Genomic DNA, 54,905 nt, shown 5'->3' with positions numbered 1-54,905 from the left:
GAAGGCGTGGGTGACGCGGAGCGTGCCGAAGACGTTCGTCTCGAAGAGCGGGCGCAGCGTGTCGACGGTCTCGTCGGCGGCGGCGACGATCCCGTTGTCGGCGGTGCGGCCCTCGATGCCCGCGTTGTTGATCAGTACGTCGAGGCCGCCGTCGGCCTCGATCCGCCGGGCCGCGGCGGCGACCGACGCGTCGTCCGTGACGTCGATGACGACGTGCCGGGCGCCGAGTTCCGCGGCGGCGGCGCGCCCGCGCCCGGGGTCGCGGGCCCCGACGTAGACGGTGTGTCCGGCGTCGATGAGCCGGCGGGCGGTTTCGCGGCCGAGGCCCTTGTTGGCCCCGGTGACAAGTGTCGTGGTCATGGATCCAGCGTCGGCCGCGAGGCCGGTCGCAGCCAGGCGTCCCGTCTTCCTGGGACTGCCGGTACCAGGAAGATCCGTGGAAGATCCGCGGCGGCCGGTGCACAGTGGACGGCATGGCGAGTGTGGAGTCCGGTTCCTTCGGTGCGGCGGTACGGCGATGGCGGGACCGCCTCTCACCGGAGTCGGCCGGGCTGACCCCGGCCGGGCAGCGGCGCGCCGCCGGCCTGCGCCGTGAGGAGCTGGCGCTGCTCGCGGGCATCTCCGCGGACTATGTGACCCGCCTCGAACAGGGCCGCGCCGACCACCCCTCGCACCAGGTCGTGGAGGCGCTCGCCCGCGCCCTGCGCCTGTCCGCCGCCGAGCGCGAGCACCTCTTCCGCCTCGCGGGCCTGGTGCCGCCGGGCCCGGACACGGTGCCCACCGTGATCCCCCCGAGCGTGCACCGCCTCCTGGACCGTCTGGCCGGCACCCCGGTCGCCGTGTTCGACGCGGCCTGGACCCTGCTGCTCGCGAACCCGCTGTACACGGCGCTGATGGGCGAGCGCCCGCAGTGGCCGGGCCACGGCCGCAACGGCGTGTGGTGGACGTTCGTCGGCCCCGGGAGCCGGGTGCGGCAGAGCCCGCGGGAGCGCCGCGCGATGGAGACGGCGCTCGTCTCCGACCTGCGCACGACGGCGGCCCGCTACCCGGACGACCCGCGGCTGCACGCCCTCATCGCCGAACTGTGCGCGGACAGCGCCCGGTTCGCCGGCCTGTGGGACTCGGGGGCGGTCGGCCGGCACCGGGCTGCCCGCAAGACGATCGACCACCCGCAGGCGGGACCGCTCACCCTCGACTGCGACATCCTCGGCGTCGCCGGCGCCGATCTGCGCGTCATGGTCTACACGGCCGAGCCGGGCACGCCCGACGCGGACCGCCTCGACCTGCTGGCCCGCTCGGCGGTCCCGGCGCTCACCTCGGCCCCCTGAGCCCCAACTCCCTTACGCGGACGATCACTTGACGCGGTCGTCCGCTCGCTCAGGGTTCCCATCCGGCCGCGCCGCCCGTAGCCTTGCCGCATGCCGCCCCTCACGCCTGGTTCCGTGCGGTCTGCCGAGGAAGTGAACGAGCAGATCCGCGGCCTCTGGCTGCGCGCGGGCGGCCGCCTGACGAGCGAGCAGCGCGCCGAGTACGACCGCCTGGTGACGGAGTGGGCGGCGGCCGTGCGCGCCGAGATCGTCAAAGCCGCCTGACCCCGGCGGGCCCGCCCGCTCAGCGTCCGCCCGCCACCCGCAGCACCGTCCCCGTCGTGTACGCCGCGTCCGGCGACAGCAGCCAGGCGATCGCCCCCGCGACCTCGTCCGCCGTGCCGGGGCGGCGCAGCGGAATGCCGGGGGCCGACTGCGCGGCCCGGTCCGGGGCGCCGCTCGCGGCGTGGATCTCGGTGTCGATGATGCCCGGGGCGACCGCGTTGACCCGTACGCCCACCGGCCCGAGCTCCTTGGCGAGGCCGATGGTGAGTGTGTCGACGGCGGCCTTGGACGCGGCGTAGTGGACGTAGTCGCCGGGGCTGCCGAGGGTGGCGGCCGCCGAGGAGACGTTCACGATGGCGCCCGCGCCGGCGGCGCCCATGTCGCGGGCGGCGCGGCGGCAACAGAGCAGTACGCCATAGACGTTGACGTCGACGACGCGTCGCAGGTCCTCGGTGCGCGCCTCGGCGAGCGGGCCGATCGGAGCGGTGACCCCGGCGTTGTTCACCAGGCCGGTGACCGGCCCGAGCCGCCCGACCGCCTCGTCGAACAGCCGCTCCACGTCGGCCTCTTGGGACGTGTCGGCGCGGACGACGGCGCAGCGGGCGCCCGCGGCGCTCACCGCCCGGGCCGTCCGCGCGGCCGCGTCCTCGTCATGGACGTAGGACAGGACGATGTCGTGACCGTGGCGCGCCAGACGCAGCGCCGTCGCGGCGCCGATGCCTCGGCTGCCGCCGGTGACGAGGGTGATGGGGCGGGTCAAGAGTCCTCCTGGACGGTGATCAGGTCGCGCGGGGCGCACCGTACCAGCGCCACTTGCCGACCCTTTCACGGCCCGGGAGTTCACCCCGCCCCGTTGCCCACAGCAGGGTCGGCCACGGTTCGGATCCGGCCGGGGCGTCGGGGAAGAGGCGGTGCAGCGCGCGGGCGCACAGGCCGGCCGGAGCCTCGAACTCGACACCGAGGCCCTGCGCCATGTCGTGGGCGTGCAGGAGGGTTTCGACGACGCCCATCGCGGCGAACCCCTCGGGGTCGCTGACCCCGAAGACGTGGTAGCCGCGGGCCGTCGACGGCGTCGAGCGGACGACGGCGACGAGCAGCCCGCCGCACGCCTCGAGCACTTCGAGGAGTCCTGCGGGGCCGAACTCGCGGTCGGCCGTGATGGTGTTCGCGGGCCCTTCGGGGCGCCGCTTGGCCCAGCCGTACGGTTCGTGGGACTGCGTCGAGGGGTGCAGCGAGCCGATCCGGCCCGCGTACGAGAAGAGGTCGTCGGCGAGGTGTTCTCCCGTCTCCCAACAGGTCCATTCCAGCGGGCCCGCCGGTACGTCCCAGTCCGCGTCGAGCGCCGGTCGCAGCGCGGTCACGGTGAGCTCGACGGCGTGCGCGACGTCGTCGGCGGTGACGGGGCCCGGGTCTGCGACCTCGGAGGTGTTCGATTCTGCTGACATGGGGCGACCGTAGCAGCGGTCCCGCCGGCCGCCCCGGGGATTTTCCGCGGGTCCCGCTCAGCCCTTGCCCTGGCGTGCCTTGCGGGCGATCCGGCGCTTCTGACGCCCCGTCAATCCTTTCCGTCCCGTCTGCTTCAGGTACGCGGCCTTGCGATCCTCGTTCTTCACCAACTACCTCACCATCAGGACGAGTTGACCCGTACGCGAACAGCCGGATGGTACCGGCGCGCAGCCGGGTCGCGCACGAGTCTTGGCTGTGGACGGCCGGGCCCCGAGACTGATCCGATGACGCAGCGTGTGGAACTCGCGACCGTCCTCGACCGGCTCGCCGTCGACGATCTGGTGACCGACTACGCCGCGGCCGTGGACGACGGCGACTGGGCGGCCTATCGCACCCTGTTCGCCCCGGACGGCCGCGCCGACTACCGCTCGGCGGGCGGGGTGGAGGGCAGCGCCGAGGAGATCGCCCGGTGGCTGGCGTCGACGATGGAGCTGTTCCCGATGCGGCAGCACCTGATCGTGAACCGCCGGGTGTGCTTCGACAGCGTGGACCGGGAGATCGGCGACACCGCGCGCGTGCGGGCCGACTACATCAATCCGATGCGGTTCACGGGGGACGCCTCCTCGGCCGCGCCCGACTTCGTGTGCGGCGGCAGGTACGCGTTCCTGTTCGTCCGGACGCACGGGGGCTGGCGGCTGCGCGGGGTGACCGTCCGCGAGAAGTGGCGCCGGATGCCGCAGCGGGCCGCCGCGGACGCGTGAACCGCCCCCTCACCTCGCGTGGTGCCCACTGTCGTTGATCGCTGACGGCGCGCACACTGAAGGGGCACGTGAGTGTCGTACGACTCGGGAGGCGCGGCCCATGGAGCGAGCACGGCAGCGGCTGGACGCGTCGCCTTGGTGGCGCGGAGCGGCAGCGGTCGGGGCGGGCGCGCTGCCCGCGCTCGCGTTCCCGGCGCCGTCGCTGTGGTGGTTCGCGTACGTCGCGCTGGTGCCCTGGATGCTGCTCGCGCGGTCCGCGGGGACGCCGCGCCGCGCGGCGCTCGACGGCTGGCTCGGCGGGCTCGGCTTCATGCTCGCCGTGCACCACTGGCTGCTGCCGAGCCTGCATGTGTTCACGGTGGTCATCGCGGCGCTGCTCGGCGCGCTGTGGGCGCCGTGGGGATGGCTGCTGCGCCGGCTGCTGCACGGTGTGCCGACGGCGGGTCAGGCGGCGGCCGCGCTGGTCGCGGTGCCGTCCGCCTGGCTGATGGTCGAACTGGTCAGGTCCTGGCAGGGGTTGGGCGGCCCGTGGGGGATGCTCGGCTCCAGCCAGTGGCAGGTGACGCCGGCACTGCGGCTCGCCTCGGTGGGCGGTGTCTGGCTGGTGAGCCTGCTGGTGGTGGCCGTGAACACCGCCGTCACGGTGTTCGTGGTCGCGCGCGACGCCCGTACGCCCGCCGTGGCCGGACTCGTCGCGACGCTCGCGGCGACCGGTGTCGCGTGGGCCTGGGCGCCGCGGCCGCAGGTCGACGGGCAGGTGGCGATCGCCGTGGTCCAGCCGGGCGTCGTCGACGGCCCCGGCAGCCCGGACCGGCGCTTCGCGCGCGAGGAGACCCTGACGCGCCGACTGGCCGGGCGCGACGTCGACCTGGTCGTCTGGGGCGAGAGCAGTGTCGGCTCCGATCTGGACGAGCGCCCCGACCTGGCCCGCAGGATCGCGGCGCTCTCCCGCGCGGTCGGCGCGGACATCCTGGTCAACGTGGACGCCCGGCGCCCCGCGTCGGACGGCGGCGCGCAGGGCATCTACAAGAGCTCGGTCCTCATCGGCCCCCAGGGACCGACCGGCGAGCACTACGACAAGATGCGCCTCGTCCCGTTCGGCGAGTACGTCCCCGCGCGTTCCCTGCTCGGCTGGGCGACCTCCGTCGGCAAGGCGGCGGGCGAGGACCGGATGCGCGGCACCCGGCAGATCGTCATGGACGCCCGGCACGACGGCCAGGACCTGCGGGTCGGCCCGCTGGTGTGCTTCGAGTCGGCGTTCCCCGACATGACGCGGAAGCTGACGAAGGACGGGGCCCGCGTGCTGCTCGCCCAGTCGTCGACGTCGACGTTCCAGCACAGTTGGGCGCCCGAGCAGCACGCCTCGCTCGCCGCGGTCCGGGCCGCGGAGACCGGCCGTCCGATGGTGCACGCGACGCTGACCGGGGTGTCCGCGGTGTACGGCCCGGACGGGTCGCGTGCCGGTTCCTGGCTGGGTACGTCGGCGAGCGCGGCCCGCGTGTACGAGGTGCCGACGGCGCACGGCACCACCCTGTACGCGCGGTTCGGCGACTGGCCGGTGCACGCAGCGGTGACGGTGCTCGCGGTCCTGGCCGCGGCGCAGGCGGCCCGCCGCCTGCGCCGCCGGGCGACGGCGTCGGACCTGCCGCCCGTCCACGCGGGGCTCTGATCAGGCGGCGGCGCGCAGCACTTCCCGTACGACCTGCTCGCACAGCTCGTGCGTGGCGAGCGCGTCGCGGGCGCCGAGCACCTTGCCCGCCCGTACGGCGTCGAGGAACGCGAGCACGACCTGCTCGATGCCGCGCTGCCGGGCGACCGGGACCCAGTCGCCGCGGCGCCGGACGGTCGGCTGGCCCTTGTGGTCGACGACGTCGGAGAGGTTCAGGACCTGCCGCTTGGAGTCCTGCCCCGACACCTCCAGGATCTCCTCGGTGGAGCCGCTGAGCCGGTTCATGACGCCGAGCGCGGTGAACCCGTCCCCGGCGAGCTGGAGCACCACGTGGTGCAGCAGTCCGTCCTCGACGCGGGCGCGCACGGTGACGTCGTCGACGGTGCCGGGCACCAGGAAGCGCAGGGTGTCGACGACGTGGATGAAGTCGTCGAGGATCATCGAGCGCGGCTCCTCGGGGAGCCCGACGCGGTTCTTCTGCATCAGGATCAGCTCGCGCGGGTGCTCGACGCACTGCGCGTACCCGGGCGCGAAGCGCCGGTTGAAGCCGACGGCCAGGCTCACCCCGCGCTCCTCGGCGAGCCGCACGAGCCGCTCGGAGTCGGCCAGTTCGTAGGCGAGCGGCTTGTCCACGTACGTGGCCACGCCGGCTTCGATCAGCCGCGTCACGATCTCCGGGTGCACCGAGGTCGGCGCGTGCACGAAGGCCGCGTCCAGACCCTGGGCAAGGAGCGCATCCAGGTCGGTGTGGCGCTGCGCGGCCGGCAGGTGCAGCTGGTCGGCGACGCGGGTGAGGGTCGCGGGCGTGCGCGTCTGCACATGCAGCTCCACGTCCGCCTGCGTGGTGAGCACGGGCAGGTACGCCTTCTGCGCGATGTCCCCGAGTCCGATGCAGCCGACTTTCACGTTCCCGTACTCCTCATGTCGCGGTGCCCCCGTTGCGTCTGGGCAGCATACGGCGGGGCTATGACATCCCGCCGCGCGCAGCCTGGGCCGCGGTGTACGGCCGGTCCTGCGGCGGCCGCCAGTCGGCGATGCCGTCCATGCCGCGCAGCATCAGCGCGGGACCGAGGAGTCCGGCAGCGCGGATCGCGGCGTTGCGCACGGCGATGGCGGGCCGGTTCCGCGTCATGTTGAGGCGGCTGAGGGACAGTGCCTTGCGGGCGATCATCGTCGTACGGGGCTGACGCGCGCGGGTATAGCCGGCGAGGTCGAGCGGGGCGTCGGGCGCGGCGTGGTGGGCGAGGACCACCGCGTCCTCGATGGCCTGATTGCCGCCCTGGCCGAGCGTCGGCGCCATGGCGTGCGCGGCGTCGCCGAGGAGGGCGACGCGGCCGCGGTGGAAGGCGGGCAGCGGCCGCGCGATGTGGTGGACGTCGTGGCGCAGCACCCGGCCGGGCTCGGCCGCGTCGAGGATCGCGGGGATCGGGTCGTGCCAACTCCCGTACCGGCGCAGCAGTTCCGCCTTCTCGTCGCCGCCGGGGGCGCTGCCGCCCTCGGGGGTCATGGCCGCCGCGTACGCGTACACGGTGCCGTCGGCGAAGGGGTGCGTGCCCCAGATCTGCCCGCGCCCCCACGTCTCGTGCTGGACGAAGGGGCGGTCGAGCGCCGGGACGAGGACGCGCCAGGTGGTGAACCCGGAGTAGGCGGTGCCGGGGTGCTCCGGGAACAGGGCGCCGCGCACGGCCGAGTGGATGCCGTCGGCGCCGACGACGAGCTCGGCCTCCAGGTCGCCCTCCGGGGTGCTGACCCGGGCGGGGCGTGCCCGGCCTGACAGGTCGCCGGGGTCGCCGGGGTCGGCCAGGCGGGCGTCGGAGGCGGTGCGCACGATGCCGTCGGGCAGCCGGGCCGCCAGCTTGTCGATCAGTGTCGCGCGGTGCAGCAGGACGAGTGAGCCGCCGAACCGCTCCGTGGCGAGGCCCGGGTCGGCGCGCGAGACCCATCTGCCCGCCGGGGTGAGCAGGCCGCCGTCGCCCTCCCATGCGGCGAGGGCGCGGATCTCGTCCCCGAGCCCGACGATGTCGAGCGCCCGCTGGGAGTTGGGCGCCAGGGCGATGCCCGCGCCGACCGGCTTCAGCTCGCGCGCCCGCTCCAGGACGGTGACCTGCCAGCCGCGCAGATGCAGCGCGAGGGCCGCGGTCAGTCCGCCGATCCCGCCTCCGACGACGACGGCCCTGGGTTCGTTCGTACGCATGACGCCTCCCGAGATGTGGCACGCCTGGGTCACTGTGAGCCGCTCACCGCACCGTGCTCACTACACCTGTAGTGACCTCTCGCCGTGACCGTACTACAGCTGTAGTTCCACCGACAAGGGCTTCCACTACACCCGTAGTCCGCCCGCTACATTGACCCCATGCCCGCACCCGAATCCGCACCTGAATCCGCACCCGGCCCCCACCCCGCCGCCGGACAGCCCTCCCGCGCCGACCGCATCGCCGACGCCGCGCTCGTGCTGCTCGCGGAGCGCGGCATGCGCGGGCTGACGCACCGCGCGGTCGACGAGGTCGCCCATCTGCCGCAGGGCTCCACGTCGAACTACGCGCGCACCCGGCTCGCCCTCCTCGAAGTGGCGGTGCGGCGGCTCGCGGTGCGCGAGGGTCAGGTGCTGTCGGTCGACGAGCTGCCCACCGCGGACGGCGGCCTCGCGGCGCTGGTCGACGGGCTCGCGCTCGCCCTGCACCGCTACCTCACGACGCTTCCCCAACTGCTCGTCTGCCGCTACGAGTTGGCCCTTGAGGCGACCCGGCGTCCCGAGCTGCGCGCGTTCTTCGACGACGCGGGCCGCCAGTTCCGGCAGCCGCTGACGGCCCTGCTGCGGGCGGCGGGCTCCCCCGACCCCGAACGGCACACGCTGTCCTTGGTCGCGTGGACGGAAGGGATCATGTTCTCGTGCGTCGCAGGCTCGTTCCACGCGGCCGTCCCGGGCCTCGCCGAGCTGCGGGAGGGCTACGGGGAACTACTCCGCGGCATGCTCGACGAGCCCGCGAAGTGACCCGCGGCGCACCCGTCCCGCACCGCGCCCTCACCCGTGCGGGGCAACCTCCCGCACTACGGTTCCCCGCCGCGGCCGCGTACAGGAGAGTTGCCCGGTGCTCAGAAAGTCCAGCCCGGCCACGATCCTGCTGACCGCCGCGGCCGCCGCCGTCACCGCCGCCACCGCGTCCGGATGCGTCAGTGTCCGCACGCCGACCGCCCCGGGCCCGCCGACGCCGTCCGTGACCGCGCCGCAGCCCCGCCCCGACGGCCACGCCGACCGTCCGCTCGTCCAGGAACCCGCCCGCGAGGCGATGGAGCGGCAGGGCCCGCGCCCGCACCGGCCGTCCGCACCGCGCGCCGCGACACCGGCCGCGCCCGACCACAAGGCGCCGCCACCCCGCCGTACGCCACCGAGGCCCGCCCCGAAACCGGCCGCGCCCAAGGCCGAGCGGAGCACCGCGCCCGCGGCCCCCGAAGCCCCTGGTCAGACCGACATCTGCGCGCTCGGCCGGCAGTACGGCGGCTGGGACCCCGACAGCCCGCAGTCCGTCATCTGCCGGGACGCGTACGGGAGTTGACGGCCCGCTAGGCCCCTACCATCCGGGCCCTACCACCCCGGCCCCACCACCCAGCCCCCACCGCACGGCCGTCCCCGCACAGCTCCCCACCGCACAGCCCCTACGTCACGAACCGCCGCGGGGCGGCCCCAGCGGTTCCCCGCCGGGGCGGCCCCCGTCGGCGTCCTCGAAGTCCTCGCCCGCCCTGCCGGGCAGTTCGGCGACCCGCTGCTCCAGGCGGGTCAGCGCGGCCCGCACCCCCGCCGCGTAATCGCTGGTCCCGGAGTCCCCCAGCGCGTCCACCACGGCCCACGCCCGCTGCAAGTGGGTGCGGGCCGCGTCCGGACGGTCGAGCTTCACATAGTCCGCCGCCAGATTGAGGTGCAGCGACGGGTAGAGGGCCCGCAGGGCCAGGGACTGCTCGTGGGCCGCGAGGCGCTCCTCGGTGAGCCCGTCGGCGGCGGACAGGGCGCGCAGGTCCCAGGCCAGCTCGTCCGACGGGTCGTCCTGCGTGTCCGCCATGTAGTGCGCGAGCGTGCAGCGGTGCAGGGGGTCGCCGTCCTCACCGATCTCCGCCCACAGGCCGAGGAAGCGGTCGCGCGCCTCCTCGCGGTCACCGGCGTGCGCCAGCATGACCACCTGCCCGATGCGGCTCATCACGGCGTCGTCCGCCACCTGCTCACGCTGTTCTGCCACTGGCTCCTCCAAGCACTGTTGCCGAGCCTCCGACGCTAACCGCAGCCACCGGCAATCCCGCTCAGGCGCGGCAGGCCCCGCGCTCAGCCCAGGTTCGGGATGGCCCAGTCGATCGGCTCGTGGCCCTGCGCCGCGACCGCCTCGTTGATCTGCGTGAACGGCTGGGAGCCGAAGAACTTCTTCGCGGACAGCGGCGAGGGGTGCGCGCCCTTGACGACGACGTGCCGCTCGGTGTCGATGAGCGGGAGCTTCTTCTGCGCGTAGTTGCCCCACAGTACGAAGACCGCCGGGTCGGGGCGGTCCGCGACCGCGCGGATCACGGCGTCCGTGAACTTCTCCCAGCCCTTGCCCTTGTGGGAGTTGGCCTCGGAGGCGCGGACCGTCAGGACCGCGTTGAGCAGCAGTACGCCCTGCTCGGCCCACGGCATCAGATAGCCGTTGTCCGGGATCGGGGTGCCGAGCTCGGCCTGCATCTCCTTGTAGATGTTGCGCAGCGAGGGCGGCGTCTTCACGCCGGGCCGCACCGAGAAGCACAGCCCGTGCCCCTGGCCCTCGCCGTGGTACGGGTCCTGCCCGAGGACGAGGACCTTGACCCGGTCGTACGGCGTCGCCTCGAGCGCGGCGAAGACCTCGTCGCGCGGCGGATACACGGGGCCCTTGGCGCGCTCCTCCTCGACGAACTCGGTGAGCTCCTTGAAGTAGGGCTTCTGGAGTTCCTCGCCGAGGACGCCGCGCCAGGACTCGGGCAGCATCGCGGTGTCGGTCACGTCAACAACCTCCGGGGTACGGGCACTTTCGAACACCCCAGAACCTACCGGCGCCCACTGACAACGCGGCCCCGGACCGCACCGCGCGCGGACGTCACCAGCTCGTCTTGCGGTGCAGCTCCCACATCATCATGATCGTCGACGGGTCGAGGGCCCGCTCGCCGCCGGAGATCTCCTCGCTGGCCGCGATGTACTGCTTGCCCTGCCACAGCGGCAGCAGCCGCACGTCGTCGGCCATGATCTGCTGCGCCCGCTCGAACTGCCGGACCACGGCGCCCCGGTCGCTCTCGCGGCGCGACTGCGGGAGCAGTTCGTCGGTGATCTCCGGGGAGAGGTACGGGGTGTTCAGCGCGTTCTTCTCGCCCACGAACGGCGCGATGAAGTTGTCGGCGTCGGGGAAGTCGGGGAACCAGCCGCGGCCGAACACCGGGTACTCGCCGTCCTTGTACCCCTGCTCGTACGTGTTCCAGGGCCGGCTCTTGAGCTGCACCGTGAACAGCTTCGACGCCTCCAACTGCCGCTTGAGCTCGGCGAATTCGGGCGCGGTCGCCGAGCCGTAGCGGTCCGTGGTGTACCAGAGGGTGAGCGGGACCGGAGCCGTGATCCCCGCCTTGGAGAGGATCTCCGCCGCCTTGGCCGGGCTCGGGTCCCCGAAGTCGTCGAAGAAGTCGGTGGTGTGGCCCGCCAGGCCCTTCGGGACCATCGAGTACAGGGGTTCGACGGTGTCCTGGTAGATCTTGTGCGCGACGGCGCCGCGGTCGACGACCTGCGCGATCGCCCGGCGCACCGCGCGCTTGCCGACCCAGCGGTCGTCCGGGTTGAAGACCAGGTAGCTGATCTCCATGCCGGCGCCCTCGACGAGCTGCACGCCCTCGATGCCGTCCGCGCCCTGGAGGTGGACGACGTCCGAGGCCGCGAGACCGCGGAAGGTCGCGTCGATCTCCTTGGCCTTCAGGGCGTCGACCATCGCGCCGGAGTCCTTGAAGTAGCGGATCGTCACGGCGCTGTTCTTGCGGTCGGCGAAGCCCTTGTAGTGCGCGTTGCCGACGAGTTCGGCCTTCTCGCCGGCCCGGTAGGAGCGCAGCGCGTAGGGGCCCGAGCCGGACACCTCGTCGCCCTTGCGCAGCGACGTGGCGGGGTACTCGTCGGGGTCGACGATCGACATCGCCGGGGTGGCGAGGACGAAGGGGAAGGTCGCGTCCGGCTTCTTCAGGTGAAACGTCACGTCTCGATCGCCGTCGGTCTCCACCCGGTCGAGGCTGCCGAGCAGCCCTTCGGGGCCGCCCTTCACGCCGATCGCGCGGATCCGGTCGATGGAGTACTTCACGGCCTCGGCGTCGAGGACGTCCCCGTCGGAGAACCGCATGCCCTCGCGCAGTTCACAGTGGTAGACGCGATTGGCGCCGTCCTTGAAGGCGCACGACGCGGCGTCGGCCTCCGGTTCGGCGGCGCCGGAGGGGAAGGCGACGAGGGTCTGGTACACGTTGCGGAACAACTCCCACGAGCCGTCCCAGGAGGCCGCCGGGTCGAGGGTGCTCGGGGCGCTGGTGGTGCCGACGACGATCGGTTTCCCGTCCTCGGCACCTCCCGAATCCACCAGGCCGCAGCCGGCGAGAAGGGCTATGGACGCAGTCGTCGCCACCGTACGGATCCGCGTACGGGGGGCAGGCAACCGTTTGAACACGCGCACGCTCCTCGATCGGCCTTGCCATGGGTCGGCAGACCATATCGCAGTGCCCCGCCGGATCAACTGCCTGATCCGGCGGGGCATTTGAGCTGCGGGGCGTTTGTCGGGCGACGCCCGAAATTCCGTCCGTCAGGCGACGCCGGCGTTGAGGAAGATGCCGCCGTCGACGACGAGCGTCTGCCCGGTGATCCAGTCGGACTGCGCCGAGGTGAGGAACGCGGCGGCGCCGCCGATGTCCTCGGGCACGCCGAGCCGGCCCAGCGGGTAGGCGGCCGCGGCCTCGGCCTCCCGGCCCTCGTACAGGGCCTGCGCGAACTTGGTCTTCACGACGGCCGGGGCGATCGAGTTGACCCGCACCTTCGGCGCGAACTCGTGCGCCAGCTGGAGCGTGAGGTTGACCATGGCGGCCTTGCTCATGCCGTACGCGCCGATGAACGGCGAGGCGGAGACGCCGGCCACGGACGCGATGTTCACGATCGCGCCGCCGTTCTCCTTCTGCCACGCCTTCCACGTCTGCTGCGCGAAGCCGAGCGCGGAGATCACGTTGGTCTCGAAGACCTTGCGTGCCACGTTCAGGTCCAGCTCGGCGATCGGCCCGAACACCGGGTTCGTACCGGCGTTGTTGACCAGGAAGTCGACCCGGCCGAACGCCTCCATGGTGCGCTCGACGGCAGCGGCCTGGTGCGCCTCGTCGTGCGCCTTGCCCGCCACGTAGATGACGCGCTCGGAGCCGAGGGCCTCGACGGCCTCCTTGAGGGCGTCCTCGCCGCGGCCGGTGATGCAGACGCGGTCGCCGCGCGCGACGAGGGCCTCGGCGATGCCGTAGCCGATGCCGCGGCTGGCGCCGGTGACGAGGGCGACGTTCCCGGACAGCGCAGGGAGTTCAGCAGTGCTCATGTCGGTGTCCCCCGGCCTTAGTTGAGCGGCCCGCCGGCCACGTACATGACCTGGCCGGAGACGAAGCCGGCGGCCTCGCCGGTGAAGAAGGCGATGGCGTTGGCGATGTCCTCGGGCTTGCCGACGCGCTGCACCGGGATCTGCGTGGCGGCCGCGGCCTGGAACTCCTCGAAGCCCATGCCGACGCGCTCGGCGGTGGCCTTGGTCATCTCGGTGACGATGAAGCCGGGGGCGACGGCGTTGGCGGTGACGCCGAACTTGCCGAGCTCCTTGGCGAGGGTCTTGGTGAAGCCCTGGAGACCGGCCTTGGCGGTGGCGTAGTTGGCCTGGCCGCGGTTGCCGAGCGCCGAGGACGACGACAGGTTCACGATGCGGCCGAACTTGGCGTCCACCATGTGCTTCTGGACGGCCTTCGCCATCAGGAACGCGCCGCGCAGGTGCACGTTCATGACGGTGTCCCAGTCCAGGGCGCTCATCTTGAACAGCAGGTTGTCGCGGAGCACACCGGCGTTGTTGACCAGGATGGTCGGCGCGCCGAGCTCCTGCGCGATGCGCGCGACGGCGGCCTCGACCTGCGCCTCGTCGGCGACGTCGCAGCCGACGGCAAGGGCCTTGCCACCGGCGGCGGTGATCTTCTCGACGGTGTCCTTGCAAGCGGCCTCGTCGAGGTCGATCACGGCGACGGCGCGGCCCTCTTCGGCCAGACGGATCGCGGTCGCGGCGCCGATGCCGCGCGCGGCTCCCGTGACGATCGCTACGCGCTGCTCAGTGGTGGACATGCTCTTCGGTCTCCTCGCCCTAGAGGTGCGGCCACACCCCGGATGAGGTGAGCGACCGCTTAGTACCCTGTGCGTGTGACGCTAGAAGCCCTGGCACCCGGTGTCAACGTACCCACCGGGTGCCCCTGATCACTCAGCGCACCAACAGGTCGAGCAGACGCTCCGCCTCCGCGGCCGGATCTGCGGTCAGGCCGGTGTGCACGGGCCCCGGCTGCACCACGGTCGAGCGCGGCGCGACAAGCCAGCGGTAGCGCCGGCCGGCATCGTCCTCACCGGCCTGACCTGCGGCGTCTCCCCCGGCACAGTGCCGCTCGACGGCGCCGAGCAGCGCGCGCACCCCGGCCACGTCGGCCTCGGGGTCCAGCGCGCGCAGCCGCGCCTCGTCGAGGTGGGTGAGCGCGGTGACGTAGGACTTTGCGCGGCAGTACACGATCACGCCGGCGTTCATCTGCTCCCCGCGCTCGATGCGCGGCACCACGCGCAGCAGGGCGTACTCGAAGACGTGACGCTCACTCACCGGCCGGCTCCTCGGTCACCCAGCCCGGCGTCCGCCGGGTGCTGCTCGCGGCGCGCTCGGGCAGCGCGATCCGTTCATGGATGGTGGCGGCGCGTTCGAGCAGCGTCTCGACGTACGCGCGGCGCACCGCGTCCGGGCCGTCGAACCCGGGCTCGTCGACGAGCCACACGTCGGGCACGGCGGCGGCCGCATCGGCGAGCGTCTCTGCGGTCACGAGCGGCGCGAGTGCGGTGGCGGCCGCGGCGACGTCGGGCCCGAACGGCGCGAGGGCGTGGTCACCGGCGTCGTACGCCTTGCCCGCCCAGGCGGCCGCGCCGCGCCAGTTGTGGTGCCAGATCATGGAGGCCCCGTGGTCGATGAGCCACAAGTCCCCCTGCCAGACCAGCATGTTGGGGTTGCGCCAGGACCGGTCGACGTTGTTGATCAGCGCGTCGAACCAGACGATCCGCCCGGCCTCCAGCGGATCGACGGTGTACGCGAGCGGGTCGAAGCCGAGCGCGCGCGGCAGGAACCGCATCCCGAGGTTGGTGCCGCCGCTCGCCTTGAGCAGCTCCTGCACCTCCGGATCGGGTTCGCCCAGGCCGATGACCGGGTCGAGGTCGAGGGCGACGAGATCGGGCACCCGGAAGCCGAGCCGCCGGGCGAGCCGCCCGCAGATCACCTCGGCGACGAGCGTCTTGCGGCCCTGCCCCGCGCCGGTGAACTTCATGACGTACGGAGCGAGGTCGTCCGCTTCCACCAGTCCGGGCAACGATCCGCCCTCGCGCAAGGGCGTGACATATCGGGTCACTGCAACTTCTGCCAGCATCGTCCGAGGCTATACGGCCACGGGCGCGCCCCCGGACCGTGGACCGCAGCCCTGGCCTTGTCCTGACATATGCACGTACGGACGTGCGGGCTTACTGAGGAGTGCGGCATACTGTCGTCGTTTCGCAGCAGCGCCCTGGAGGGTGACGTGGAGTCGATCGCCAAGCTGATCACCATCGACCGGAGCAGCCCGGTCCCGCTGTACTTCCAGTTCGCTCAGCAACTGCAACAGCTCATCGAGTCCGGCGTGCTGCCGCCCGGCACCCGGCTGAGCAACGAGATCGCGCTCGCCGACCAGTTCGGGCTCTCCCGCCCGACCATGCGGCAGGCCATGCAGCACCTCGTCGACAAGGGCCTCCTCGCCCGCAAGCGCGGGGTGGGCACCCAGGTCGTCACCAACCGGATCCGCCGCCATGTCGAGTTCTCCAGCCTGTACGAGGACCTGGAGCGCGACGACCGCCACCCGCGGACCACGGTGCTCTCGGTGGCGACCCGGCCGGCCGACGCCGAGGTCGCGGCGGCCCTGCGGCTCGACGAGGGCGCCGACGTCCTGGCCGTGGAGCGGCTCCGGTTCGCCGACGACCAGCCCATCGCGCTGATGCGCAATCACCTTCCGGCCGGCCTGGTCGCCGTGACCGCCGAGGCCCTGGCCGAGGGCGGCCTGTACCAGCTGCTACGCGGCTCCGGCGTGGATCTGCGCTCGGCCCGGCAGGCCATCGGGGCCCGGCGGGCGACCGCCGCCGAGGCCAAGCTGCTCGACGAGACCCGCGGCGCCACGCTGCTGACCATGACGCGCACCGCGTACGACGACGCCGGGACGCCGGTCGAGTACGGCACGCATGTCTACCGGGCCTCGCGCTATTCCTTCGAGATGACCGTCGCGGCCCGCTGACGCGCCGACAACTCCCTCGATGGGGTGACAGGACGGGCCCCACGACGCCGATGGGCGGGAGCCCCGGCCAAAAGATCGCAGAGTGGTTGAACGTCACGGGATCACGGCCCGTACGTACAGGAAAGCCGCCACGGATCCAGGCCCGGCCCATCGAAGGGAACGCACAGCATGACTGCTTCACAGGAGACCGCTCCGCTCGGCCCCTCCCCGTCCCGCCGCAGCGTCGTCGCGGCGGTCGGTGCCGTCGGGATCGCCGCGGCGCTCACCGCGTGCGGCAGCGACTCGGACAGCGACACGTCCGCGCCCGCGGGCAACGCGTCGTCGGGCGGCGACGAGCAGGGACAGGAACTCGCCAAGACCTCGGACATCCCGGAGGGCGGCGGCAAGATCTTCGCCGACGCGGGGGTCGTGGTGACGCAGCCGACGAAGGGGCAGTTCAAGGGGTTCACCAACATCTGCACGCACAAGCAGTGCCCGGTGACCAAGGTCGAGGGCGGCACCATCAACTGCCCGTGCCACGGCAGCAAGTTCTCGATCGAGGACGGCAGCGTGAAGCACGGCCCCGCGACGCAGCCGCTCGGCGAGAAGAAGATCACGACGAGCGGGGACTCGATCAGCCTCGCCTAGGCTGCTTCCACGCCCGCAGCACGTCCTGTGCCGTCGTGACCGTGGCGACCAGGGCGAGGGTGTTGCGGATCATCGCCGGGGTGTAGTCGGAGGGCACCCCGGCGATCGCGTCCCGCGGGACGGCGACGGTGTAGCCGAGGTTCACGGCGTCGAAGACGGCGTTGGGTATCGCTACGTTGGCGGAGACGCCGGTGACGAGCAGCGTGCGGCAGCCGAGGTTGCGCAGGAGAGGGTCGACGTCGGTGCCGGCGATCGGGGAGAGTCCGTGCAGCCGCCGTACGACGATGTCCTCGTCCGCGACCTCGATCGGGGGCGCGATCCGCACCGCCTTCGATCCCGACAGCTGTTGTACGGGGAGGCGTTCGGCGGCGCGGAAGAGGCGCCCGTTGCGGTTGGCGCCGCGGCCGTCGGGGCGGCGTTCGGCGACGGCGTGCATCACCTGCACCCCGCTCTCGTGGGCGGCGGCGACGAGCCGGGCGATCCGGGCGAGCGCGCCCGACGACCGTGCCTCCTTGGCGAGTTCGGGCAGCGCGCTGTCGGTGCCGACGACCCCTTGCTGGCACTCGACGGTCAGTAGCACCGTGCTCGCCGGGTCGAGCAGGTCGGCCAGTTCCTCCTGCGACGGCATGACTCCCCCTGAACGTCGGCGACTTCGGGCTGCTGGACCCTAACCAGCATTGCGCGCGGACGGAAGAGGCCGCATGCTGCCATCTGACGTAGCGTCAATTCAGGGATGAGGGAGCGCACATGGCCGACAGCCAGCGCCGGGGCCGCAGGATCATGATGACGCCGCAGGAGCTGGAGGCGTTCCTCGCCGAGCAGCGCACCTGTCGTGTCGCCACGGTGTCACCGGACGGCACTCCGCATGTCAGCCCGCTCTGGTTCCTGTGGGACGGCACGTCGCTGTGGCTGTACTCCCTGTCCCGCAGCCGCCGTTGGGCCGATCTGCGGGCCGACGGGCGGATCGCGGTGGTGGTCGACGCGGGCGAGGAGTACGGGGAACTGCGTGGCGTCGAGCTGTCCGGGCGCGTCGAGTTCGTCGGGGAGTCTCCCCGTACGGGCGAGCCGTGCCCCGAACTCGACGCCGCCGAGAAGCAGTTCGCGCAGAAGAATTTCGGCATGCCGGAGATGGTGTACGACGGGCGGCACGCCTGGGCCCGGCTCACCCCGGACAAGATCGCGTCGTGGGACTTCCGGAAGCTCGCGGGGCTGTAGCCGTCAGGCGGGGCCCGCCAGGCGTCCCAGATCCGCCCCGGCCTTCTGCAGCGCGTCGACCGCGGCCCTGATCGACGGCCGCCGGTCGGCGTCCGTGCGCCAGACCACGTAGACATGGCGTCGCACCTGCTGGCGGACGGGGACCGTCACCACGCCCTCCGGCACCGGATTGCGGCCGAGAAGAGGGGCCACGCACACGCCCAGCCCTGCGGCCACCAGGCCGAGTTGGGTGTGGGTCTCGGCGGCGCGATGGCCGACCTGCGGTTCGATGCCCTTGGCGCGCAGGGTGAAGAGCAGCCACTCGTGGCAGAACTCGCCCTCGCCCCAGGTGATCCACTCGTCGTCCGCGAAGTCCTCGAGGCCGACCTCGGCGCGGCCCGCGAGCGGATGGCCGACGGGCATGGCGACGTCGGCCGGGTCGTCCATGATGCTCGCCTTGGCCAGGCCGTCGGGCAGCGGCATCGGCTTGTTGTACCAGTCCAGGACGACGGCCAGGTCGAGGTCGCCGCGCATCACTCCGGCGACCGCGGCCTCCGGCTCCAACTCCTGCGAACGCACGCGCAGTTGGGGGTGAGCGCGGCGCAGCGCGGAGAGCGCGGCGGGGAACAGTCCGCGCGCGGCCGTCGGGAACGCGGAGAGCCGCAGCTCCCCCACGACCTGACCGCGCTGCGCCTCCAGGTCGGCCTGGGCCAGCTCGACCTGGGACAGGATCCGCGCGGAGTGCTCGGCGAGCAGCCGCCCCGCGTCGGTGAGCCGCACGCCGCGCCCGTGCTTGGCGAGGAGCTGCTGGCCCGCCTCGCGCTCCAGTTTCGACATCTGCTGCGAGACGGCGGACGTCGTGACGTGCAGCGCCTCGGCGGCGCCGCTGACCGAGCCGTACCGGGCGAGCGCGTCGAGCACGCGCAGCCGCTCCAGATTCAACATGTAAGCGATACTAAGCGATACCGAGCAAGAAATCTCGCTTGTGCTACGAGGAAGGCGGGCGGCACGCTTACGCCATGAGCACCGTCACCGCGCCCGGCACCGGCGTCACGACCGGCATCACGACCGCCCCCTCCCGCCGCACCCTCGACTGGCGCCTGCGGTTCGGCGTACTCGCCCTCATCTGGGGCTTCAGCTTTCTCCTCATCAAGGTGGGCACGGACGGCTACGCCCCACTCCAAGTGACGTTCGGGCGGCTGCTGTTCGGCACGCTGGTGGTCGCGGCGGCGATGGCCGTGAAGCGCGAGGGCCTGCCGCGCGGCGCCCGTACCTGGAGGCATCTGGCGGTCGCGGCGCTCCTGCTCAACGCCCTCCCTTTCTCCCTGTTCGCCTTCGCCGAGGAGTCGATCCCCTCGACGCTGGCCGGCATCTGCAACGCGACGTCCCCGCTGTGGGGCATGGCGCTCTCCCTGGTCGCCCTCTCCGAGGACCGGCCGACCCGGCGCCGGGTCGCGGGCCTCGGCATCGGCTTCCTCGGAGTCCTCACGGTCCTCGGTGTCTGGCAGGGCTTCCACGGCCTGGACGTGACCGGCACGGCGCTGGCACTGCTCGCCTCGCTCAGCTACCCGGTCGGCTGGATCTACGTCCGCCGCACGCTGGCGAACACCGGCAACTCGCACCTGTCGATGATCGGCGCCCAGCTGCTCCTGGCCACCGTCCAACTGGCCGTCGTCACCCCGCTGTTCACGTCCTGGCCGCACCGGTTCTCCGTCGTGCCGCTGCTGGCGATCGCCGCCCTGGGCACACTCGGCACCGGCCTGGCGTTCCTCATCCAGTACGGCCTGGTCGCCGAGGTCGGCCCGACGACGGCGCAGATGGTCACCTACTTCGTCCCGGTCATCGCGACCGCCGCCGGCGTCGCCGTGCTCGGCGAGTCGCTGAGCTGGTCGACGCCGGTCGGCGCCGTGATCGTCCTTGCGGGCGCCGCGCTCACCCAGTCGCGGCCCCGCGTCCGCAAGGAAACGCCACCTCAGGCGTAGTGCCTGACCGGCGCCGGGCCGGTGGCGGACGCGACAGCGTCGGCCACCGGCCCGATGTCGTCCATGCCGAGGCGCGACACGGTGATCCGCACCCCCGGTCCCGCGTTCATCCGGAACCGGGCCCCGGGCGCGACCGCCCACCCCGCGTGCAGCAGTCGCGCCACCGCGCCGGTCTCGTCCGGCACGGGGATCCACACGTTCATGCCGCTGCGCCCGTGCGCCTCGACGCCCCGCTCGGCGAGCGCCGCGATCAGGGCGTCGCGCCGCTTCCCGTACGAGGCCGCGACCGCCGGGGGGTCGACGGCGCCGTCCGCCCACAGTCCCGCGACCGCCCGCTGCACGATGCGGCTGACCCAGCCGGGGCCGAGCCGCTGCCTGCCGCGCACCCGGTCGACCGTGTCGGCGTCGCCGGTGAGGACGGCGAGCCGCAGATCGGGCCCGTACGCCTTGGCCACCGAGCGCACGAACGCCCAGTGGTGCGTGACCCCGGCCAGCGGGTGCAGCGGCAGATCGACGATGCCGTGCCCGTGGTCGTCCTCGATGAGCAGGACCTCCCGGTGCGCGGCGAGGACCTCGCGCAGCGCGTTCGCCCGCGCCGGACTCACCGCCGCCCCGGTCGGGTTCTGCGCGCGGTCGGTCACCACGAGGGCCCGCGCGCCGTCGCGCAGCGCCCGCTCCACGTCGTCCGGCAGCGGCCCGTCGTCGTCGACGCCGACCGGGACGACCCGCAGTCCGAGCGCCGGCACGAGGTCGAGCATGCTGCCCCAGCCCGGGTCCTCGACGGCGACCGCGTCCCCCGCCTTGAGGTGCACCGCGAGCACCCGCTCGATCGCGTCGAGCGACCCGGCCGCCACCGCGACGGCCCCCGCGGGCACCCCGTCGGCGTCGAACCCGGCCCGCGCGCGGCGGACCAGCTCCGGCTCCAGGGAGTCGTCCCCGTAGAGGACCGGCTCCTTGTCGGCGACGGTCGCCGCGGCCGTGAACGCCTCGACCAGCGAGGGCAGCAGCGCGGTGTCGGGATTCCCGTCCGCCACGTCCCGTACGCCGTCCGGCACGTCCACCCGGATGTGCTCGCGCGCGGTCGTCGCCGGCTTCGGGCGTACGCGACTGCCGCGCCGCCCGGCCGTCTCGATGACCCCGCGCTCGCGCAGGGTCCGGTACGCGGCCGCGACCGTGTTGGGGTTCACCCCGAGCCGCTCGGCCAACTCCCGCATCGGAGGCAGCAGTTGACCCGGCTCCAGGCCGCCGTCGGCCACCGCGCGTTCGACGCTCGCGGAAATCTCTGCTGCGCGACGCCCTTTGATCGGATACTCTCCTAGCACAAAACACAGTTTGCACTAATGCAATGGAGTACGCAACATGAGTGTCGCTGCCCAGGAGCCCCGGCAGACCCAGGACCAGTCCCCCGCCGACGCGTACGCGCCGACCGAGCGCACGGTGCCGACCCGCTCCAAGGAACGCGCCGCCTACGACAAGGAAGCGGTGCACGCGATACTCGACGAGGCGTACGTCTGCCACCTCGGCTTCGTGCGCGACGGCGCCCCGGTCGTGCTGCCTACGCTGTACGGGCGGGTGGGCGAGCGGCTCTACGTGCACGGCTCGACGGGTTCGCGGCCGCTGCGGATGGCCGGACAGCAGGACCCGGGCCTCGCGGTCTGTCTCACGGTGACGCATGTGGACGGCCTGGTCCTCGCCCGGTCCGCGTTCCACCACTCCATCAACTACCGCTCCGTGGTGGTCCACGGCACCGCGCACCAGGTCACCGACCCGGACGAGAAGCGGCTCGCGCTCGACGCGCTGGTCGACCACGTGGTGCCGGGCCGGTCCGCCGACTCGCGGCCCGCGAACGCGAAGGAGCTCGCGGCGACGGCCGTGCTCAGCCTCGACCTCGCGGAGGTCTCGGCGAAGGTGCGCACCGGCGGCGTGAACGACGAGCCCGAGGACCTCGCCCTGCCGCACTGGGCCGGCGTGGTCCCGCTCCGGCGCGCCTACGGCACGCTGCTCCCGGACGCCGACCTGAGCGACGGCATCGAGGTCCCCGCCTACCTGCGGGACCTGTGATGCTGATCCACCCCTGGGACGCCGCGCGCGACGCCGCCGAGTGGCAACAGTGGCTCGCCGCCCACGACTTCGGGCAGCTCGCGGTGAACGGACTGCCGGGCGAGCCGCCCTTCGTGCAGCCGATGCACTTCGCGTACGCGCCCGGCTCCGGGGCCGGGGCCGGGACCGGATTCGGCGAGGTGGTAGCCCACCTCGCCCGCCCCAACCCGGTGTGGCCGGCGCTCGCGGCGAACCCCGATGTGCTGCTCAGTGTCGTCGACGACTACGCGTTCGTCCCGGGCCCGTGGCAGGCGCCACCCGGCGTCCCGGCCGAGCACGGGACGCCGACCAGCGTCTACACCGCGGTCCAACTCCGCTGCACCGCCGAGGTGGTGGACGACCCGGAGCTGAAGGCCGAGCTCCTGAACCGCCAGGTCGGCCACTTCCAGGAACCCGGCACCTCGGTCCCGGTCGCCGCCGGCGAAGCCCCGTACGGCCGCATGCTGCCCGGCATCCGGGTCCTGCGCCTGCGGGTGACCGACGTACGCGCCAAGTTCAAGTACGCGGGCCACAAGCCGGAAGAGGTCAAGGACCGCATCGCACAGGGCCTCGCCGAACGCGGCGGCCCCCGCGACGCCGGCGCCCTGGCGATGCAGCGCCGCCGCCGCGAGGACGCGTAGTTCACGCCGTGGACCGGGCCTCCGCCACCGCGAGGCCCGCCACCGCGGCCAGCATCAGAGCCGTGCCCGCCACGGTCGCCGCCGTGAGCCGCTCGCCCAGCAGGGTCACGGCGATCAGGGCGGCCCCGACCGGTTCGAGCAGCATGATCACGGACACGGTCGCGGAGCGCACGACGGCCGCGCCCGCGAAGTACAGGGCGTAGGCGAGCGCGGTCGGCACCGACGCGACGTACGCCAGCAGACCCAGCGTCTCCAGGACGTGGTCCGTCCGCACCACGAGGCCCTCGGCCGCCCCGAACGGCAGCAGCGCGAGCGACGCGACCGCGAACGTGCCCACGGTCGTGCCGAGTTGATCGCCGCTGCGCCCGTCGCGCCCGAACCAGCGGGTGAGCAGCGTCATCACCGCGTACCCCGCCGCGGACGCGACGGCCCACGCCACCCCTGCCGGCCGCACGGTCGCGCCCCCGCCGCCGAGGACCAGGACGGCGAGTCCGGCGAGCGCGCCCCCGACGGCGACGAGACCGCCGGCGCCGAGCCGCTCCCCCATCAGAAGCCGGGCGCCGACCGCGATGAGCACAGGCCCCGCGCCCAGCGTGACGACGGTGGCGACGGCGAGCCCGGTCACGCCGACCGCGGCGAAGTACGCGGTCTGGAACACGGCGAGCGCGAGCCCGAGCACGGCCAGGCGGACGGCTTTGCGGCCCCGCGGCTCACGGGACGCCGCGACGGGCGTACGACGAAACAGCCGCGCCGCGAGCAGCAGCACGAGCCCGCCCGCGCACCGCCAGAACGACAGGGCGGCGGGCCCGAGGTCGCTCACCCGGAACACGAGGGAGGCGGCGGCGCCCGCGGTGCCCCAGGCGACACCGGCGACGATCAGGTACAACAGGCCGCGCGCGACCGGCGGTTCAGGCGCGGCGAGAGAGCTTTCGGCAGAAGGGACAGCAGGCACGGCAGAGCCGGCCGAGACAGCGTTCGACACGTGGTTCTCCACGGAAGAGGGCCCCGCACGGACGGCGGGGGCCGGGGACACGGACCGTCGACGGCGGACAGCCGTGTCCGGCCCGGGGAGGTGACACTCACTCCCCGGGCGCACCGACGGCCCGCACGGGACCCCGGCGGGCCGGCCGTCTCAGAGGACGACCGGCACCCGTCCGAGGCCGCTCAGCGGACCGGCGGCGGAAGAATCAGCCAACACGCATGCATGATCCGCACCTTAGACAGCACCCCCGGACCGGGACAACGCGTTTTCCGGCTGGGCCGCGGCCGGGTCCTCGGGCGTCCGCGCCGGCTTCGACGACTGCGCGATGAACGCCCCGACCAGCACGACCGCCCCGCCGAACAATTGCGGCGCCGACAGGTGCTCGCCCAGCAGGATCCAGGCCAGCACGGTCGCGATGACCGCCTCCAGGCAGGCCACGACCCCGGCCACCTGCGGCGACAGCTTCCGCACCGACACCACTCCGGTGATGTAGGCGACGACCGTGGCGAGCAGCACGATCCAGCACAGCAGCAGCCAGGCCGGCACCGACGTCCCGTTCATGGAGGCGCTGCCCGCGAGCACCGACCAGTCCATGCCCCAGGGCCGCGCGATGACGGTGAGCACGACGGCGCCGATGAGCAGCCCGTACGCGATGACGCCGAGCGGGTCCGGCACCTCGCCCCCGGAGGACCCCGCGTCGCTGCCCTGGTCGGACAGGACGAAGTAGCCGACCTGGCAGCAGGCGGCGCCGAGCGCGAGCAGCAGTCCGAGCGCGTCGAAGCTCAGCCCGGACCAGACCTCGACGACGCAGGCGAGACCGCCGACCGCGAGGACGACACCGAGCGCGGCGGCCCGCGTCACCGGCTTGCGCTGCACGAACCGGACCCAGCCGAGGACGAGCGCGGGCGCCAGGTACTCGATGAGCAGGGCGACGCCGACCGGGATACGCGAGATCGCCGCGAAGTAGCAAGCCTGGACGCCGGCGACGGCGAGCAGTCCGAATCCGGCGAGCAGCAGCGGCCGGCTGCGCACCAGAGCCCGGTGCCGCCAGGCGACGGGCAGCATCACGAGCGCGGCGCCCGCGACCCGCAGCCACACCACGTAGAGGGAGTCGAGCCCCGCTTCGATCAGCGGTTTCGCGGCCACCCCCGAACCGCCGAAGGCGAGCGCGGAGACCAGGGCGAGCCCGAGCCCGAAGCCGCGACCGCCGGTTTCCTGATGTCCCTGAGACCCCTTTGACCCCTGCACCGGCACATCATGACAGGACCGGTCAGGAGCGTCACCCCCGATGACCCCTGTCTCATCAGATGGAACCGAGCCCCTGGCAGGGTCAGTGGAGCCGCTGTCGCAATTGCCCCACATCGACCCCGGCCCGGCCGAGCACCTCGACGGCCCGGGACTCTCCGTCGTCCGCGAGCGCCGCCAGCACGTCCACGCCACGGGCCCGGCCGTCGCCCCGGAGCACGGCGCGCTCGGCGCCCGCCTCCATCGCGGCGGCCGCGACGGGCGACCAGCCCGGGGCGCCCCCGACGACCGGCACGGCGCCGGAGTCCTCGACGGCACCCTGCCACTGGAGCCCGTAGCCGATGCTGCGCTGCACGAGATAGCCGAGGAGCTTGGCGACCTGCCCGCCGTCGGCGAAGGCGTCGCGCACCTCGGGATCGGTCTCCAGGAGGGAGTGCAGCAGGTGCGCGGTGTCGATCTGCCGGTCCCCGTCCCGCACCGCCCGGCGCCGGGCCCCCGCGACCACCGCCGCCAGCTCGTCGGTGAGCGGCACGTCGAGCGGCTCTTCTTCGCGGGTACGGCCGTGCGCGGATGCGTCCGACGGGGTAGGGCTTTGCACGTACCCCACCCCATCAGGCCGGATCCACACGAACATCCCCGCGGGGAACCATCTTCGCGTCCGACACAAGGTGGGCACGGACGATCGCCTCCTCCTCCTTACGGATGAGATCGCGCCGTTCGTCCCCGAGGGGCGCGCACCGCCTTGCCCCGCGCCCCGAGCGCAACCACGACCCCCGCGCCGCTCGTCCGTCACAGTCATGGAGAGCAGGTGCTGGCTCGTGGCCCTGCCCGCGATCGACGGCCGGTGTTACGTGTACCGCGTGTACGCCCCGGACGACGCGTTGCTCGCCGACCTGTTCTGGGAGGCCTGGCACTGCCACGACGAGGGGCCGTACCCGCGCGCGTACGACCTCTTCGACGCCGCGGAGATCGAACGCGTGGGCTGAGCGCCGCGGCCGCGACCATTCCTGACGGTTCATCAGTATTGAATGTTCGAGCCCTTACGGCTACGTTCCGCGACGAAGCGACACCGTGACACCGCGACACCGCGACACCGGGCTCTCGACGCAGTTCTCGACACAAAGGGGTGGCCGCATGGCCGAAGTCAGCGCGGAAGCACGCATCGACGCGCCCACCGAGAAGGTCTGGGCGACGCTCACCGACTTCTCCCGGTACGGGGAGTGGAACGCCACCCACACGAACTTCCCCAAGGGCGCCCCGGCCTCCCTCGAGGTCGGCGGGCAGTTCGAGGAGAACATGAAGCTGATGGGCTTCCCGGCCGAGGTCACCTGGACCGTCGAGGACCTGGAAGCGGCCCGCACCCTCGCGATCAGGGGCAAGGGCCCGATGGGCGTGAACGTCGGCACCCGCTACACCCTCACCCCGGACGGCGACGCCACGACGGTCCGCATCGACGGCGAGTTCACCGGCGCCGCGGTCTCGCTCATGGCGGGCAAGCTGAAGGACTCGGCGACCGCGGCGCTCAACGAGTCGCTGCGCAAACTGGCCGGCCTGACCGCCTGACCCCGTACGCGCACGAACCTGACCCCGTACGCACACGAAGAGGCGCCCCGCACATCGCGCACGGGACGCCTCTTCTTCGTTCTGTTCGCTCTGCCGTCCGGCTGAGCCCGCATGGGGCTCAGTCCTCGTCGGCGAGGATCAGGTACAGCTTCTTGCGCGCGTCGGTGATGACGGACAGCGCCTTGTCGCGCTGCTCCTTGCTCCCGGTCTTCCAGACCTGCCCGAACGCCTCCATCAGACCGAAGCCGGCCTGCCGGATCTCGTTCATGGCCTCCCAGTCGACGCCGCGACCGGCCTCCTCCCACGGGGCGTCGGGCCCCTCGTCGGCGGCGGTGCGACCGGCGTCGGTGAGCGAGAAGAGCTTCTTGCCGGCCTCGCTGGCGCTGACGATCAGGCCCTCGTCCTCCAGCAGCTGGAGCGTCGGGTAGACCGAGCCGGGGCTCGGCTTCCACGCGCCGCCGCTGCGCTCGGCGATCTCCTGGATCATTTCATAGCCGTGCATCGAGCGGTCCTTGAGCAGGGCCAGGATCGAGGCCCGCACGTCACCGCGCCGCGCCCGTCCACGAGGCCCGCCGCCACCGCGCCCGCGCCCGCCCCAGGGGCCGGGGCCGCCGCCGGGACCGAACCCGCCGGGCCCGAAGGGCCCGAACGCGCGCCGGCCCTCGAAGCCGCCGCGGCCTTCCGCGTGCGGCCCGTGGTGGCCGTGATGTCCATGTCCGTGTTCGTATCCATGGGTACGCATGAGAATCAGTCCTTTCCTGACTGTTCACGGCGATCCGGACCTGAATCCGGATCACTCATATCGTTGAACGCGATCATCAACCGATCGCGATGCCTCAACGATATATCGGAACTGTTCGCATGACAACCCCTTGCCCGACCACTGCCACGCGGAGCCGAGACCCGGCACCCGCGGCCGTACGGCTGGTTCGGCCTCTGGACGGCTGAGGAAAGCCGCGTCAGCAGGAGGCCCGGGCCGCCGCCGCGAGATGGTCGCGTACGCGCTCGACGTCGGGGTTCGTGGAGACGCCCGGACGCTGCACGAGGTAGCCGGTGTTGATCGGCGGGTCCTCGGGGTCGTCGAGGAGGACCAGCGCGCCCGAGGCCAGTTCCGCCTCGCACAGGTAGCGCGGCAGCACGCCGAATCCGGCGCCCGCGACGACCGTGGACTTCACGGCCCGCAGGTCGGGCACGGTGACGGCGGCACGCCCGGTCAGGCGCTCGCCGAAGACGTGCCGCCAGTAGCGACGGACCATGGGCAGGTCCTCCGCGTACGCGACGAGCGGCACGGTGTGCAGAACGCCGGGGCCCTGCGCGGCCAGCGGCTCCGCGATCCGGTCGGCCCACACCGGAGCGGCGACCAGGACGAACTCCTCGTCCGCGAACAGCACCCAGTCCAGGGATCGCCCGCGGGGCCGCGTCGTGGAGACGACCAGGTCGTGGCGTCCGGCACGCAGCTCGTCCAGGAGCGGCTCGGTCAGGCCGAGGGTCACCCGCAGCCGCACCCCCTCGGCGACGAGCGGTGCGAGGGCCGGGAGCACGAAGGCGGACAGCAGCTCGGCGGGCCCCGCCAGGTGCACGGGTTCGGCGCGCGCCCCCTCGCCCGAGCCATGTCCCGCCGCCACGGCGAGCGCGTCGAAGGGCGCGGCGATACGGGCGGCCAGCTCGTCGGCGACCGCCGTCGGGGCGACACCCCGGGGCAGTCGCTCGAACAGCTCGCGCCGGGTCTGCCGCTCCAGGTTGCGGATCTGCAGGGTGACCGTGGGCTGCGACAGCCCCAGCGCCTGCGCCGCCGCGGTGAAGGACCCGAAGCGGTAGACGGCGAGGAAGGTGCGCAGGAGGTTGAGGTCGGGCGGGGCCGAGGGCGGGGCCTCGGCCGGGCCGCCGGAGTTGCTCTGGATCACACTCCGGAGCCTAGAAGACTCCCCCCATACCCGCCTTCGGCGGCCTATGGCCCTATTCCGCCGGATCCATGAGGTTTCCTATGGCAGGTATTGGACCTGTCATTGGTCACCGCCGGACGCGAGGCCTACGTTCGAGGACATCGCCGAACTGACACTTCGGACGCAGAACGTCAGCCGTGCCGACCCTGCCCACCGTGTCGACCGGCCTCCCCCTCAGAACCTCAGAGAAGAACACTCATGTCGAAGATCCTTTTCGTACTGACCGGCGCCGACCACTGGACGCTGGCCGACGGCACGCGGCACCCCACCGGCTTCTGGGCCGAGGAGGCCGTCGCCCCCTACGAGGCGTTCAAGGCCGCCGGTCACGAGATCGTCGTCGCCACCCCGGGCGGCGTCGTCCCCACCGTCGACCGGGGCAGCCTCGCGCCCGAGGTCAACGGCGGCCAGGAGGGCGCCGACCAGGTCACGGCCGCTCTCGCCGCGTTCACCGAACTCCGGTCGCCGATCCGCCTGGCGGACGTGCGGCTCGACGACTACGCGGCGGTCTTCTACCCCGGCGGCCACGGCCCGATGGAGGACCTCGCCGTCGACGCCGATTCCGGCAGGCTCCTCACCCTGGCCCTGGACAGCGGCAAGCCGCTCGGCGTGGTCTGCCACGGGCCGGCCGCACTGCTCGCCGCCACCAGGAGCGACGGCACGAACGCGTTCGCCGGCCGCGACGTGGCCGCGTTCACCAACGAGGAGGAGGTCCAGGGCGGGTTCGCCGACCGGGCGAAGTGGCTCCTGGAGACCCGCCTCGTCGAGGCCGGTGTGCACGTCGAGGCCGCCGAGCCGTGGCTGCCCCACGTCGTCGTCGACGGCAACCTCGTCACCGGCCAGAACCCCGCCTCGTCCGCGCCGCTCGCCGCCGAACTGCTCAAGAAGCTGGCCTGACCGCCATGGGAACCGACCGGCTCGACGAGGTCCTCGACGCGACGTACGACTGCCTGACCAGGTACGGCGTACGGCGCACCACGATGGACGACATCGCCGGCGCCATGGGCGTGTCCCGGTCCGCGGTCTACCAGTACGTGCGCAACAAGGACGACGCGGTCCGGCGGCTCGCCGAGCGGCTGTACGAGCAGGCGCTCGTCCGGGCCCGCAGGGCGGCGGCCGACACCGCTCTGCCCCACGCCGACCGGGTCCGCGGGGTGCTCACCGCCAAACTCGACCTCGTACTCGACCTGTCCGGGGACTCCCCGCACACCGCCGAGCTCCTCGACGAGAAGGTCCGTCTGCTCAGCGACATCTGCACGTCCTTCGTCGCCGAGCTGCGCACCCTGCTCACCGGCCTGTTCACCGAATCCGGCACCGTCGCCGGACTCGGACCCGCGCGAGCCGCGGACATCTGCATCGCGCTCGTCATGGGCCTGGAGCGCACGAAGGACGCCCGGGAGCTGCTGCCCCCGGCGTCGGACGCCCTCGTGACCGGTCTGATCGGCGCGCCCCCGCGCTGACCTCCCCTTTTCACCCCTGCTGCACCTTTCAGAGGATCACCATGTCTTTTTCCAGCCGTGAATGGCACCTCGTGGCCCGCCCCGTCGGCGAGCCCACCGTCTCCGACGTCGCCCTCGTCACCACCACCCTGGCGGACCCGGGCCCGGGGCAGGTCGTCGTCCGCAACGACTTCCTCTCCGTCGACCCGTACATGCGCGGACGCATGGACGACCGCGAGTCCTACCTGCCGCCCTTCGGCCTGAACGAGCCGATGACCGGCACCGCCGTCGGCACGGTCGTCGCCTCGCAGACCGCCGATGTCCCGGTCGGCGCGACCGTCACGCACTTCCTCGGCTGGCGCGAGTACGCGCTCCTCAGCGCCGACCAGGTCCAGGTCGTCGACACGCACCTGGCGCCCGCCCAGGCCTACTTGGGTGTTCTCGGCACCACCGGGCTGACCGCGTGGGCGTCCCTCAAGGAGGTCGCCCCGGTCGAGGAGGGCGACGTCGTCTTCATCTCCGGCGCCGCGGGCGCCGTCGGCTCGGTCGCCGGACAGCTGGCCCGCAAGCTGGGCGCCTCGCAGGTCATCGGCTCGGCCGGCGGCCCCGACAAGGTCAAGCGGCTCACCGAGGAGTACGGCTTCGACACCGGGCTCGACTACCGCGCCGGAGACATCGCCGGGCAGTTGGCCGCGGCCGCGCCGAACGGCGTCGACGTCTACCTCGACAACGTCGGCGGCGACCACCTCGACGCCGCGCTCCAGGTCATGAACCTGCGCGGACGCGTCGCGATGGTCGGCGCCATCTCCATGTACAACGCCACCGAGCTGCCCGCCGGGCCGCCGCACCTGCCGCTCGCCATCGGCAAGCGCGTCAACCTGCGCGGCATGAACGTCAGCGACCACTTCCACCTGATGCCCGAGTTCGCGCGGCAGGCCGGCGGCTGGCTCGCCGACGGGTCCCTCGTCGCCGACGAGACCGTCGTGGACGGCATCGACCACGCCTTCGAGGCGTTCGGGGCCATGATGCGCGGCGCCAACACGGGCAAGATGCTCGTCCGTCTCCCGAAGGACTGATCTCCATGACCGACATCTCCGCCGTCGTCGACGTCCTGCGCGACACGTTCCGTTCGGGCCGCACCCGCCCCCTGGCCTGGCGCAAGGCCCAACTGACCGCGCTGCGCGCCCTGTTCACCGAGAACCGGGAGGCCATCGCGGACGCGCTCCACGCCGATCTGCACAAGCCGCGCCCCGAGTCGTACGGGGCCGAGGTGGACCTCCCGGTCCTGGAGATCGACCACACCCTCGCTCACCTCGACACGTGGCTCGCCCCGCAGCCCCTCACAGCCGAATCTCTCGCGGGCCTGCCGGACGGCACCACCGCCGGCACGCAGTACGAGCCGCTGGGCACCGTCCTCGTCATCGCCCCGTGGAACTACCCGGTCCAGCTCTCCCTCGTGCCCGTCGCGGGGGCGCTCGCCGCGGGCAACACCGTCCTGCTCAAGCCGAGCGAACTCGCCCCGGCCACCTCCGCGTTGATGGCCCGTCTGGTCCCGCGGTACCTGGACCCCGGGGCGGTCGCCGTCGTCGAGGGCGGCGTTCCCGAGACCACGGAGCTGCTCACGCACCGCTTCGACCACATCTTCTACACCGGCAACGGCACCGTGGGCCGCATCGTGATGCGGGCCGCCGCCGAGCACCTCACGCCGGTCACCCTCGAACTCGGCGGCAAATCACCGGTGTTCGTCGACCGCGACACCGATGTGTCCATGGTGGCCGACCGCCTGGCCGACGCCAAGTTCCGCAACGCGGGCCAGACGTGCGTCGCCCCCGACTACGTCCTGACCGACCCCGCGACGTCGGCCGCCCTCCAGGTCGCTCTCGCCGCATCCGTCGAGCGGCTCTTCGGCGCCGACCCGCAGTCCTCCGACGCGTACGGGCGTCTCGTCAACCAGCGGCACTTCGACCGGGTCGCCGCGCTGCTCGACTCCGGCGAGGTGGCCGTCGGCGGGCGCACCGACCGCGACGACCTGTACATCGCCCCCACGGTGCTCGCCGCCGTGAAGGGCGACACCCCGGTCATGCGGGAGGAGATCTTCGGCCCCGTGCTGCCGATCGTCGAGGTCGCCGGCCTGGACGAGGCCATCGCCTTCATCAACGACCGCGACAAGCCCCTCGCCCTGTACGGCTTCACCGAGAACGAGACGACGCGGCGGCGCCTCGCGGCCGAGACATCGTCCGGCGGTCTCGGGCTCGGCCTGCCGATGGCCCATCTCCGGGTCCCCGACCTGCCGTTCGGCGGAGTCGGCGAGTCCGGGACGGGCGCCTACCACGGCCCGCACTCCATCGCCGCGTTCAGCCACCGCCGGGCCCGTCTCGACGTCCCGCTGAGCTGAACCGCACCCCACTCCCCAACTCCCCCACAGATCCGAAAGAGCACACCCATGCCTCCCCACCCCCGGCACGCCGCCCCCGAAAGATCCGGGTCCCGGCGTGCGGGCACCGGCCTCGTCCTGGCCCTGGGCCTCGCCGCGATGGTCGTATCGATGATGCAGACCCTCGTGGTCCCGATCCTCGCCATCATCGAGCAGGACCTCGACATCACCACCTCGTCGGCCAGTTGGCTCACCACGGCGACCCTGCTTTCCGCCGCCGTGTTCACCCCGCTGCTCGGACGGCTCGGCGACCAGCGCGGCAAGCGGCCCGTGCTGCTCGGCGTGCTCGCCCTGACGGTCGTCGGCTCGGTGCTCGCCGCGACCACCGACTCCCTGCCGCTGCTGCTCACCGCCCGCGCGATGCAGGGCGCCGCCACCGCGATCTTCCCGCTCGCGCTGTCCGTGCTGCGCGACGAACTCCCGCCGCACCGGCTGCCCGGCGCGATGGGCCTGGTCAGCGGCACCCTCGCCGTCGGCAGCGGGCTCGCCCTCGTCGGCGCGGGGCTGCTCACCCAGGGCGACAACCCCGACTACCACCACGTCTTCTGGCTGGCCACCGTGCTGTCCGCGCTCGCCCTCGCGGTCGCGGCCGTCGTCGTACCGCCCTCGCCGAAGCCGCACGGCGGTCGTACGGACTGGCTCGGCGCGGGCGCGCTCGCGGCCACGCTCGTCCTGTTCCTGCTGCCCATCTCCCAGGGCAACACGTGGGGTTGGGGATCCACTCGTACGATCACGCTCTTCGCGGCGGCCGTCGTCATGGCGGGCGTCTGGGTGGTCGTCGAACGCCGGGTCCGCGAACCGCTCGTCGACATGAAGATGTTCGTGCTGCGGCCCGTGCTGTTCACGAACATCGCCGGACTGCTCCTGGGCTTCGGCATGTTCACCCAGTTCATCGCCACCTCGTACCTGGTGCAGACGCCGACCGCGCTGGCCGGCTACGGCTTCACCGCCTCCGTCCTGTCCGCGGCCGTCACCTACCTGCTGCCCTCCACGGCCGCCTCCCTCGTGGGCGCGCAGATCGCCGGTGTCCTGGTCCGCCGCGTCGGCGGCCGGATCACGCTCGCGGCCGGCGGCGTCTTCGGCGTCCTCGGCTACGTATGGCTGGCGCTGCAGCACGGGAACACCGGGTCGATCATCGCCGCCGGCATGCTCACGGGCATCGCCGTCAGCTTCGGCCTGGCCTCGCTGCCCGCGTTCATCGTGGCCGGTGTGCCGGTGCACCAGAGCGGCATCGCCAACGGCATCAACTCCATCGCCCGCTCGGTCGGCAGCTCCATCGGCAGCGCCGTCATCACCTCGCTGCTCACGGCGAACCTGATCAAGGGCCTGCCCTCCGGTGTCCCCGCCCTCCCCGAAGAGGCGCAGTACACCACCGCGTTCGTGGTCGGCGCCGTGGCCTTCGCACTCGTCACCGTCACCGCCCTCACGGGCCTGCGCATCGACGACGGCCGCCACACCAAGCTCGTCCGGGCCGCGAAGAGCACCCCGGCCGAGACCCCCCAGGGCGCGGCCGAGCCGGTCCGCCAGGCCTGAGCGGAAGAGGGGTGGCCGGGAGCGGAGACACCCCGCTCCCGGCTACCCCTCGAACGCGACGCGGTAGACGGTGGACTTCCTGGTCCGGAACCCGAGACGCTCGTAGAGCCGGTTCGCCGCGACCCGGTCAGGACGCGACGTGAGGTCCACCGTGCGGGCCCCCGCCTCCCGCGCGACCCGCAGCGCCTCCTCGGTGAGCAACCGGGCGACACCCTGGCCGCGCGCGGCCGCGTCGACGACCACGTCCTCGACGCGGCCGCGCGTCCCCGACGCCAGGGGCAGCAGCACCAGCGTCAGCGTTCCGACGATCCCGTCGGACGTACGGGCGACAAGCACCGTCTGGGCCTCACCCGTCACCAGCCGTGCCACGGCCGCGTGATCGAGCGGCGACGCCGACGAGGACAACTGCGGCAGCAACCTGTTGAAGGCGGCGACGAGTTCAGGGGTCGCTTCTTCGACGATCTCCACCTGTACGGTCATGCGCGGAGCCTACGTCTCCACTACCGTCCCCGACATGCGCATACGTATCGTCGACGCCTTCAGCGACCGCCCCTTCGCCGGGAACCCCGCCGGCGTCCTGCTCTTCGACGCCCCGCCGGCGTTCCCCGACGACGCCTGGCTGCACAAGGTCGCCGTGGAGGTCAACCACGCCGAGACCGCCTTCGCGCACCCGCTGCCCGAGGGCGGCGACGCCGACTGGGCGCTGCGCTGGTTCACGCCCGCCACGGAGGTCGACATGTGCGGTCACGCGACCCTCGCCACCGCCCACGTCCTGCACTCCACGGGGACGACGACGGGCCCCGTCCGGTTCGCCACCCGCAGCGGCGTCCTCGTGGCCACCCCGAACGAGGACGGCTCGATCACCCTCGACTTCCCCACGGCCCCGCTGACCGAGGAGCCGGTGCCGGCCGGCCTCGCCGACGTGCTCGGCGCCCGGCCGCTGTCCGCGTACGACACCGGCCGCTCGGTCGGTGACCTGCTCGTCGAACTGCCCGACGAGAAGACGGTGCGTGCCCTCGCCCCGGACCTGAAGACGCTGGCCGCGCGCTTCGAACGCGGCATCATCGCCACGGCCCCGGCCGACGACCCGGCCGCGGACCACGACTTCGTCTCCCGCTGCTTCTTCCCGCGCGTCGGCATCGACGAGGACCCGGTCACCGGCAGCGCACACACCGCCCTGGCCCCCTTCTGGGCCGAGCGCCTGGGCCGCAGCGACCTCACCGGCCTGCAGGCGTCGGCCCGCACCGGCCTGGTCCGCGTAGGACTGCGCGGCGCACGCACCCTGCTCACCGGCAGCGCGGTCACGGTCATCGAGGGCGAACTGACCGCGTAACACCCGCTACGCGGTGGGCAGCCAGTCCACCTTGCCGGCGAGCAGCGCGTATCCGACGAACGCGCCGATGTCCAAGAGGGAATGGGCCACCACGAGTGGCCCGACCCGTCCCCACCGCCGGTACAGCCAGACGAAGACGACGCCCATCGCGAGGTTCCCGAAGAACCCGCCGATCCCCTGGTACAGGTGGTACGAGCCGCGCAGCACGGACGACGCGACGAGCGCGGACCCCGGCGTCCACCCCAACTGCCCCAGCCTGCGCAGCAGATACCCGACGACGATGACCTCTTCGAGTACGGCGTTCTGCACGGCCGACAGGATCAGCACGGGGAACTTCCACCACACGTCGGGCAGCGCCTCCGGCACCACCGTGAGGTTGAAGCCGAGGCCGCGGGCCGCCAGGTAGAACGCGATCCCCGTACTGCCGATGACGGCCGCGATCACGGCGCCGCGCGCCCCGTCGAACCACGGCCGCGTCCGGTCGAAGCCGATCGTGCGCAGGCTCTCTCCCTCCCGCAGCATCAGGTGCGCGACGAGCGCGACGGGCACGAGCGCGCTCGCGATCCAGAACAGCTGCAACGCGAGATCAAGCCAGGGCCGCCCCGGCGCCGCCGAGGCGTTGAGAGTCGCCGCCTGATCCTTCAGACCACCCGGCTCTGTGACCGATCCAACAAACTTGATCAGCGCATGGACCCCGCTCGCACCGAGCGAGAGCCCCAGCACGAGCAGTGTCTCGTCCCGCAGAAATCGTCGTGAGAGCCGCTCATGGGGATAAGAACCAGCCACCGACCCCGCCTCCACCTGCACACCTGACTCCAGTTCAGTAATCCCGTCTCATCCCTCACGCCGCCCCGCTAGGGTCTCGAATGCAGGTACGAAGATCGCGCGCGACAGGCCGAGGGGGACGGCGCGCCGCAGTCCGGCGCACCGCTCTCCCTCCGTTGCTCCACCGCTTATATCGCAACTGCCTTTATGGCTCAGGGAGGGCACCACCGCCATGGGACGTCACAGCAGCATGCCCGACGAGTACGGAGCGCCCCCGGGCGGCCCCCGTCCCCGGTCCCGGGGGCGTGTCGTGGCCGTCGCGACGGCCCTCGTCCTCGCCGTCGCGGCCGGCACGGCCTTCGCGGTGCGCAGCGACCTGCTCGACCTCGGCGGAACCTGCGAGGACGAGGTCGAGCTCGACGTCGTCGCCTCGCCCGACATCGCGCCCGCGCTGCGCGACGCCGCCGCCCAGGCCCGCCGCGACCAGATCACCTCGGACGGCAACTGCCTCGACGTGACCGTCACCGCGCGCGACGCGTACAAGGTCGCCGACACCCTGCGCACGACCGAGGGCGACCCCGGCTTCCAGGCGTGGGTGCCGGATTCCAGCGTGTGGCTCCAGCGGGTCGGCCAGAACGCCAAGGCCGCCGAGGTCACGGCGGCCGGGAACGTCGCCTCGTCACCGATCGGCGTCGGCATGGTCCCGTCGGCCGCCAAGTCCTTCGGCTGGCCCGACAAGACGTACGGCTGGACGCAGTTGACCGGCGCGGCGCTCCAGGCGGACCAACTGCGCCTGGGCGCCGCCGATCCGGCCCGCAGCGCCACCGGTCTGCTCGCCCTCACCAAACTGGCCTCGGCCGCGCAGAAGTCGGGCGACAAGGACGGCACCCAGGCCGCCGCCCTCGCGAAGGTCCTGTCGCAGCGGATGTCCGACAGCGACAGCCAGTTGATGGACACGGTGGCCCGCGACACGTCGGGCACCGAGGAGGGCAACCCCCGGCGCAACGAGGCGCTGATCCTCTCCGAACAAGCAGCGTTCACGCACAACGCCGACGTCGGCGACGCGGGCGCGCTCGACCTCTTCTACCCCAAGGACGGCTCCCCCGCCCTCGACTACCCCTTCACCCTGGTCGACGAGTCCGGCCTGACCACCGACGAGAGTCGCGCGGCCGTCCGCTTCATGACGCTGCTCTCCGCACCCGAGGGCCGCTCGATCCTGGAGAAGCACGGCTTCCGCACCGACGGCGGCGCCTCCCCCGAGGCGGTCGCCGCGCAGGCGGGCGGCCGCACCCCGCAGCCGTACGCGGAACCCACGTCCGAGCCGGCCACCGACGAACAGGTCGAGGAGACCCTCGGCATGTGGACGATCACGGTGCAGAGCGCCCGGATCACCACCGTCGTCGACGCCTCGGCCTCCATGTCGAACCCGGTGCCGAGCGGTGAGTCCCGGATGGACGTCACCAAGGCCTCGATGCTGGCGGCCCTGTCGACGTTCACCCCCGAGGACGAGATCGGCCTGTGGGAGTTCTCGACGCACCTCGACGGCGAGCGCGACTACAAGAAGCTCGTGCCGACCCAGCGCCTCGGCGACCGCAAGGGCTCCGGCACCGTGCGCGACCGCCTCTCCGCCGCGTTCACCGGACTCCAGCCGGTGCCGGGCGGTGCGACGGGCCTGTACGACACGACCCTCGCCGCCTACAAGGAGGCCACGGCGTCGTACAAGGACGGCAAGTTCAACGCGGTCGTGGTCGTCACCGACGGTGTCAACGAAGACCCCGGATCGATCTCCCGCTCCAGCCTCATCTCCCAGCTCGAGGACCTCTCCGACACGGAGCACCCGGTGCCGCTCATCGCGATCGCCGTCGGCCCCGACACCGACAAGGACGAGATCGAGCAGATCGCCGAGGCCACCGGCGGCTCGGGCCACCAGGTCAGCGACCCCGCCGACATCCAGAAGGTGATCCTCAAGGCGATCATCGAGGCCGGCGCCAAGACCAGCTGATCCGGCTCAGCCCAGCGGTACCGCGGGTTCCGGCAGCCCCACCGGCCAGGTGTGCACGGGCTCGCCGACGTGCATCAGCTCGCAGTACCTGCGGGTGGTCGCCGCGAGCGCCGCGTCACGCGCCAGGCCGCTGTCCAGGGCGCGGTGGAACGTCGCCGACTGCCATGCCGCGCCGTTGGTGCGCAGTCGGCACCGCTCCTCGATGACCCCCAGGTACAGATCGCGGTCGGCGGGTTCGACGCCCCAGGCGTCCAGGCCCGCCGCCGCGAGCGGCAGCAACTCGTCCCGTACGAGGGCGACGGCCTGCACCTGTTCGGTCCCGCCGAACCGGCCGCGCCGCGGCCACTCCAGGCGCGCGTCGATCCCGTACCGGCAGGCGGCGTCGAAGTTGCGGGCGGCCGCGTCGAACGACAGCCGCGACCACACGGGCCGCGCGTCCTCCGCGAGCGCCCGTACGAGTCCGTAGTAGAAGGCGACATTGGCGATGACGTCGGTGACGGTGGGGCCTGCGGGCAGCACACGGTTCTCCACGCGCAGGTGCGGGACGCCGTCGGCGATGCCGTAGACGGGCCGGTTCCAGCGGTACACGGTGCCGTTGTGCAGCACGAGTTCGGCGAGGCTGGGGATGCCGCCCGCGTCGAGCACGTCGAGCGGCCGCTCCTCGTCGAGGATCGGCAGCAGCGGCGGGAAGTACCGCAGATTCTCCTCGAAGAGGTCGTACGCCGACTCGATCCAGCGCTCCCCGAACCAGGTCCGCGGCCGCACGCCCTGCACCTGCAACTCGGGCGGCCGGGTGTCCGTGGACTGCTGGAACAGCGGCGGCCGCGACTCGCGCCACAGCTCGTGCCCGAACAGGAACGGCGCGTTGGCACCCAGCGCTATCTGCACCGCGGCCACCGCCTGCGCCGCGTTCCACACGTCGGCGAACCGGCCGGGTGTCACCTGAAGATGCAACTGCACGGACGTGCACGCCGCTTCGGGCGCGATCGACGAGGACGTGCAGGTCAGCCGCTCCACCCCGTCGATGTCGAGCAGGAAGTCCTCACCGCGCGCGGCGACGATCTGATCGTTGAGCAGCGTGTACCGGTCGACGGCCGACAGGTTCGCGGAGACGAGATCGTCCTTGCCGAGCGTCGGCAGAATGCCGATCATCACGATTCCCGCATCGACCTCATTGGCCTTCCGGTGCGCATAACCGAGCCCGGTGCGCAGCTCCTCGGCGAGCTGGTCGAGAACACGGCCGCCGAGCCGGTGCGGGGCAATGTTCACTTCGAGATTGAACATCGCGAGTTCCGTCTGGAAATCCCGGCTCGCGATGCGCTCGAGAACTTCGGCATTCATCATTCTCGGCATCCCGTCGGGCCCGGCGAGATTCAGCTCGATCTCCAGACCCATGAGATTCTTGGGCCGGTCGAAGCGCTTCTCGTGCAACAGGCGCTCCAACCCCGTCAGACACTCCTTCAGCTTCTCCCGGTAGCGCCGCCGGTCGGCCAGGTCCCACGCGCCCGCAACGACCTTCTCCCCCATGGAAGCGTCCCTCCTCGCACGGGCAGCCCGCCGATCCGGCCGCATGTCACGGTGGATGATGCCCAGGCAATGTGATCGATAACGCCCCGCGCGGGCCGACGGAGCAGTACGCTCAAGGCAGTTACCCGGCGGCACATTCCTTAGGCATGCGGCAGCCCGCAGATTCACGGCATACACACCTGGTGAAAAACGCCGACAAGTATCGGCCGACCGCTCGATCGAAAAAAGACGAGGTCACGGACGCGCCGCCCACAGGAAATCCGCAGAATACCCACATACCGTCACGCGAACCGCGTCCGAATAGCACCTTGCCGATACGTGGGAAGCTGCTAGACGAAACACCCTGTGAACAGGCGTCGTATAAACTCCGCGGACGAGACAGAGAGTTGGCGCCCGCGGCCGAGGCCCCCCGCCCCCTCTGGCCCGCGTACCCCATGTGCTTCGCGCAGCTGACAGCGCCGTCCGCTCGTCCCGCACCGCCCTCGTACCACGTGCCTGTCGAATGAGAGAGGCGACCCACCATGCCGCTGCATGTCCCTCCGGCTCCCGCGCCTGCCCTCCGCACGGTCCTCACGGCCCTCGGTTCCCCCACCGCCGTCCGCGAGGCACGCACCCCGTCGCTGCGCACCGCGCAGGGTCCCGCAAGCCCCGAACTCCCTTTGCCCGTCCATGTGTTGGACCACATCACCGAGAGCACAGGCCCCTCGCGCGCCCGCCTCACCGGCTGGCGTTTCCTGATCCGCTGCGGGGACCGCGCGGTGGCCGCGGCCGACACGATGCTCACCCCGGACGGCTGGGCCTTCTCGCACTTCTTCGAAGGCCCCTACGTCATGTCCACCGAGCGCGCGCTGCGCCAGGCGGAGTCGCTCGCCAAGCCCTACCAGCCCCGGCTGCTGTCGGTGCCCGAGCTGTACATGCTCACCTTGTGGCTGCACGGCGACATCACCGCCGACGCCGCGAGCGGCCACCCCGCGGCCGACGACATCCTGGTCCCGCTGGCCCCGGCGCCACCCGGCATCGCCGCCCACCGGCCGCACCGCGTGGCCGAGTTGCTGCCGGTCCTCACGCACCGGCTGACGCCGGCCCGGGCCACGCTGCTGGCCTGACCGCGACCGGAGAAGAGGCCCGGACCGGTCCGGGCGATCCAGACCTGTGCCCCGCACCGTCCGCCGTCCGGTCGCGGGGCACAGCCCTGCCCGTCCGGACTAGCCCGGTCAGGCCACCCCGAACCACCCGAAGGGACAGTGCAGTTGGGCTGAACCGTCCGCACGGGTGATGCGTCTCCATCCTGTGAGGACCGCTGCTACGAAATCCCTGCGGATTGACGCCCACAGGGCAACACTGGGTTCCGGACCGACTGAAAACGGGGGGCGGCCATGAACACCACACCGAGCCGCAGCACAGACGCCATCGCATCCATCACCGACATCACTTCGCAGCGAAAGAACCCATCCATGTGCCAGCACCAGCCGCCGTGCCCGACAGCCGAATCCGCTGACAGGGAGGCCGCCCTTCCCGTGGCTCATCACCCGGAGCAGGGCTGGAGCCTCCTGTGCAACGGGGTCCTGCTCTTCGAGGACACCGGCGAGCTGCTGCCCAACGGCACGATCATCGCGCCACACCGCCCGCTCAGCCCGGTGGTCACGGCGGCGTAACCGCGCCCGTAGGGGTGCGGGGAACTGCGCGACCAGCCACACCCAACCGACGGTCGCGCAGCCACCCCGGCCATCACCCCTCGTAGGCGTCCATGGGCGGGCACGAGCACACCAGGTTCCGGTCGCCAAAGGCCTGGTCGATACGGCGCACAGGCGGCCAGTACTTGTCGGACGCGGCAACACCCGCCGGGAAGACGGCCTCTTCCCGGCTGTACGCGTGCTCCCACTCACCGCCGAGCATCCCGGCCGTGTGCGGAGCGTTACGCAGCGGGTTGTCGTCCGCCGGCCACGCACCCGCGGCGACCTTCTCGATCTCCCCGCGAATGGCGATCATCGCCTCGCAGAACCGGTCGAGCTCCCCGATGTCCTCGCTCTCGGTCGGCTCGATCATCAGCGTCCCCGCCACCGGGAACGACATGGTCGGCGCGTGGAACCCGTAGTCGATGAGCCGCTTGGCGATGTCGTCGACGCTGACCCCGGTCGCCTTGCTGATCGGCCGCAGATCGATGATGCACTCGTGCGCGACGAGCCCGCCGGGCCCGGTGTACAGCACCGGGAAGTGCGGCTCGAGCCGCTTGGCGATGTAGTTGGCGGAGAGCACGGCGACCTGCGTCGCCCGCTTCAGCCCCTCGCCGCCCATGAGACGTACGTACGACCACGAGATCGGAAGGATGCCGGCGGAACCCCACGGGGCCGCGGAGATCGGACCGACACCCGTCTCCGGACCGGCCGCCGGCTGGAGCGGGTGGTTGGGCAGGTACGGCGCCAGGTGCTCGCGCACACCGACCGGACCGACGCCGGGACCGCCACCGCCGTGCGGGATGCAGAACGTCTTGTGCAGGTTCAGGTGCGAGACGTCGCCGCCGAAGTGACCCGGCTTCGCCAGCCCCACCAGGGCGTTGAGGTTGGCACCGTCGACGTACACCTGACCGCCGGCGTCGTGCACGGCGGCGCAGATGTCGGCGACGTGCTCCTCGAACACACCGTGCGTCGACGGGTACGTGATCATCAGCACCGACAGCTGGTCGGCGTACTGCTCGATCTTGGCGCGCAGGTCCTCGACGTCGATCTCGCCGTCGTCGGCGGTCTTGACGACGACGACCTTCATCCCCGCCATGACCGCACTCGCGGCATTGGTGCCGTGCGCGGACGACGGGATCAGACACACGGTCCGCTGCTCGTCGCCGTTGGCCCGGTGGTAGCCGCGCACCGCGAGCAGACCGGCCAGCTCGCCCTGCGACCCGGCGTTGGGCTGGAGCGACACCTTGTCGTAGCCGGTGACCTCGGCGAGCCGCTCCTCGAGCTCGTTGATGAGCGTGAGGTAGCCCTGCGCCTGCTCGGCAGGGGCGAACGGGTGCAGCTGACCGAACTCGGGCCAGGTGACCGGCTCCATCTCGGTCGTCGCGTTGAGCTTCATCGTGCAGGAGCCCAGCGGGATCATGCCGCGGTCGAGCGCGTAGTCGCGGTCGGCCAGACGGCGCAGGTAGCGCAGCATCGCCGTCTCGGAGCGGTACTGGTGGAAGACCGGGTGGGTCAGGTACGCGTCCGTGCGCAGCAGCCCGTCGGGCAGCGCCTCGGCGACCTCGGCGTCCAGCGCCTCGATGTCGGCCTGGACACCGAACGCGTCCCAGACGACGCCCAGTTGGGCCCGCGTGGTCGTCTCGTCGCAGGCGACGGAGACCAGGTCGGCGTCGACCAGGTGCAGGTTGACCCCGGCCTCGCGGGCTGCGCTCACGACCTCGGCGGCCTTGCCGGGCACGCGCACGGTCAGGGTGTCGAAGTACTCCCCGTGCACCACCTCGACACCGCCCGCGGTCAGACCGGCGGCGAGCAGGTTGGCGTACCGGTGGGTGCGCCGGGCGATGGACTTGAGGCCCTCGGGCCCGTGGTACACCGCGTACATGCCGGCCATGACGGCGAGCAGCACCTGCGCGGTGCAGATGTTGCTGGTCGCCTTCTCGCGACGGATGTGCTGCTCGCGGGTCTGGAGAGCCAGGCGGTACGCCTTGTTGCCGTCGGCGTCGACCGAGACACCCACGAGCCGGCCCGGCAGCGACCGCGCGAACTTCTCGCGTACGGCCATGTAACCGGCGTGCGGACCACCGAAGCCCATCGGCACACCGAACCGCTGCGTCGTACCGACGGCGATGTCCGCGCCCAGCTCGCCGGGCGAGGTCAGCAACGTGAGAGCGAGAAGATCAGCGGCAACGGTGACAATGGCGCCCATCTCGTGCGCCTGCTCGATCACGGGCTTGATGTCCCGCACCGCACCCGAGGCGCCCGGGTACTGCACGAGCACGCCCACGACGCCGCGCTCGGCGACCTCGGCGGGAATGCCCTCGCTCAGGTCGGCGACGACGATCTCGACGCCGGTCGGCTCGGCACGCGTCTGGATGACGGCGATGGTCTGCGGCAGGGCGTCGGCGTCGACGACGTAGACACCGTCCTTCACCTTGCCGATGCGCCGCGACAGGGCCATCGCCTCGGCGGCGGCCGTGCCCTCGTCGAGCAGCGAGGCGCCGGAGGTCGGCAGGCCGGTCAGCTCGGCGACCATCGTCTGGAAGTTCAGCAGCGCCTCCAGGCGGCCCTGCGAGATCTCCGGCTGGTACGGCGTGTAGGCCGTGTACCAGGCCGGGTTCTCCATCACGTTGCGCAGGATGACGGGCGGCGTGAACGTGCCGTAGTAGCCGAGGCCGATCATCGACCCGAGCACCTGGTTGCGATCGGCGAGGGACCGCAGCTCGGCCAGGACCTCGGCCTCGGTGCGGGCGCCCGGAAGCTTCAGTGCCTCGGCGCTCTTGATCACGTCCGGCACGGCGGCCGCCGTCAGCTCGTCGAGCGAGCCGTAGCCGACCTGCGCGAGCATCTTGGCCTGTGCGGCATCATCCGGACCGATATGGCGCTGCTCGAAGGGGATTCCCTGCTCCAGCTGGGAGAGCGGAATACGGTGGGCGGTCATGACGGAGGCCTCCTGGTCATTGCGACCTGCGAGGGGCACCACGGCGCGGGTACCCGGACGGCCTCCCCCTCTGTCATCTCAACCTGAGAGCTTCACCGGCCCACCCCGCACCAACACGAGGGCACACCGGCTTTCACCGTCGGTGAGAGCGGGAAACGCGCACCCCGCCCTGCTTTCCAGAGTGACCTCGTCCGTGCGGTACAGGGGCCTGAGAGATTCCGGGGAGGATTTGCTCCTTCGGCGCCTCCGACGACTGTCGGAGGACTCTCCCGCACGGGGTCAGCAGCCGTCTGCCAGCCTACCAGCGGCTACTTGACCGCAAGCCTCGAGTGGCCGCCTTCCTGAATGTGCTCTTTCGTAGTGCTTACAGACGAGTTGCGATCAGCTGGAGGCACCGTGCAGACCGATGTCGATCCGCGCAATCTGATCGGCCGCAAGGCCTTCGACCGCAACGGAACCAAGATCGGCACCATCGACGAGGTCTACCTCGACGACGCCACCGGCGTTCCGGAGTGGGCCGCCATACGGACCGGCCTCTTCAGCCGGGACGCCTTCGTCCCCCTGGAGCCGAGCGAGCTCGTGGACGGCACCCTGCGCGTCCCCTTCGAACGCTCACTGATCAGGGACGCCCCCGACTTCGGCGTCGGCCGCCACCTCTCCCCCGAGCAGGAACTCCAGCTCTACCACCACTACGGCCTGGACATCACGGCCCCCCGGACCCCGGACGTCTCCTTCGGCCGCGTCGCCGGCACGGACGACGAACCGACCTGACGCCCCCGCTCACCCCGCCCCCGTCTCCACCAGCGGCAGCGGCTCGGCCGGCTCCAGCTCCGGATCGTCCACCCGGAACGTCCGCACCCGCCCCGGCTCCCGCGAATACGGCGTCTCGAACCGCACGGTGACCCGCCCGAGCCCGCTGCCCTGCACCCACCCGGGCCCGAACTCGGCATGCCGCACATCGTGCCCGGCCATCCAGCGCCGCTCGGCGACCGGCTCGGCCGGCACCGCCTCCTCCACGGCTTCGTCCGTCACCGCCTCGGTGTCCTCGACCACCTCTGCGGCCCGCTCGGCGGCAGCCGCCTGCGCGAACAGATCCTCCTGCGTGAAGTCGGCGAGCCCGCTCACCCCGACCCCGAGGAGCCGCACACCCCCGGTCGTGTCGACACCCTCCAGCAACCGCGCGGCCGCCTCCCGCACGACCGCCGGATCGTCCGTGGGCCCTCGCAGCGTCTCGGACCGCGTCAGGGTCGAGAAGTCGTAGCGCCGCACCTTGAGCACCACGGTCCGCCCCGATCTCTCGGCCGCCCGCAGCCGCTCCACGCACCGGTCGGCGAGCCTCTGTACCTCCATGCGCACCCGCACCCGGTCGTGAATGTCCACGTCGTACGTGTCCTCGACCGACACCGACTTGGAGTCCCGCTCGGCGACGACGGGCCGGTCGTCGTGCGCCAGCGCCATCGCGTACAGGTGGCTCCCGTGCGACTTCCCGAGCAGCCGCACCAGCTCGTCCTCGCCCGCCTCGGCGATCTCCTCCACGGTGACGATCCCGGCCCGCCGCAGATGATCCCCGGTCGCGGGCCCGACCCCCGGCAGGATCCGCACCGACTTCGGCCCGAGCAGCGCCCGCTCGGTGCCCGGCCGTATCAGCACGAGCCCGTCCGGCTTGGCCTCCTCGGACCCGATCTTCGCGAGCATCTTGGAGGCGGCGAGCCCCACGGACCCGGTCAGCCCGGTCACCCGCCGGATGTCCGCCCGCAGCCGCACCCCCACGGCATGCGCGGACACCTCGTCCCAGGCCGTCTCACCGGCCTCCAGATCGACGAACGCCTCGTCCAGGCTGAGCGGCTCCACCAGCGGCGACAGCTCCCGCAGCAGCCCCATCACCTGCTCGCTGATCTCCCGGTACAGCCGGAACCTCGGCACGAGATAGGCCGCGTTCGGCGCGAGCCGCCGCGCCTGCCCCATCGGCATCGCCGAGTGCACCCCGAACTTCCGTGCCTCGTACGACGCCGTGGCGACGACCCCGCGCGGCCCGAGCCCGCCGACGACGACCGCTTTCCCGCGCAGGCTCGGCTTCGCCGCCTGCTCGGCAGAGGCGTAGAAGGCATCCATGTCGAGATGCAGAATCGTCGGCGCGGTTCTCACAGCTCCGATGCTGCCCTACGCCACTGACAACGCGGCCGTACGGCGTCACACGGCCCGGTTGCGCCGCCTCGCGAGCTCGTCCGCCGGGTTGGGCCGCACCAGGGTCTCGCCGGTATCCACGCGCTCCCCGTGCAGCTGCGACAGGGCGGCGTCCACGTCCCGCCAGACCACGCCGACCGCGATGCCGAAGATCCCCTGCCCGCCCTGGAGCAGGTCGTGCACCTCGGCCGGCGACGTGCACTCGTAGACCGTCGCGCCGTCGCTCATGAGCGTCATCCGCTCCAGGTCCCGGAAACCCCGCTCCCGCAGATGCTGCACCGCCGTGCGGATGTTCTGGAGGGAGACCCCGGTGTCCAGGAAGCGCTTGACGACCTTCAGGACGACGACGTCCCGGAAGCTGTACAGACGCTGCGTCCCCGACCCGTACGCGGGCCGCACGCTGGGCTCGACGAGGCCGGTTCTGGCCCAGTAGTCGAGCTGCCGATAGGTGATGCCCGCCGCCGCGCACGCGGTCGGCCCCCGGTATCCGACCTGATCGGAAGCCGCGTCGCCGTTCTCCCCCGCCACCACAGGCACGGCCTGTGGGCGCTGCGGTGTGTGATCGGCCGCGCTGCCGTGAAACGAGTACGGACCGCCCGTCGCCGTACCGTCGCCGCTGCTTCTCACGCCGACCTCCTCATTGACCTGCCCTCTCGACGGTAGGCAGTCGCAGGGGGTGCGTCAACGAACGCCACACTCGCCACGCCGAGTGATAATCACCCTAAGAGTGGTTTCCCGTATCCCACCGCGGGGAAAGGCTAGCCGAATGTGCCGAGGCGGCCGCCGTTCGGCGACCGCCTCCTGGTCACTGGCTGTTGGTACCGAAGTCCTCGGGCGAGATCTGGTCGAGGAACTCGCGGAACTTCTCCACCTCGTCCTCCTGCTCGTCCGGGATCGCGATCCCTGCGTCGTCGAGGACACCGTCACTGCCGAAGATCGGCGTCCCGGTGCGCAGCGCGAGCGCTATGGCGTCGGACGGGCGGGCACTGACCTCGACACCGCTCGCGAACACCAGCTCCGCATAGAAGACGCCTTCCCGCAGATCCGTGATGCGTACTTCCGTCAGCTCCTGACCGACCGCCTCCAGCACGTCCTTGAACAGGTCGTGCGTCAGCGGACGCGCGGGGGCCATGCCCTGCTGAGCGAAGGCGATCGCCGTCGCCTCCCCCGGTCCGATCCAGATGGGGAGGTAACGGTCGCCTCCCACTTCACGCAGGAGCACGATCGGTTGGTTGGAGGGCATTTCGACCCGGACACCTACGACGTCGAGCTCGTTCACACAGCAACCCTAGGACGTGCCCGGCCGGTTTGGGTAGTCGGGCATGCGCCGAGGGCCGGGCCCACGGCACTCGCCCGCCCTTTCCATCAGGGCAGACGCACCCCGAGAGCGGTCTGCACAAGTGCCGCGTGCAGCTTCACGGTCAGCCCCGCCAGCTCCGTGGCACGGGCCTGCGCGAGCGCTCTGGTCTGCGGATTGCGGTGCACCTTGAGCGGCGCGACCACGGAATCGACCAGACCGGCCTCCCGGTCCGCGGCCGCCCGCATGACCCGCAGATGCCGCGGCTCGATCCCGAACCCGCCCAGTTCACCGACGAGCTCGGCGACCAGAACGGCCGAGGCGTCGTAACCCCCGTCCGGCAACGGGGCGATGAGACCGTACGACTCCCACTCGTCGAGGTCCGCCTCGTCGATCCCGGCGGCGGCGAGCAGCTCGTCCCGGCCGACCCGTGCGGCGGTCGGGGCGTCTCCCTCGTCCGTCAGGTCGCCGGGGCGCCCGGGAGCGGGCACGGGCAGCGCCTCACCCCGCTCCAGGGCGTCGAGCTGCTCCTTGATGACCTTCAGCGGCAGATAGTGGTCCCGCTGCATCCGCAGGACGTGAGCGAGCCGCTCGACGTCGTCCGGGCTGAACTTGCGGTAGCCCGACGGCGTCCGCTGCGGCTCGATCAGCCCTTCGGACTCCAGGAACCTGATCTTGGAGATGGTGACTTCGGGAAACTCTTCGCGCAGCACGTTCAGTACGGTGCCGATGCTCATCAGCCGACTGTCCGTGGTGGCGGTGCCGCTGCCGGCACCGCCCCTCGTCGTTTGCAGCATGGACCTTCCTGAAGGTTCGCTGGCGGTTCAGATACCTCGCTGGCTCGCGTAGAAGACCAGCCGGTACTTGCCGATCTGCACCTCGTCGCCGTTGTGCAGCGTCACCGAGTCGATGCGCTCACGGTTCACGTACGTGCCGTTGAGGCTGCCGACGTCGGCGACGGTGAACGTGCCGTCCTGGAGGCGACGGAACTCCACGTGGCGGCGCGACACGGTCACGTCGTCCAGGAAGATGTCGCTCTGCGGGTGGCGGCCCGCCGTGGTCAGGTCGCCGTCCAGGAGGAAGCGGCTGCCCGAGTTCGGGCCGCGCCGCACCACCAGGAGAGCCGAGCCGAGCGGCAGTGCGTCGACCGCGGCCTGCGCCTCGGGCGACAGGGCCGGCAGCTGCGTCTGACCGGTCGCCTCGGGGTCGTACGACTCGAGTCCCGAGATGGAGATCGTGGACGTGGTCTCCGACGGCCCCTCGGCCGCCACTCCGCCACGCAGCGGCGCACCGCAGTTGGAGCAGAACCGGCTGTTCTCGCCGTTCCGGTTTCCGCACCTCGTACACACCAGGGCCGACATGGACGGATCCTCCTGCCGCGGCTGCCCCGCGGGGGCGTGGGACGCGTACGGGTCGGAGCCAAACCCTCCACCCGTACTTGAGGTTGACGGTTCCCCGAAACCTATGCGGCCGGAACCGGCAGGGTCAACAGACGACGCGCCCTGTCCGCCCGAATTGTCACCGACCTGGTCCCGGAACAGCGGGCGCTCGCCCACCTGCGTCTCCGGCACGTCACCGTGGCGCGGTGCACGGTGGCGTGCGTTGTCCTCACGTGCGCTCTTGCCGAACAACTTCGCAAACAACTTCACGGGCGATTCCCCTTGACCGAAACAGACCCGCCCGTGGGGCAGGACGAACCCTGACTGCACACATCGGCGTACAACACTGACACGGACATCCTCACAACGTCCGTATCCGCCAAACAGTTTCCACCACGCACCCCGCCTACGGTGCGCCGACCCCCCGCAACCTCATGCCCTCGTACGACATCCCCCATGCACCCCCGCCTCACTGGGAGGACGACCGAGCGTAATCAGGCCGCTGCGCCGCACGCAAGGCGTCCACGACGATCTTCTGGGAGCGGCTCACAGCCACCGTGGCCTGCTCCTTCTCCAGGGTCTGCACCACGCCTCCAGGGATGTTGAGCGCCGGCTCGAGGTCCTGCGGCTTGCCGATGACCTTGAAGCGGTAGGGCTGGCTGATCTTGTGTCCGTCGACGCTCACACCCTTGCCTCCGGTTCCGTCCGCGAGGTACGTATCGGCCACGACGCGGACGTCGTTCACCTGAATCGCCTCGGCTCCGGCAGCCCGCAGCTCCTGGATCGCGTCGAGCAGCATGTCGGCCTCGACGGCGCCCTTCGTGTCCGTGATCGTCATCGTGATGCCGGGCCCCTGTGCGGCCACGGTGCCCGCGAGGATGCCGAGTTGGCGCTCCTTCTCGACCGTCTGCTTACGGGCCTCCTCGGCCTGGTCCGAGCTGTTCTCCAACTCGGCCCGCTGGTCCTCGAGACCCTGCTTCTCATCTTCCAGACGCTGAGTACGGTCGTCGAGTTCATCGAGGATGCGCACAAGATCTTCCTGGCGCGCCCCGCGCAGGGCACTGTTGTCGCTGTTGGACCGCACCTGGATGGCGAGTCCGAGGCCCAGGACGAACAACAGCACGGCGACGGTGAGTTGGGCGCGGGACACGCGCGGCGGCCACAGCCCCTTCACGAGTCTCTGACGCCCGGTCAACTGGGGCTCGCGGACCGGCTCCGGCTCGGGCCCTCCCGGCACCGGCGCGACCTCGGCAGGCAGCTCTTTGCGCAGCCGGTGCTGGTGCTCCGGCTCGGGCTTCTCTTCGGGGTTCATCGGCCTCACGCCCGGAACACATGCCGCCGGATGGCGGCCGCGTTGGAGAAGATGCGGATGCCGAGCACCACGACCACACCGGTGGACAGCTGCGCGCCGACGCCCAGCTTGTCGCCCAGGAAGACGATCAGCGCGGCCACGACGACGTTCGACAGGAACGACACGACGAACACCTTGTCGTCGAAGATCCCGTCGAGCATGGCGCGCAGCCCGCCGAACACCGCGTCGAGCGCCGCGACCACGGCGATCGGAAGGTACGGCTCGACCACCGCCGGAACCTCGGGCCGGACGAACAACCCGACCACGACTCCCACGACGAGGCCCAGTACGGCGATCACGATGTGCCCTTCTGCTCTGCTCTCGGCTGTGCTGTACGTACGATCACGCTGGGTGCGGCGGGAAGCTTGATGTCGTCCTGGGCCGAAATGCTGGTCCTGATCCCGAAGTTCTCCTGCAACGCGTGCAGGTACAAACCGTCGGGACTGTTCTGGAACCGCGTGCTCAGCCGCTGCCCGTCCCCCACCGCGAGCACCGTGTACGGCGGCACCAGCGGCTTGTTGTCGACCAGTATCGCGTCACCGGCGGCCCTGATCGCGGACAGGGCGGTGAGCCGCTGTCCGTTGATGCTGACGGCCTCGGCGCCGGACTGCCAGAGACCGTTGATCACGCGCTGCATGTCGCGGTCCCGTACCCGACCGGTGTCGGAGAACCCTGCGCTCTCGCGCGGCCCGCCCCCGCCGCCCGTCTCAGCCGACTTGGCGTCGTCCACGACGAGTTTCACCCCGGGCCCGTGCACGGGAACGGCTCCGGAGAGCACGCCCACCAGCTCGCCCTGCTCACCGCCGTGCTTCTTGAGCGCCTCGCTCTGCATGTCGCCCACGTCGGTCCGCAGCGAGTCGACCTGACTCTCCAACTTGTCGGCGGAGTCGGTCTCCTGCTCGATCCGGTCGATGAGCTCTTCGCGCTCCTTGGCCACCACCGGCGCGGCGACCCGAGCCTGCGCCGCTCCCACCGTCACCACCAGGGCGGCGAGGACGAGCCCGGCGGCGAGACCCAGCTTCGCCCGCAGCGTCTTCGGCAGTCCGCTCTGCCCCTCGGCCTTCTTCCGGGCGGCGGCCTCCGCGTACCCGTCGTCCAGGCTGTGATCCATGACGTTGTTCAGCAGCGACATAGAAGCATCGGGGCGCGCCGGACGCTCAGGGGTGCTCCGAACGGGGGGCTGCTGCGGCATGCCGCACATCGTCGCACGTCGTGGCCGCTACCTCCGAATGGCCCCACCGACGTGCATGTAGGCGCCCCGATCGGGACGCCTACATGCGCCGTTTCCGGTCCTCAGCGACCCGCGCTGTCCACGACGGCGGACCATTCGTCGAGCAGCTGCTGGGCAGACGCGTCGTCCGGTCCCTCGGCCCACAGATGCGTGACGGCCTCAGCCGGGTCGGGCAGCACCATCACCCACCGGCCGTCGGCCTCCACGACCCGCACACCGTCGGTCGTGTCCACGGACCGGTCGCCGGCCTCCTCCACGACGCGCCGCATCACGAGCCCCTTCACGGCCCACGGAGTCGCGAGGTCGCGCTTCAGCACGTGCGCCCGCGGGATCCGCGCGTCGATCTGGCTCAGCGTCAGCTGCGTACGCGCGACGAGCCCGATGAGCCGTACGAAGGCCGCGGCCCCGTCGAAGACACTGCTGAACTCCGGCACGATGAAGCCACCGCGCCCGTCACCACCGAAGATCGTCCCGTCCTCGCGCCCCACGCGCGTGAGGTCGTCGGGCGACGTGGTCGTCCACTCCACCTGCGTGCCGTGGTACGCGGCGACCTGCTCACCGATCCGCGTCGTGGTCACCGGCAGGGCGACGCGTCCGCTCCGGCGCTCGGCGGCGACGAGATCGAGCATCACGAGCAGCGCCCGGTCGTCCTCGACGATCCGTCCCTTCTCGTCGACGAGCGACAGCCGCTCACCGACCGGGTCGAACCGCACGCCGAACGCCGCCCGCGCCGACGCCACGATCTCCCCGAGCCGCACCAGCCCGGAGCGCCGGGTGTCCGCGGTCTCCGTGGGCCGCGACTCGTCGAGGCCCGGGTTGATCGTCAGCGAGTCGACGCCGAGCCGCCCCAGCAGGCTGGGCAGCACGAGCCCGGCGCTTCCGTTGGACGCGTCGACGACGACCTTCAGCCCCGCCTCGGCGATCCCCGTCGTGTCGACGTTCCGCAGCAGCGATCCCGTGTACGAGTCGAAGACGCTGGACGGGAAGTGCAGATCCCCGATCTCCCCGGGGAAGGCCCGCCGGTACTCCTGCCGCGCATACACACGGTCGAGCTTGCGCTGACTCCCCTGGGACAGGTCGGCCCCACGTTCGTCGAAGAACATGATGTCGACGGAGTCCGGCACACCGGGTGTCGTACGGATCATGATCCCGCCCGCACTGCCGCGAGCCGTCTGCTGACGAGCGACGGGGAGCGGAACGTTCTCCAGGTCGCGTACGTCGATGGCGCTGGCCTGGAGGGCGGAGATGACGGCCCGCTTGAGCGCCCGGGCACCACGGGAGTGGTCACGGGCGGTCGTGACGGTGGAGCCCTTCTTCAAGGTCGTCGCATAGGCGCCTGCCAGCCGTACGGCCAGTTCCGGCGTGATCTCCACATTCAGGATCCCGGAGACGCCCCTGGCCCCGAACAGATGGGCCTGCCCGCGCGACTCCCAGATCACCGAGGTGTTGACGAAGGCGCCTGCCTCGATCGTCTTGAAGGGGTAGACGCGCACATTGCCCTGAATGATCGATTCCTCGCCGACCAGGCATTCGTCACCGATGACAGCGCCGTCCTCGATCCGCGAGGCCCGCATGATGTCGGTGTTCTTTCCGATCACGCAGCCGCGCAGATTGCTGTGCTGCCCGATGTAGACGTTGTCGTGCACCACGGCCTTGTGAAGGAACGCCCCGCTCTTGACGACGACGTTCGACCCCACGACCGTGTGCTCGCGAATCTCAACGTCGGCCTCGACCTTGGCGTAGTCACCGATGTACAGCGGCCCGCGCAGGACGGCGTCAGGATGCACTTCGGCGCCCTCGGCGACCCACACGCCCGGCGAGATCTCGAAGCCGTCGAGTTCGACGTCGACCTTTCGTTCGAGCACATCGGCCTGGGCCTTCACGTAGCTCTCGTGGGTACCGACGTCCTCCCAGTACCCCTCGGCCACGTAGCCGTAGATCGGCTTGCCTTCCTTCATCAGCTGCGGGAAGACATCACCGGACCAGTCCACCGGGACATCGGCTTCGACGTAATCGAAGACTTCGGGCTCCATGACATAGATGCCCGTGTTGACGGTGTCCGAGAAGACCTGCCCCCACGTCGGCTTCTCGAGGAACCGCTCGACCTTTCCTTCCTCGTCGACGATCGTGATACCGAATTCCAGCGGATTCGGCACACGCGTCAGACAGACGGTGACGAGCGCACCCTTCTCCTTGTGGAAATTGATGAGCTCGGTGAGGTCGAAATCAGTGAGAGCATCGCCGGAGATCACGAGGAACGCATCATCCTTCAGCGCTTCCTCAGCGTTCTTCACGCTGCCGGCAGTGCCGAGTGGCTTCTCCTCGTTGGCATAGGTGAGCTCCATCCCGAGCTCTTCGCCGTCCCCGAAGTAGTTCTTGACCAATGAGGCCAGGAACTGCACGGTGACCACGGTTTCGGTGAGCCCATGCCGCTTGAGCAGCCTGAGCACATGCTCCATGATCGGCCGGTTGGCCACCGGCAGGAGCGGCTTGGGCATGCTCGAGGTCATGGGGCGAAGGCGAGTGCCTTCACCTCCGGCCATCACGACGGCCTTCATGTCGGAAGCGTCCTCCTTGAAGAGACGACGGTCTAGCCGACTTCGCCCGACCTGAATACCCCACGGTTGTCATCGCGCGGGGCAGCTGGCCTCAGCCAGGACACAATGGCGAGCTCAATCGGCCTTGGAGTCCGCCTTGACCAGGCGGCGGACCTGAACCACGTAGAGGATCCCTGCCCACCAGTACAGCGTTGTACCCCATCCGGCGAACGCCCATCCGAAAATAGCAGCGACTTCGTGGATCCAGCCACTTCCGTCGCTGAGCAGCAACAGCGGGAAGGCATACATCAGGTTGAACGTCGCCGCCTTGCCGAGGAAGTTCACCTGGGGCGGCGGATAGCCGTGTCGCCTGAGGATCCCCACCATCACCAGGAGGACCAGTTCTCGCGCCAGCAGTACGGCGGTCAACCAAATCGGCAGAATCTCGCGCCAGGTCAAACCGACCAAGGTGGACAAAATGTAGAGCCGGTCGGCCGCGGGATCGAGAAGCCGGCCGAGGCTGCTGATCTGATTCCAGCGCCGCGCGAGCTTCCCGTCGAGATAGTCGCTGATGCCGCTCAGCGCGAGCACGAGCAGCGCCCAGCCGTCGCTCTTGGGGCCGCCGAACTCCGGCCTGAGGATGAGCCACAGGAAGAGGGGTACGCCGACGAGACGCGCCATGCTGAGGATGTTCGGGATGGTGAGCACCCGGTCCGTCTGGACACGGGTCTCCTGGACCTCCACCCGGGGGCCTCCTGTGGGAAACGAGCCAACGATGCCCCCTGACCTTACCCTCAGCCCGGGCCGGCGAGAGCGGAGGGGTCCACCACAACGCAAAAAAGCCTCTGGCCCCGAACACAAAGTTCGGGGCCAGAGGCTTTATCAAAAATAGTTCGGCGGCGTCCTACTCTCCCACAGGGTCCCCCCTGCAGTACCATCGGCGCTGTAAGGCTTAGCTTCCGGGTTCGGAATGTAACCGGGCG

At 71.5% G+C, this 54,905-nt stretch carries 58 protein-coding genes, 1 rRNA gene and 1 riboswitch (1 of these 60 running past the window's edge); of the genes, 24 read left to right on the top strand and 35 right to left on the bottom strand.

Going from position 1 to position 54,905, the window contains the following annotated elements; genetic code table 11:
- Window positions 1–360, bottom strand: the 5' portion of a protein-coding gene (locus AB0L37_RS17005) for an SDR family NAD(P)-dependent oxidoreductase (protein ID WP_365505220.1). It extends 348 nt beyond the left edge of the window; only the first 360 of its 708 coding nucleotides appear in the window; its start codon is at window positions 358–360; the stop codon falls past the left edge of the window.
- Between the two features lie 113 nt (window positions 361–473).
- On the opposite strand from AB0L37_RS17005, the gene AB0L37_RS17000 reads away from it, so the two are divergent.
- Together AB0L37_RS17000 and AB0L37_RS16995 are read left to right on the top strand one after the other, a co-directional pair.
- Window positions 474–1,328: a helix-turn-helix transcriptional regulator gene (locus tag AB0L37_RS17000; RefSeq protein ID WP_365505218.1), complete on the top strand. Its 855-nt coding sequence runs from the start codon at window positions 474–476 to the stop codon at window positions 1,326–1,328.
- Between the two features lie 90 nt (window positions 1,329–1,418).
- Window positions 1,419–1,592, top strand: coding sequence for a hypothetical protein (locus AB0L37_RS16995; protein ID WP_365505216.1), 174 nt, complete (start codon window positions 1,419–1,421; stop codon window positions 1,590–1,592).
- 19 nt (window positions 1,593–1,611) lie between these two features.
- On the opposite strand, the gene AB0L37_RS16990 is transcribed toward AB0L37_RS16995, so the two are convergent.
- A complete protein-coding gene (locus tag AB0L37_RS16990; protein ID WP_365505214.1) occupies window positions 1,612–2,352 on the bottom strand; it encodes an SDR family oxidoreductase in 741 nt (246 codons plus the stop codon).
- Window positions 2,353–2,371: 19 nt separating this feature from the next.
- Window positions 2,372–3,037: a hypothetical protein gene (locus AB0L37_RS16985; RefSeq protein WP_365505212.1), complete on the bottom strand. Its 666-nt coding sequence runs from the start codon at window positions 3,035–3,037 to the stop codon at window positions 2,372–2,374.
- Window positions 3,038–3,322: 285 nt separating this feature from the next.
- Between AB0L37_RS16985 and AB0L37_RS16980 the strand changes: the two genes are divergently transcribed.
- Together AB0L37_RS16980 and lnt are read left to right on the top strand one after the other, a co-directional pair.
- Complete coding sequence (locus AB0L37_RS16980) at window positions 3,323–3,799, top strand: nuclear transport factor 2 family protein (RefSeq protein WP_365505210.1); 477 nt, start codon at window positions 3,323–3,325, stop codon at window positions 3,797–3,799.
- 100 nt (window positions 3,800–3,899) lie between these two features.
- Window positions 3,900–5,468 (top strand): apolipoprotein N-acyltransferase, encoded by a 1,569-nt coding sequence (lnt, locus tag AB0L37_RS16975; RefSeq protein ID WP_365505208.1) that lies wholly within the window; start codon window positions 3,900–3,902, stop codon window positions 5,466–5,468.
- Here lnt and AB0L37_RS16970 read toward each other — a convergent pair whose 3' ends face one another.
- A complete protein-coding gene (locus AB0L37_RS16970; RefSeq protein ID WP_365505206.1) occupies window positions 5,469–6,374 on the bottom strand; it encodes a Gfo/Idh/MocA family oxidoreductase in 906 nt (301 codons plus the stop codon). It lies immediately after the preceding gene.
- A gap of 58 nt (window positions 6,375–6,432) precedes the next feature.
- Window positions 6,433–7,662 carry an FAD-dependent monooxygenase gene (locus AB0L37_RS16965; RefSeq protein ID WP_365505204.1) on the bottom strand — a complete coding sequence of 410 codons (1,230 nt, stop codon included), beginning with the start codon at window positions 7,660–7,662 and terminating at the stop codon, window positions 6,433–6,435.
- Between the two features lie 159 nt (window positions 7,663–7,821).
- Here AB0L37_RS16965 and AB0L37_RS16960 point away from each other — a divergent pair, with 159 nt between their 5' ends.
- Entirely contained in the window at window positions 7,822–8,460 is a 639-nt protein-coding gene (locus tag AB0L37_RS16960) for a TetR/AcrR family transcriptional regulator (RefSeq protein ID WP_365505202.1), read from the top strand.
- 97 nt (window positions 8,461–8,557) lie between these two features.
- The gene (locus AB0L37_RS16955) at window positions 8,558–9,022 is read left to right on the top strand and encodes a hypothetical protein (protein WP_365505200.1); all 465 of its coding nucleotides are present in this window, start codon (window positions 8,558–8,560) and stop codon (window positions 9,020–9,022) included.
- Between the two features lie 105 nt (window positions 9,023–9,127).
- Here AB0L37_RS16955 and AB0L37_RS16950 read toward each other — a convergent pair whose 3' ends face one another.
- The 7 genes from AB0L37_RS16950 to AB0L37_RS16920 form a co-directional block, all read right to left on the bottom strand.
- Entirely contained in the window at window positions 9,128–9,697 is a 570-nt protein-coding gene (locus tag AB0L37_RS16950; RefSeq protein ID WP_365505198.1) for a hypothetical protein, read from the bottom strand.
- 83 nt (window positions 9,698–9,780) lie between these two features.
- Window positions 9,781–10,464: a uracil-DNA glycosylase gene (locus tag AB0L37_RS16945; RefSeq protein ID WP_365505196.1), complete on the bottom strand. Its 684-nt coding sequence runs from the start codon at window positions 10,462–10,464 to the stop codon at window positions 9,781–9,783.
- 94 nt (window positions 10,465–10,558) lie between these two features.
- Window positions 10,559–12,235, bottom strand: a complete 1,677-nt coding sequence (locus tag AB0L37_RS16940) for an ABC transporter substrate-binding protein (RefSeq protein ID WP_365505194.1) — start codon at window positions 12,233–12,235, stop codon at window positions 10,559–10,561.
- A 45-nt stretch (window positions 12,236–12,280) separates the two neighbouring features.
- Window positions 12,281–13,048 carry an SDR family oxidoreductase gene (locus AB0L37_RS16935; RefSeq protein ID WP_365505192.1) on the bottom strand — a complete coding sequence of 256 codons (768 nt, stop codon included), beginning with the start codon at window positions 13,046–13,048 and terminating at the stop codon, window positions 12,281–12,283.
- A gap of 17 nt (window positions 13,049–13,065) precedes the next feature.
- Window positions 13,066–13,827 carry a 3-oxoacyl-ACP reductase FabG gene (gene fabG / locus AB0L37_RS16930; RefSeq protein ID WP_365505190.1) on the bottom strand — a complete coding sequence of 254 codons (762 nt, stop codon included), beginning with the start codon at window positions 13,825–13,827 and terminating at the stop codon, window positions 13,066–13,068.
- Between the two features lie 133 nt (window positions 13,828–13,960).
- Window positions 13,961–14,344 (bottom strand): DUF3037 domain-containing protein, encoded by a 384-nt coding sequence (locus AB0L37_RS16925; protein ID WP_365505188.1) that lies wholly within the window; start codon window positions 14,342–14,344, stop codon window positions 13,961–13,963.
- Window positions 14,337–15,152: a HipA family kinase gene (locus tag AB0L37_RS16920; RefSeq protein WP_365505186.1), complete on the bottom strand. Its 816-nt coding sequence runs from the start codon at window positions 15,150–15,152 to the stop codon at window positions 14,337–14,339. Before AB0L37_RS16920 ends, AB0L37_RS16925 begins: the two co-directional genes overlap by 8 nt.
- Before the next feature lie 147 nt (window positions 15,153–15,299).
- Between AB0L37_RS16920 and AB0L37_RS16915 the strand changes: the two genes are divergently transcribed.
- Complete coding sequence (locus AB0L37_RS16915; RefSeq protein WP_365505184.1) at window positions 15,300–16,043, top strand: GntR family transcriptional regulator; 744 nt, start codon at window positions 15,300–15,302, stop codon at window positions 16,041–16,043.
- A 168-nt stretch (window positions 16,044–16,211) separates the two neighbouring features.
- Window positions 16,212–16,670: a Rieske (2Fe-2S) protein gene (locus tag AB0L37_RS16910; RefSeq protein ID WP_365505182.1), complete on the top strand. Its 459-nt coding sequence runs from the start codon at window positions 16,212–16,214 to the stop codon at window positions 16,668–16,670.
- On the opposite strand, the gene AB0L37_RS16905 is transcribed toward AB0L37_RS16910, so the two are convergent.
- On the bottom strand, window positions 16,657–17,298 hold the full coding sequence (locus AB0L37_RS16905; RefSeq protein WP_365505180.1) for a cysteine hydrolase: 642 nt from the start codon (window positions 17,296–17,298) through the stop codon (window positions 16,657–16,659). The genes AB0L37_RS16910 and AB0L37_RS16905 overlap by 14 nt on opposite strands.
- A 119-nt stretch (window positions 17,299–17,417) precedes the next feature.
- Here AB0L37_RS16905 and AB0L37_RS16900 point away from each other — a divergent pair, with 119 nt between their 5' ends.
- Complete coding sequence (locus AB0L37_RS16900; protein WP_365505178.1) at window positions 17,418–17,885, top strand: pyridoxamine 5'-phosphate oxidase family protein; 468 nt, start codon at window positions 17,418–17,420, stop codon at window positions 17,883–17,885.
- Between the two features lie 3 nt (window positions 17,886–17,888).
- On the opposite strand, the gene AB0L37_RS16895 is transcribed toward AB0L37_RS16900, so the two are convergent.
- Window positions 17,889–18,809: a LysR family transcriptional regulator gene (locus tag AB0L37_RS16895; protein WP_365505176.1), complete on the bottom strand. Its 921-nt coding sequence runs from the start codon at window positions 18,807–18,809 to the stop codon at window positions 17,889–17,891.
- Window positions 18,810–18,883: 74 nt separating this feature from the next.
- On the opposite strand from AB0L37_RS16895, the gene AB0L37_RS16890 reads away from it, so the two are divergent.
- A complete protein-coding gene (locus tag AB0L37_RS16890; protein WP_365505174.1) occupies window positions 18,884–19,846 on the top strand; it encodes a DMT family transporter in 963 nt (320 codons plus the stop codon).
- Here the strand turns inward: AB0L37_RS16890 and AB0L37_RS16885 are convergent.
- Window positions 19,837–21,168: an aminotransferase class I/II-fold pyridoxal phosphate-dependent enzyme gene (locus AB0L37_RS16885; protein ID WP_365505172.1), complete on the bottom strand. Its 1,332-nt coding sequence runs from the start codon at window positions 21,166–21,168 to the stop codon at window positions 19,837–19,839. The two genes, AB0L37_RS16890 and AB0L37_RS16885, sit on opposite strands and share 10 nt — an antisense overlap.
- Before the next feature lie 37 nt (window positions 21,169–21,205).
- Between AB0L37_RS16885 and AB0L37_RS16880 the strand changes: the two genes are divergently transcribed.
- Together AB0L37_RS16880 and AB0L37_RS16875 are read left to right on the top strand one after the other, a co-directional pair.
- Window positions 21,206–21,907, top strand: a complete 702-nt coding sequence (locus AB0L37_RS16880; RefSeq protein WP_365505170.1) for a pyridoxamine 5'-phosphate oxidase family protein — start codon at window positions 21,206–21,208, stop codon at window positions 21,905–21,907.
- Window positions 21,907–22,566: an FMN-binding negative transcriptional regulator gene (locus AB0L37_RS16875; protein ID WP_365505168.1), complete on the top strand. Its 660-nt coding sequence runs from the start codon at window positions 21,907–21,909 to the stop codon at window positions 22,564–22,566. The genes AB0L37_RS16880 and AB0L37_RS16875 overlap by 1 nt, the downstream gene beginning before the upstream one ends.
- Before the next feature lies 1 nt (window position 22,567).
- On the opposite strand, the gene AB0L37_RS16870 is transcribed toward AB0L37_RS16875, so the two are convergent.
- The 3 genes from AB0L37_RS16870 to AB0L37_RS16860 all read right to left on the bottom strand — a co-directional run bounded on the left by AB0L37_RS16870 (window position 22,568) and on the right by AB0L37_RS16860 (window position 25,391).
- Window positions 22,568–23,518, bottom strand: coding sequence for a DMT family transporter (locus tag AB0L37_RS16870; protein ID WP_365505630.1), 951 nt, complete (start codon window positions 23,516–23,518; stop codon window positions 22,568–22,570).
- A gap of 264 nt (window positions 23,519–23,782) precedes the next feature.
- On the bottom strand, window positions 23,783–24,802 hold the full coding sequence (locus AB0L37_RS16865; RefSeq protein ID WP_365505166.1) for an EamA family transporter: 1,020 nt from the start codon (window positions 24,800–24,802) through the stop codon (window positions 23,783–23,785).
- 76 nt (window positions 24,803–24,878) lie between these two features.
- Window positions 24,879–25,391, bottom strand: coding sequence for a Clp protease N-terminal domain-containing protein (locus AB0L37_RS16860; RefSeq protein ID WP_365505164.1), 513 nt, complete (start codon window positions 25,389–25,391; stop codon window positions 24,879–24,881).
- A 199-nt stretch (window positions 25,392–25,590) separates the two neighbouring features.
- Here AB0L37_RS16860 and AB0L37_RS16855 point away from each other — a divergent pair, with 199 nt between their 5' ends.
- Together AB0L37_RS16855 and AB0L37_RS16850 are read left to right on the top strand one after the other, a co-directional pair.
- Entirely contained in the window at window positions 25,591–25,779 is a 189-nt protein-coding gene (locus AB0L37_RS16855) for a hypothetical protein (protein WP_365505162.1), read from the top strand.
- 148 nt (window positions 25,780–25,927) lie between these two features.
- A complete protein-coding gene (locus AB0L37_RS16850) occupies window positions 25,928–26,356 on the top strand; it encodes an SRPBCC family protein (RefSeq protein ID WP_365505160.1) in 429 nt (142 codons plus the stop codon).
- Window positions 26,357–26,474: 118 nt separating this feature from the next.
- Here the strand turns inward: AB0L37_RS16850 and AB0L37_RS16845 are convergent, their stop codons facing one another.
- Together AB0L37_RS16845 and AB0L37_RS16840 are read right to left on the bottom strand one after the other, a co-directional pair.
- Window positions 26,475–27,098: a PadR family transcriptional regulator gene (locus AB0L37_RS16845; RefSeq protein ID WP_365505158.1), complete on the bottom strand. Its 624-nt coding sequence runs from the start codon at window positions 27,096–27,098 to the stop codon at window positions 26,475–26,477.
- Between the two features lie 217 nt (window positions 27,099–27,315).
- The gene (locus tag AB0L37_RS16840) at window positions 27,316–28,260 is read right to left on the bottom strand and encodes a LysR family transcriptional regulator (RefSeq protein WP_365505156.1); all 945 of its coding nucleotides are present in this window, start codon (window positions 28,258–28,260) and stop codon (window positions 27,316–27,318) included.
- 237 nt (window positions 28,261–28,497) lie between these two features.
- On the opposite strand from AB0L37_RS16840, the gene AB0L37_RS16835 reads away from it, so the two are divergent.
- From AB0L37_RS16835 to AB0L37_RS16815, 5 genes are read left to right on the top strand one after another with little or no spacing between them, the layout of a single operon-like run.
- Window positions 28,498–29,193 (top strand): type 1 glutamine amidotransferase domain-containing protein, encoded by a 696-nt coding sequence (locus AB0L37_RS16835; RefSeq protein WP_365505154.1) that lies wholly within the window; start codon window positions 28,498–28,500, stop codon window positions 29,191–29,193.
- 5 nt (window positions 29,194–29,198) lie between these two features.
- Complete coding sequence (locus AB0L37_RS16830; RefSeq protein WP_365505152.1) at window positions 29,199–29,756, top strand: TetR/AcrR family transcriptional regulator; 558 nt, start codon at window positions 29,199–29,201, stop codon at window positions 29,754–29,756.
- A gap of 41 nt (window positions 29,757–29,797) precedes the next feature.
- The gene (locus tag AB0L37_RS16825) at window positions 29,798–30,811 is read left to right on the top strand and encodes an NADP-dependent oxidoreductase (protein ID WP_365505150.1); all 1,014 of its coding nucleotides are present in this window, start codon (window positions 29,798–29,800) and stop codon (window positions 30,809–30,811) included.
- 5 nt (window positions 30,812–30,816) lie between these two features.
- A complete protein-coding gene (locus AB0L37_RS16820; protein ID WP_365505148.1) occupies window positions 30,817–32,130 on the top strand; it encodes an aldehyde dehydrogenase family protein in 1,314 nt (437 codons plus the stop codon).
- 48 nt (window positions 32,131–32,178) lie between these two features.
- Entirely contained in the window at window positions 32,179–33,702 is a 1,524-nt protein-coding gene (locus AB0L37_RS16815) for an MFS transporter (protein ID WP_365505146.1), read from the top strand.
- Between the two features lie 42 nt (window positions 33,703–33,744).
- Here the strand turns inward: AB0L37_RS16815 and AB0L37_RS16810 are convergent, their stop codons facing one another.
- Window positions 33,745–34,182 (bottom strand): GNAT family N-acetyltransferase, encoded by a 438-nt coding sequence (locus AB0L37_RS16810; protein ID WP_365505144.1) that lies wholly within the window; start codon window positions 34,180–34,182, stop codon window positions 33,745–33,747.
- Window positions 34,183–34,216: 34 nt separating this feature from the next.
- Between AB0L37_RS16810 and AB0L37_RS16805 the strand changes: the two genes are divergently transcribed.
- Complete coding sequence (locus AB0L37_RS16805) at window positions 34,217–35,035, top strand: PhzF family phenazine biosynthesis protein (RefSeq protein WP_365505142.1); 819 nt, start codon at window positions 34,217–34,219, stop codon at window positions 35,033–35,035.
- 6 nt (window positions 35,036–35,041) lie between these two features.
- On the opposite strand, the gene AB0L37_RS16800 is transcribed toward AB0L37_RS16805, so the two are convergent.
- A complete protein-coding gene (locus AB0L37_RS16800; RefSeq protein WP_365505140.1) occupies window positions 35,042–35,842 on the bottom strand; it encodes a type II CAAX endopeptidase family protein in 801 nt (266 codons plus the stop codon).
- Window positions 35,843–36,032: 190 nt separating this feature from the next.
- Between AB0L37_RS16800 and AB0L37_RS16795 the strand changes: the two genes are divergently transcribed.
- Window positions 36,033–37,802 (top strand): substrate-binding and VWA domain-containing protein, encoded by a 1,770-nt coding sequence (locus AB0L37_RS16795; RefSeq protein ID WP_365505138.1) that lies wholly within the window; start codon window positions 36,033–36,035, stop codon window positions 37,800–37,802.
- 6 nt (window positions 37,803–37,808) lie between these two features.
- Here AB0L37_RS16795 and AB0L37_RS16790 read toward each other — a convergent pair whose 3' ends face one another.
- Window positions 37,809–39,329, bottom strand: coding sequence for a glutamate--cysteine ligase (locus tag AB0L37_RS16790; RefSeq protein ID WP_365505136.1), 1,521 nt, complete (start codon window positions 39,327–39,329; stop codon window positions 37,809–37,811).
- A gap of 521 nt (window positions 39,330–39,850) precedes the next feature.
- Here AB0L37_RS16790 and AB0L37_RS16785 point away from each other — a divergent pair.
- On the top strand, window positions 39,851–40,435 hold the full coding sequence (locus AB0L37_RS16785) for a hypothetical protein (protein WP_365505134.1): 585 nt from the start codon (window positions 39,851–39,853) through the stop codon (window positions 40,433–40,435).
- Between the two features lie 348 nt (window positions 40,436–40,783).
- A complete protein-coding gene (locus AB0L37_RS16780; RefSeq protein WP_365505627.1) occupies window positions 40,784–40,984 on the top strand; it encodes a DUF5999 family protein in 201 nt (66 codons plus the stop codon).
- Between the two features lie 73 nt (window positions 40,985–41,057).
- Here the strand turns inward: AB0L37_RS16780 and gcvP are convergent, their stop codons facing one another.
- Complete coding sequence (gene gcvP / locus AB0L37_RS16775) at window positions 41,058–43,943, bottom strand: aminomethyl-transferring glycine dehydrogenase (RefSeq protein ID WP_365505132.1); 2,886 nt, start codon at window positions 43,941–43,943, stop codon at window positions 41,058–41,060.
- A gap of 186 nt (window positions 43,944–44,129) precedes the next feature.
- A riboswitch (glycine riboswitch) is annotated at window positions 44,130–44,225 on the bottom strand.
- A 114-nt stretch (window positions 44,226–44,339) separates the two neighbouring features.
- On the opposite strand from gcvP, the gene AB0L37_RS16770 reads away from it, so the two are divergent.
- Window positions 44,340–44,714, top strand: a complete 375-nt coding sequence (locus AB0L37_RS16770; RefSeq protein WP_365505130.1) for a PRC-barrel domain-containing protein — start codon at window positions 44,340–44,342, stop codon at window positions 44,712–44,714.
- Window positions 44,715–44,723: 9 nt separating this feature from the next.
- Here AB0L37_RS16770 and AB0L37_RS16765 read toward each other — a convergent pair whose 3' ends face one another.
- From AB0L37_RS16765 to rrf, 11 genes are all read right to left on the bottom strand, one after another.
- Window positions 44,724–46,088, bottom strand: a complete 1,365-nt coding sequence (locus AB0L37_RS16765) for a DNA polymerase IV (RefSeq protein WP_365505128.1) — start codon at window positions 46,086–46,088, stop codon at window positions 44,724–44,726.
- A gap of 45 nt (window positions 46,089–46,133) precedes the next feature.
- The gene (locus AB0L37_RS16760; RefSeq protein ID WP_365505126.1) at window positions 46,134–46,754 is read right to left on the bottom strand and encodes a MerR family transcriptional regulator; all 621 of its coding nucleotides are present in this window, start codon (window positions 46,752–46,754) and stop codon (window positions 46,134–46,136) included.
- 178 nt (window positions 46,755–46,932) lie between these two features.
- Window positions 46,933–47,406, bottom strand: coding sequence for a bifunctional nuclease family protein (locus AB0L37_RS16755; protein ID WP_005475662.1), 474 nt, complete (start codon window positions 47,404–47,406; stop codon window positions 46,933–46,935).
- Window positions 47,407–47,492: 86 nt separating this feature from the next.
- Window positions 47,493–48,221, bottom strand: a complete 729-nt coding sequence (locus AB0L37_RS16750; RefSeq protein WP_365505123.1) for a MerR family transcriptional regulator — start codon at window positions 48,219–48,221, stop codon at window positions 47,493–47,495.
- 27 nt (window positions 48,222–48,248) lie between these two features.
- Complete coding sequence (locus AB0L37_RS16745; protein WP_365505624.1) at window positions 48,249–49,190, bottom strand: FHA domain-containing protein; 942 nt, start codon at window positions 49,188–49,190, stop codon at window positions 48,249–48,251.
- An 82-nt stretch (window positions 49,191–49,272) separates the two neighbouring features.
- Complete coding sequence (locus AB0L37_RS16740; protein ID WP_365505121.1) at window positions 49,273–50,115, bottom strand: DUF881 domain-containing protein; 843 nt, start codon at window positions 50,113–50,115, stop codon at window positions 49,273–49,275.
- A 5-nt stretch (window positions 50,116–50,120) separates the two neighbouring features.
- Window positions 50,121–50,453, bottom strand: a complete 333-nt coding sequence (locus tag AB0L37_RS16735) for a small basic family protein (RefSeq protein ID WP_008749169.1) — start codon at window positions 50,451–50,453, stop codon at window positions 50,121–50,123.
- Window positions 50,450–51,355 (bottom strand): DUF881 domain-containing protein, encoded by a 906-nt coding sequence (locus AB0L37_RS16730; protein WP_365505119.1) that lies wholly within the window; start codon window positions 51,353–51,355, stop codon window positions 50,450–50,452. Before AB0L37_RS16730 ends, AB0L37_RS16735 begins: the two co-directional genes overlap by 4 nt.
- A gap of 92 nt (window positions 51,356–51,447) precedes the next feature.
- Complete coding sequence (locus AB0L37_RS16725; RefSeq protein WP_365505117.1) at window positions 51,448–53,943, bottom strand: mannose-1-phosphate guanyltransferase; 2,496 nt, start codon at window positions 53,941–53,943, stop codon at window positions 51,448–51,450.
- Window positions 53,944–54,057: 114 nt separating this feature from the next.
- Window positions 54,058–54,666 (bottom strand): CDP-alcohol phosphatidyltransferase family protein, encoded by a 609-nt coding sequence (locus AB0L37_RS16720; protein WP_365505115.1) that lies wholly within the window; start codon window positions 54,664–54,666, stop codon window positions 54,058–54,060.
- 147 nt (window positions 54,667–54,813) lie between these two features.
- A 5S ribosomal RNA gene (gene rrf / locus AB0L37_RS16715) occupies window positions 54,814–54,905 on the bottom strand; the annotation flags it as partial.

Source organism: Streptomyces sp. NPDC052225 (genome assembly GCF_040679615.1).
Lineage (GTDB): Bacteria > Actinomycetota > Actinomycetes > Streptomycetales > Streptomycetaceae > Streptomyces.
Note: the sequence above shows the minus strand (reverse complement) of the source record. Positions and strands in the feature narration are given on the sequence as shown.

Coding starts and splice junctions, on each gene's coding strand:
- AB0L37_RS16810 (WP_365505144.1), bottom strand. CDS start 34,182: ATGACCGTACAGGTGGAGATCGTCGAAGAAGCGACCCCTGAACTCGTC.
- AB0L37_RS16855 (WP_365505162.1), top strand. CDS start 25,591: ATGGAGAGCAGGTGCTGGCTCGTGGCCCTGCCCGCGATCGACGGCCGG.
- AB0L37_RS16785 (WP_365505134.1), top strand. CDS start 39,851: ATGCCGCTGCATGTCCCTCCGGCTCCCGCGCCTGCCCTCCGCACGGTC.
- AB0L37_RS16995 (WP_365505216.1), top strand. CDS start 1,419: ATGCCGCCCCTCACGCCTGGTTCCGTGCGGTCTGCCGAGGAAGTGAAC.
- AB0L37_RS16795 (WP_365505138.1), top strand. CDS start 36,033: ATGGGACGTCACAGCAGCATGCCCGACGAGTACGGAGCGCCCCCGGGC.
- AB0L37_RS16815 (WP_365505146.1), top strand. CDS start 32,179: ATGCCTCCCCACCCCCGGCACGCCGCCCCCGAAAGATCCGGGTCCCGG.
- fabG (WP_365505190.1), bottom strand. CDS start 13,827: ATGTCCACCACTGAGCAGCGCGTAGCGATCGTCACGGGAGCCGCGCGC.
- AB0L37_RS16845 (WP_365505158.1), bottom strand. CDS start 27,098: ATGCGTACCCATGGATACGAACACGGACATGGACATCACGGCCACCAC.
- AB0L37_RS16740 (WP_365505121.1), bottom strand. CDS start 50,115: ATGAACCCCGAAGAGAAGCCCGAGCCGGAGCACCAGCACCGGCTGCGC.
- AB0L37_RS16830 (WP_365505152.1), top strand. CDS start 29,199: ATGGGAACCGACCGGCTCGACGAGGTCCTCGACGCGACGTACGACTGC.
- AB0L37_RS16835 (WP_365505154.1), top strand. CDS start 28,498: ATGTCGAAGATCCTTTTCGTACTGACCGGCGCCGACCACTGGACGCTG.
- lnt (WP_365505208.1), top strand. CDS start 3,900: ATGGAGCGAGCACGGCAGCGGCTGGACGCGTCGCCTTGGTGGCGCGGA.
- AB0L37_RS16905 (WP_365505180.1), bottom strand. CDS start 17,298: ATGCCGTCGCAGGAGGAACTGGCCGACCTGCTCGACCCGGCGAGCACG.
- AB0L37_RS16960 (WP_365505202.1), top strand. CDS start 7,822: ATGCCCGCACCCGAATCCGCACCTGAATCCGCACCCGGCCCCCACCCC.
- AB0L37_RS16900 (WP_365505178.1), top strand. CDS start 17,418: ATGGCCGACAGCCAGCGCCGGGGCCGCAGGATCATGATGACGCCGCAG.
- AB0L37_RS16875 (WP_365505168.1), top strand. CDS start 21,907: ATGCTGATCCACCCCTGGGACGCCGCGCGCGACGCCGCCGAGTGGCAA.
- AB0L37_RS16940 (WP_365505194.1), bottom strand. CDS start 12,235: ATGCCCCGCCGGATCAGGCAGTTGATCCGGCGGGGCACTGCGATATGG.
- AB0L37_RS16790 (WP_365505136.1), bottom strand. CDS start 39,329: ATGGGGGAGAAGGTCGTTGCGGGCGCGTGGGACCTGGCCGACCGGCGG.
- gcvP (WP_365505132.1), bottom strand. CDS start 43,943: ATGACCGCCCACCGTATTCCGCTCTCCCAGCTGGAGCAGGGAATCCCC.
- AB0L37_RS16880 (WP_365505170.1), top strand. CDS start 21,206: ATGAGTGTCGCTGCCCAGGAGCCCCGGCAGACCCAGGACCAGTCCCCC.
- AB0L37_RS16825 (WP_365505150.1), top strand. CDS start 29,798: ATGTCTTTTTCCAGCCGTGAATGGCACCTCGTGGCCCGCCCCGTCGGC.
- AB0L37_RS16850 (WP_365505160.1), top strand. CDS start 25,928: ATGGCCGAAGTCAGCGCGGAAGCACGCATCGACGCGCCCACCGAGAAG.
- AB0L37_RS16890 (WP_365505174.1), top strand. CDS start 18,884: ATGAGCACCGTCACCGCGCCCGGCACCGGCGTCACGACCGGCATCACG.
- AB0L37_RS16780 (WP_365505627.1), top strand. CDS start 40,784: ATGTGCCAGCACCAGCCGCCGTGCCCGACAGCCGAATCCGCTGACAGG.
- AB0L37_RS16895 (WP_365505176.1), bottom strand. CDS start 18,809: ATGTTGAATCTGGAGCGGCTGCGCGTGCTCGACGCGCTCGCCCGGTAC.
- AB0L37_RS16920 (WP_365505186.1), bottom strand. CDS start 15,152: ATGCTGGCAGAAGTTGCAGTGACCCGATATGTCACGCCCTTGCGCGAG.
- AB0L37_RS16730 (WP_365505119.1), bottom strand. CDS start 51,355: ATGTGCGGCATGCCGCAGCAGCCCCCCGTTCGGAGCACCCCTGAGCGT.
- AB0L37_RS16965 (WP_365505204.1), bottom strand. CDS start 7,662: ATGCGTACGAACGAACCCAGGGCCGTCGTCGTCGGAGGCGGGATCGGC.
- AB0L37_RS16935 (WP_365505192.1), bottom strand. CDS start 13,048: ATGAGCACTGCTGAACTCCCTGCGCTGTCCGGGAACGTCGCCCTCGTC.
- AB0L37_RS17000 (WP_365505218.1), top strand. CDS start 474: ATGGCGAGTGTGGAGTCCGGTTCCTTCGGTGCGGCGGTACGGCGATGG.
- AB0L37_RS16980 (WP_365505210.1), top strand. CDS start 3,323: ATGACGCAGCGTGTGGAACTCGCGACCGTCCTCGACCGGCTCGCCGTC.
- AB0L37_RS16805 (WP_365505142.1), top strand. CDS start 34,217: ATGCGCATACGTATCGTCGACGCCTTCAGCGACCGCCCCTTCGCCGGG.
- AB0L37_RS16750 (WP_365505123.1), bottom strand. CDS start 48,221: ATGCTGCAAACGACGAGGGGCGGTGCCGGCAGCGGCACCGCCACCACG.
- AB0L37_RS16985 (WP_365505212.1), bottom strand. CDS start 3,037: ATGTCAGCAGAATCGAACACCTCCGAGGTCGCAGACCCGGGCCCCGTC.
- AB0L37_RS16910 (WP_365505182.1), top strand. CDS start 16,212: ATGACTGCTTCACAGGAGACCGCTCCGCTCGGCCCCTCCCCGTCCCGC.
- AB0L37_RS16820 (WP_365505148.1), top strand. CDS start 30,817: ATGACCGACATCTCCGCCGTCGTCGACGTCCTGCGCGACACGTTCCGT.
- AB0L37_RS16725 (WP_365505117.1), bottom strand. CDS start 53,943: ATGAAGGCCGTCGTGATGGCCGGAGGTGAAGGCACTCGCCTTCGCCCC.